The following is a 57,067-nucleotide window of genomic DNA, read 5'->3' on the forward strand; positions in this document are numbered from 1 at the left end:
TTCGAACCCCCGAACCCGAAGGAGCGGATTTACAGTCCGCCGCGTTTAGCCTCTTCGCTATCTCTCCAATGTTTAACGAGAACTATTATATCATGAAATTTTCAATAAAACAAGTATTATTTTGTTAAATTATAGTTTTCAATCAAAATTTCCACAGCTTTTTCAAGTTTTTTATAAAAACTATCGACATTTCCATTCTTTATGATGGCAAATTGGCTATCTAATTCGGCAATTTCACCAATAACCTTTTTCCCAATCGTCAAAACGTAACCTTCATAACTGTCTTTTCCAACAGTCACTTTTGCATCTGTTAATTGAATTTCAATTTTCTTATCTTTTTTACTCATACTTTACCTCTTTTCACTTTTTCTATTGTACAAGAAAATACGCAAACTAGCAAGAAAAAACTCCATTTCAGCCCTTACAACTGTATGGAGTTTCTCTTTACTTTGTGTCATTTAGTCCACTTTGACAATCCATCCCTCTGGTGCTTCAACATCACCGAATTGGATACCAGTCAATTCATCATAGAGTTTACGTGTAACAGGACCTACTTCTGTTTCACTATAGAAAACATGGAAATCGTCACCGTGTTGGATTCCCCCAATTGGAGAGATAACTGCTGCTGTTCCACAAGCACCTGCCTCTACAAAACGATCCAAATTGTCAATCGGAACATCACCTTCGATCGGTGTCAAGCCCAAGCGGTGTTCAGCCAAGTAAAGCAATGAGTACTTGGTAATAGATGGTAAGATAGATGGACTTAATGGCGTAACAAATTCGTTGTTCGCTGTAATTCCAAAGAAGTTGGCTGATCCGACTTCCTCTATCTTGGTGTGGGTAGCTGGATCTAGGTAGATAACATCTGAAAAATTACGTGATTTTGCCATTTTACCTGGGAGAAGACTAGCGGCATAGTTCCCACCTACCTTGGCAGCTCCTGTACCATGTGGGGCTGCTCGGTCAAATTCATCTTGAATCAAGAAATTAGTTGGAACTAAGCCACCTTTGAAGTAGTTTCCAACTGGCATGGCAAAGATAGTGAAAATATACTCCTCTGCAGGTTTTACCCCGATGATGTCTCCAACACCAATCAAAAGCGGACGAAGATAGAGGGTTCCACCTGTTCCGTATGGTGGTACGTATTCTTCATTTGCACGCACAACCGCTTTACAGGCTTCCACAAACATTTCTGTTGGTACTTGAGGCATCAAGAGACGGTCGCAGGTGCGTTGCAAACGCTTAGCATTTTCATCAGGACGGAACAGTTGAACACCGCCATCCTTGGTACGATAGGCTTTCAAGCCCTCGAATGCTTGCTGACCATAGTGGAGACTTGGAGAAGACTCTGAAATATGCAAAGTTGCATCTTCTGTCAACTCTCCTTTATCCCATTGTCCATTTTTGTAATGAGCGATATAACGGTAAGGTAATTTCATATAAGCAAAGCCAAGGTTTTCCCAATCAATTGCAACTGTCATGTATTTCTCCTTTATACTATTCAAGCTATGTGTTCTATTCTACACTTTTCTAGTAAAATTTCAAGTAGTATTTGTAATTTTCTGAAAATTTTCTCGACAAAAAGAAATCAGTCACATGGACCGATTCTTTTTTACGAATTTATTTTGTCCTCTTTCAAGACTTCTTTGAGGTAAGCATCGAAAACTTCTTCATCTGAAATGGTGTCTGAAATAAAGCTTCCATTGCTAGTACGTTCTGACAAGTTGAGATCTTGCAATCGACTCTCATAGATTGTTCCCTTGTTAGATTGGACAAGTAACGTTTGGTCGTTTTCTTCCATTTCTGTACTAAAAAGATCACCAACGAATCCTTGCTCTGAAACTGCTCCAGCCAAGAAGACACGGTGCGGTTTGTTTTTCAACTCACGCAAGATTTGTATGCCTCGTTTGGCACGGCTGGTTGCTGGAATTTCGTCAATAGAAACACGTTTCAAGCTACCACGTTGGGTCAAGAGGTAGAAGGATGAAGTGTTACAGATAAAGGCCGCCTGAAGCGTATCATCTGCTTTCAGGTTCATGGCCTTGACACCCGCAGCCTTGGCACCGACAACTGGAACCTCTTCGATATTGAAACGAAGGGCATAACCGTTTTGGCTAATCAAGAGAAGATCATCTAGTTTAATCGGAGCTACTGCTACAATCTGGTCTGTCTCGTCTTTGAGCTTAGCATACTTGACAGACTTAGACTTGTAGGTTCGCCATGGGGTGAATTCTTTACGTTCTACGCGTTTGATTTGACCAAGACGAGTTGCAGCAAAGTAGGTTGTCGCATCATCAAACTGGTCCACTACTTCTACGTAAAGTACTTCTTCATTGGTTTCAAAGTTGGTAATGGTTTGGCTCAGATGCTCTCCAATATCCTTCCAACGAATATCTGCCAATTCATGGATTGGTCGATAGATGACATTCCCAAGAGTCGTGAACATCAAGAGGTGCTGGGTTGTCTTGGCAGATTGAACAAAGATCAAACGATCATCATCACGCTTGCCAATTTCTTCCAGCGTAGAAGCTGCAAAGGAACGTGGGCTGGTACGCTTGATATAGCCAGCCTTGGTCACACTAACGTAGGTATCTTCCTCGGCAATCAAACTAGCTGTATCAATCTCGATTACTTTCGCAGTATCTTCTAAAGTACTCAAACGTGGTGTCGCAAATTTCTTCTTAACCTCACGAAGTTCTTTCTTCATGAGATTGTACATAGTTCGTTCGTCACCGATAATCGCCGCCAACATAGCAATCTTCTCACGAAGCTCTGCTTCTTCTTCCTGCAAGACAACGACGTCGGTATTGGTCAAACGGTAAAGTTGCAAGGTAACGATAGCCTCTGCCTGCTCCTCTGTAAAATCATAGCTTACCTTGAGGTTTTCCTTAGCGTCAGCCTTATTCTCAGAAGCACGGATAAGGGCGATGACTTCGTCCAAAATCGAAATCACGCGAATCAAACCTTCGACGATGTGGAGACGTTTCTCAGCCTTTTCCTTGTCAAAGCGGGAACGCGCCAAAATCACTTCACGACGGTGGGCGATATAGCTAGACAAGATTGGCACAATCCCGACCTGACGAGGTGTGAAATTGTCAATCGCCACCATGTTAAAATTGTAATTGATTTGCAGGTCAGTATATTTGAAGAGATAGTTAAGAACCAGCTCCGTATTGGCATCTTTCTTAAGTTCAATAGCGATACGAAGACCGTCACGGTCAGACTCATCACGAACCTCAGCGATCCCTGCCACCTTGTTATTGACACGAACATCATCGATTTTCTTGACCAGATTGGCCTTATTGATTTCATAAGGAATCTCAGTGATAACGATTTGTTCCTTACCACCTTTTAGCTTTTCAATCTCTGTTTTAGAACGAACGACCACGCGCCCTTTTCCAGTTTCATAAGCCTTCTTGATTTCATCACGGCCTTGGATGATAGCTCCTGTAGGAAAATCTGGTCCAGGCAAGAATTCCATGAGCTTTTCCACCTTGGCAGTAGGATGGTCAATCATGTAGACTGTCGCATCGATAACCTCAGACAAATTATGGGGAGGAATGTCTGTGGCGTAACCAGCCGAAATCCCAGTTGATCCATTGACCAAGAGGTTTGGAAATGCTGCTGGCAAAACCGTCGGTTCTTTCTCGGTATCGTCAAAGTTCCAAGCAAAAGGAACTGTCTTTTTCTCGATATCTTGAAGAAGATAACCAGCAATCTCAGACAAACGAGCCTCGGTATAACGCATCGCCGCAGGCGGATCTCCGTCCATAGAACCGTTATTACCGTGCATTTCAACTAGAATCTCACGATTTTTCCAGTCCTGAGACATACGGACCATGGCATCATAGATAGAAGAATCCCCGTGTGGGTGGAAATTCCCCATGATGTTCCCGACAGACTTGGCCGACTTACGGTAGCTCTTGTCAAAAGTATTGCCATCCTTATTCATAGAATAAAGAATACGACGCTGAACCGGCTTGAGCCCATCACGAATATCTGGCAAAGCCCGGTCTTGAATGATGTACTTGGAGTAGCGACCAAAGCGCTCTCCCATGATGTCCTCCAGGGACATGTTTTGAATGTTACTCATATAGGATACAAAGCCCGTAAAATGCAAAGTGAAAATAAGAAATTCTTAAAGCGAGCAATGCTCGCAAGAGAATTTATCTTTTTCACACAGCATTTAGGACGTGTTCAACTCCTTTCAAAGAATCTAGAGTAGGTTTTGTGTAGAAGAAGGACATTTTACAGGAAATTAGTCCCGTGTACAGTTACGATAAGTAACCAAACTATCCTTTCTGCAGTTTAAAGTTTTAAATTATATAATTTATTTAGTTAGTGATTTGAAAGTCTTTCCTCAGCATACTCAATCATCTTCTCAGCCACTTCCTTATCATAGTCAAATCCCATCTTGTTAGCCAGGAATTGAGCTTCTTGGTGGAAAAGTTGCATCGTAGCAAACAAAGACTGAGTGATTTTATCTATACTTGAAAAATCAAGCACAACAGAGAATTCTTTCTCTTTCTCAGCAGGTAGATAGTTAAAGAGATATTTATAGTTCTTGCCGATATCAACAGTTCCTCTATCACTTGCTACCTGCCAAGCCAAGACCTTCAAGAGTTCTTGTTGGCAAATACCGTAAAGATGGTCTGTTGCATAGACGAGATGACAGCGACGAATACCCTTAACCACATAGGCGGAAACCCACCAAAATTCATTGCAGGCTTTTTCAAAATCTGTCTGACTAGCAGGACTTGTCCAGTAACGCTGAGGATTTGGAGAATAAGGCGCAAAGAAGCCCTTAGGGTCCTCTAGCACCGTGAAATCCGCTTCGCTTTCTACCCACTCCTTGATATGCACTTTAGGACATAGAGTCAAATCAATCCGATTGCCATCTTCAAAGAGCATGAGATAAAGTCGACGGTTGCCTAGGATATTATGCTGCTCAATGATACGTGTGCCAAAGAGATCCAACCAAGCAAGGTCACTCGTCAGATTATCTAAGTCGTCCACGACATAGACCACATCATAGTCTTGAAACTCATCTTTTGGAGCTTTTGGATTTGTCCGTGAACCAGACATGGCGACAGCCTCGACTTGTAAAGTTTGGGCAGTCTGTAAAATCACATCGAGCATTTCTGTTTCTGTTCTCATGGTCAGTCCCCATTCATTATAGACTTCTCAAAACACCATTTCCCCACTCTCTTCCAATGTAAACTTGACATTATCTTCAATCCACTTACGGCGTGGTTCGACCTTGTCTCCCATGAGGACGTTTACGCGGCGTTCAGCGCGTGCTAGATCTTCAATTGTAACACGTATAAGAGTGCGGGTTTCTGGGTTCATGGTTGTTTCCCAGAGTTGGTCCGCATTCATCTCACCAAGACCTTTGTAGCGTTGAAGGGTAGCGCCTTTACCGAACTGCTTACGAAGTTCTTCTAACTCTCCGTCTGTCCAAGCATAGGCCACTTCTTCTTTCTTGCCTTTCCCTTTGGACATCTTGTAAAGAGGTGGAAGGGCGATATAGACATGGCCTGCCTCAACTAGCGGACGCATGTAGCGGTAGAAAAATGTCAAGAGCAAGGTCTGGATATGGGCACCATCTGTATCGGCATCGGTCATGATGATGATTTTGTCATAATTGGCATCTTCAATAGAGAAGTCTGCTCCCACACCTGCACCGATGGTATAAATCATAGTGTTGATTTCTTCATTTTTAAGAATATCCGCCATCTTAGCTTTAGCTGTATTGATAACCTTACCACGAAGAGGCAAGATAGCCTGGAACTTGCGGTCACGACCTTGTTTAGCCGAACCACCGGCAGAGTCTCCCTCGACCAGGTAGAGTTCATTCTTGGCAGGGTTTTTAGACTGAGCTGGGGTTAATTTCCCAGAAAGCAAGCCCTTATCTTTTTTGTTTTTCTTGCCATTCCGGCTCTCATCACGTGCCTTACGGGCTGCCTCACGGGCGTCCCGCGCCTTGATAGCCTTGCGGATAAGATTGGATGCAAGCTCCCCATTTTCCATGAGGAAGAAAGTTAATTTTTCTGCGACAATGCTATCCACAACCGGACGAGCCAGTGGACTGCCTAGTTTGTCCTTGGTCTGTCCCTCAAATTGGAGGTGTTCTTCCGGAACCAGAATAGAAAGAACGGCAGCTAGTCCCTCACGGTAGTCTGAACCTTCAAGGTTTTTATCTTTTTCCTTGAGGAGCCCCGTCTTACGCGCGTAGTCATTCATGACCTTGGTAATGGCAGACTTAAGTCCTGTCTCATGCGTTCCACCATCTTTAGTACGTACGTTATTGACAAAGGATAGAATGTTATCTGAAAATCCATCATTGTACTGGAGGGCAACTTCCACTTGGAAACTATTATCTTCCCCTTCAAAGTATAGGACTGGCGTCAAGGTTTCCTTGTCTTCATTGAGGTAAGAAACAAAGTCCTGTACCCCGTTCTCATAATGGAATTCGATTGCTTCATCTGTTCGCTTATCTGCCAAAGACAAGGTAACATTTTTTAAGAGAAAGGCTGACTCATTGAGTCGTTCTGAAATGGTATTGTACTTGAAGTCAGTCGTAGAAAAAATCGTCGCGTCAGGCATGAAGGTAACCTTGGTACCTGTCTTAGATTTGGGTGCTGTACCAATTTTCTTCAAGGTTGTGACGGGTTTCCCGCCATTTTCAAAACGTTGCTTGTAGACTGTACCGTCACGAGTAATTTCAACTTCTAACCAGCTTGATAGGGCATTAACGACTGAGGACCCCACCCCGTGTAGACCACCAGATGTCTTATAACCCCCTTGACCGAATTTTCCTCCAGCGTGGAGAATGGTAAAGATAACTTCAACAGTTGGAATTCCCATGGCGTGCATCCCAGTCGGCATCCCTCGACCATGGTCTTGAACGGTTAGACTGCCGTCTTTATTGATGGTCACATCAATGCGATCACCAAATCCAGACAAGGCTTCATCGACTGCATTGTCCACTATTTCCCAGACCAAATGATGGAGACCTGCTCCGTCGGTCGATCCAATGTACATCCCTGGACGTTTACGAACCGCATCCAACCCTTCTAGCACCTGAATGGCGTCATCATTGTAGTTATTAATATTGATTTCCTTTTTTGACACAAGGAACCTCCTATTTGTTCATCTTTTCTATTTTACAGGTTTTCTAGCGATTTTGCAAAGCTTTTCCCTTTCAGCTGTCACAATTTCACAGGATATTCTCTGACTTTCTATACCATTTCATGGTATAATAGGTCTATGATGACATTTGTATTATTAATTTTAGCTTATCTGCTAGGTTCGATTCCATCTGGTCTTTGGATTGGACAAATCTTCTTTCAAACAAATCTGCGTGAACATGGTTCTGGAAACACCGGAACAACCAATACTTTCCGAATTTTGGGTAAAAAAGCGGGTATGGCAACCTTTGTGATTGACTTCTTTAAAGGAACCTTGGCCACCCTCCTACCTATTCTTTTCCACCAACAAGGTGTATCACCTCTTGTCTTTGGACTTTTGGCTGTGATTGGACATACCTTTCCTATCTTTGCAGGGTTTAAAGGTGGCAAGGCTGTCGCAACCAGCGCTGGGGTTATTTTCGGATTTGCCCCTGTTTTCTGTCTCTATCTAGCAGTCGTATTCTTTGGAAGCCTCTATCTAGGTAGTATGATTTCACTGTCTAGCGTTACTGCTTCTATCGCAGCCGTTATCGGAGTTCTCCTATTTCCACTATTTGGATTTATCCTGAGCAGCTATGACCCTCTCTTCATTCTGATTATCCTGGCACTTGCTAGCTTGATTATCATTCGTCACAAGGATAATATCACACGTATCAAAAATAAAACTGAAAATCTTGTTCCTTGGGGATTGAACCTAACCCATCAAAATCCTAAAAAATAAAACGCCAGTTTAAACTGGCGTTTTTTGTATGCTTATTTAGATTTGATGTAGTTGATACCATCTGCCTTAGGAGCAACTGCTTTTCCGAAGAAGGCAGCCAAGACAAGAATTGTCAAAACATAAGGCGCGATTTGAAGGTATACCGTAGGAACTCCTTGCAAGAAAGGAAGTTGAGATCCGATAACGGCCAAACTTTGAGAGAGTCCAAAGAAGAGACTTGAAAGCATAGCACCGATTGGATTCCATTTACCAAAGATCATCGCAGCAAGAGCGATAAATCCAGGACCGACAATAGTTGTCACTGAGAAGTTGACAGAAATTGATTGAGCATAAATCGCTCCGCCAATCCCTCCAAGGAATCCTGAAATGATAACTCCAAGATATCGCATCTTATAGACGTTGATTCCCAAGGTATCCGCTGCTTGAGGGTGTTCACCAACAGAGCGAAGGCGAAGACCAAAGCGGGTTTTGAAGAGGATAAACCAAGCAAGGAACGAGAAGGCAATCGCAAGGTAACCAAGTAGACTCGTTGACTTGAAGAAGATATCACCGATTACTGGGATATTTGCCAAGACTGGAAAATCAAAACGTCCAAAAGTCTGGGTTAGATTATCCGTTTGTCCTTTGTTATAAAGAACTTTAACCAAAAAGACTGCTAAAGCAGGCGCCATCAAGTTCAATACCGTACCGCTGACAACATGGTCCGCACGGAAGTGAACGGTAGCTGCTGCGTGAATGATGGAGAAGATTGCTCCCACAAGTCCCCCAACTAATAAGGAGATCCATGGAGTTACTGCTCCAAGTTGTTCTGCAAATTCAAGGTTAAAGACTACTCCAGAAAAAGCACCCATAACCATAATTCCTTCAAGACCGACATTGACAACACCAGCACGTTCAGAGAAAACGCCTCCGATACTTGTAAATACAAGTGGTGCTGAATAAATCAACATGGATGATACCAAGAGGGTTAGCATTGTTGTAATAGACATACTTACTTACCTCCTTTTACTTGTTTTTTAGGTTTGACAAAGCGCTCGATTAGGTAGTGAACGCTGACAAAGAAGATAATTGATGCCGTTACGATACTAACAAGCTCTGATGGTACTTGCGCCGCATTCATACCAGGTGCTCCAACTTGGAGAACACCAAATAGAAAGGCTGCAAATAGAATTCCAATTGGTGAATTTGAAGCTAGTAGACTAACTGCCATACCATTAAATCCGATAGCCAATGAAGATCCTTGTACATATACGTTTTGGAAAGTTCCTAGACCTTCGACTGCTCCACCTAAACCTGCCAAAGCTCCTGAGATAATCATCGAAAGAATGATTGTACGTTTTGCAGAGATACCTGCGTATTCAGAAGCATTTGGGTTAAGACCAACTGCACGAATTTCAAAACCGAGAGTTGTTTTCTTGAGCAAGAACCAGATGACTCCCACAGCAATGATTGCAAAGAAAATCCCGATATTCATACGTGAATTTCCAGTCAACTCAGACAACCATTGCGTCTGGTAGGTTGCATTTGCACTGACACGAATCGTTGAGTCTGTACTTTGCATGATATCTTTAGGGAAGGCATGAATAAAGGCATTTCCCACATACAGTACAATGTAGTTCATCATGATGGTCACGATAACTTCTGACGTACCCAGATAGGCTCTGAGGATACCTGGAATCGCACCAACAATTCCACCTGCAATCAAAGCGATAATTACTGTTAATGGAATCAAGATGAGACGTGGCATATCAGGATTTGACAAGGCAAACCAACCACTGAGGATCCAACCCGCAAGAGCTTGACCTGGCAAACCGACGTTAAAGAAACCTGCACGACTGGCAACAGCAAAACCAAGTCCAATCAAGACTAGAGGCCCCATGGCACGGAAAATTTCACCAACTCCACGAAGACTACCAAAGGCTGTGTAGAATAATTCCTCATAACCCCAAATAGCATCGTAGCCGAAAATCCACATGACAATAGCTCCAAGCAGGATTCCTAAGAATACAGAAATCAAGGGAACCGAAATTTGTTGTAACTTTTTAGACATCACTCTTCTCCTTTCCCAAGCTTCCGCCAGCCATCAAGACACCAAGTTCTTGTTTATTGGTTGTTTCTGGTGTCACAACACCTTGAATCTTCCCATCGTGGATAACAGCGATGCGGTCAGAGACATTCAAAATCTCATCCAATTCAAAGCTGACAACAAGGACAGCCTTGCCATTATCACGGGCTTCAATCAAGCGTTTGTGAATGTACTCAATGGCACCAACGTCCAAACCACGTGTTGGTTGGCTAACAATGAGGAGATCTGGGTCACGGGTAATCTCACGGGCGATAATCGCCTTTTGTTGATTTCCCCCTGAAAGAGCTGCTGCTGGTACAAACTCACTAGCAGCACGAACGTCAAATTCTTCCATCAATTTCTTAGCATGCGAAGTAATATTGGCATAGTTCAAGATACCATTTTTACTGAGCGGTTCTTTGTAATAGGTTTGAAGAGCAATGTTTTCCGCAATCATCATATCCAAAATCAAACCATCACGATGGCGGTCTTCTGGAACGTGGCCGACACTCATCTCAGTAATTTGTCTAGGATGCATACCGACAACTGACTTTCCTTTCAAATCAATGCTACCAGACTCTACTTTACGAAGACCTGTGATAGCTTGAATCAGTTCTGACTGGCCATTTCCGTCAATACCTGCAATACCAACAATTTCACCAGCACGAACGTCCAAAGAAAGGTTCTTCACAGCTGGTACGCCACGGTTTTCATTGACAACTAGGTCTTTGATAGACAAGACCACATCTTTCGGCTGGGCTTCTTGTTTGGCTGTCTTAAAGGATACGGAACGTCCAACCATCATTTCAGCCAAATCTGCATTGGTTGCTCCTGCAATCTCAACAGTCTCAATAGATTTTCCTCGACGGATAACCGTAACACGATCAGAGACTGCACGGATTTCATCCAACTTGTGGGTAATCAAGATGATGGATTTACCTTCTTTAACAAGGTTTTTCATTATGGCCATCAACTCATCAATCTCCGAAGGAGTTAATACCGCTGTTGGCTCGTCAAAGATAAGGATATCAGCACCACGATAGAGTGTTTTCAAGATTTCTACACGTTGTTGGGCACCAACGGAAATATCCGCCACCTTAGCAGCAGGATCCACTGCCAAACCATAACGTTCAGAAAGAGCCTTGATTTCTTTAGTAGCACCAGCTATATCTAGAACACCATTTTTAGTGATTTCACTCCCTAAAATGATATTTTCAGCTACTGTAAAAGCTTCAACCAACATAAAGTGTTGGTGAACCATTCCGATTCCCAAACTAGCAGCTTTAGATGGTGAGTCTAGTTTTACAACCTGACCATTCACCACAATTTCACCGCTCGTTGGTTCAAGAAGTCCCGCTAGCATGTTCATCAGAGTGGATTTCCCAGCTCCGTTTTCTCCTAAAAGTGCATGGATTTCACCTTTTCGCAGTTGCAAGTTGATTTTGTCGTTTGCTACAAATTCACCAAACACCTTGGTAATATCCCGCATCTCAATGACATTTTCGTGTGCCATATGCTCTTCCTTTCAGAGGTTTATTTTATTTCAATAAAACCTGCTAATCACATTAACAAGCTCTATTGAGACAAAAATTGCCTAAATTCTTAAAGAAGCGACCGACGGCCGCTTCCTAAGAAATGACTTTTATCCATTATTTTTCAGGAACTTTGATGCTACCATCAAGAATTTTAGCTTTTGCATCTTCAACAGCTTTTTTACCTTCTTCAGAAAGGTTTGTTACTGCCAAGTCAACCCCTTTATCTTTCAATGAGTAGACAATAACTTGTCCACCAGGGAATTCACCTTTTTCTGCTTTGTTAGCAAGGTCTTTTACAGCTGTTCCAACTTGTTTTAATGTAGAAGCAAGAACAAAGTTTGATTCCTTACCATCTTTAGAAGTGTATTTACCTTCTTCTGCTTGGTCACGGTCTACACCGATAACCCAAACTTTTTCATTTTCTGGACGGCTTTCGTTAAGTGATTTCGCTTCAGAGAAGACACCAGCTCCTGTACCACCTGCTACTTGGTAAACGACGTCAGCACCAGCAGCGTATTGAGCAGCAGCGATTGTTTTACCTTTAGCTGCATCACCAAATGAACCAGCGTAGTCTACTTGTACTTTGATTGATGAGTCTACTGAAGCAACACCTGCTTTGAAACCAGCTTCAAAACGTGAGATAACTTCAGATTCCATACCACCTACAAAACCAATTTGTTTTGTTTTAGTAGTTTTAGCTGCAGCCACACCTGCAAGGTATGCTGCTTCGTTATCAGCAAAAGTAGCACTTACAACATTTTTTTGGTCTTTAATCACATCGTCAATCAGAACATAGTTTAAATCTGTATGTTCTTTGGCAGCATCAGCAACTGCATTTTTAAGTGCAAAACCAATTCCATAGATCAAGTTGTAGTTTCCAGCTGCTTGTTGCAAGTTGTTTGCATAGTCAGCTTCACTTGTTGATTGGAAGTAAGTGTAACCATTGTCTTTTGAAAGGTTGTGTTCTTTACCCCAAGCTTGAAGACCTTCCCAAGCTGATTGGTTGAATGATTTATCATCAACACCACCAGTATCTGTAACGATAGTTGCTTTAGTCTTCACATCAGAAGAAGATGAAGCTGCGTTACGAGAAGAGCGGTTACCACATGCAGCAAGTCCAATTGCTGCTACTGCAACTAGACCAAGGCCTAGCCATTGTTTCTTGTTCATTACTGAACCTCCTAAATAAGATACGCAACGATGTTGCAAGTATGGATTGTTTGGTCACAAGGACCGCATCACTCAGAGAGTGACTCAGACTAGTTTAAGTCTGTAAATGAGTATGGAAGTAACTCCCCGACCGTCATCTCGACCGTCGTTTTATCTTTGGCGACAAGCGTCACCTTTAGATCTTGTTCAAAAAACTCAACCATGACTTGGCGACAAGCTCCACATGGTGAGATGGGTTTTTCAGTCTGACCGTAGACAATCAATTCTGAAAACTCCCGTTGCCCCTCAGAGACTGCTTTAAAGATAGCTGTACGCTCCCCACAGTTAGTCAAGGGGTAACTAGCATTCTCGATATTGACACCCGTATAAATGCTACCGTCCTTGGCAACTAAGACAGCTCCGATAGGAAAGTGAGAATAGGGAACGTAGGCATTCTTGCTGGTTTCAATTGCTAGTTCAATTAACTCAGTAGTCGCCATCAGCCAATTCTCCTTTTAAGATTGCTACACCAGCGGATGTTCCAATACGAGTAGCACCTGCCTCCACAAAGGCAAGAGCGTCAGCGTAAGAACGCGCTCCACCAGCAGCTTTAACACCCATATCAGGTCCCACTGTTTGACGCATTAATTTGACATCTGGCAGAGTTGCTCCACCAGTTGAGAAGCCAGTAGATGTTTTAACAAAGTCAGCGCCTGCTTTCTGGGATAATTGGCAGGCCACAACCTTTTCTTCGTCAGTCAATAAGCAAGCTTCAATAATAACCTTCACTAGCTTATCGCCACTTGCTTCTACGACAGCGCGGATGTCCGATTCAACTAAATCCAGATTGCCTGATTTGAGGGCACCGACATTGATAACCATATCAATCTCATCTGCACCGTTTTGGACAGCTTCTTTTGTTTCAAAAGCTTTCACAGCAGAAGTTGTTGCTCCCAAAGGAAAACCAACTACTGAACAAACCTTTACATCTGAGCCTTCAAGTCCCGCCTTTGAATAAGCAACCCAAGTCGGGTTAACACAGACACTGGCGAAATCATACTCACGCGCTTCAGATAGCAAACGATTAATTTGTTCTTGACTTGCATCTTGCTTTAAAAGCGTATGATCGATATACTTATTTAACTTCATATTCGGATTCTCCCTGATTTTATGAGATAATTTCTATAATTTCTCGTAAACTTTGCACTCCATCATTTATTTTAACATATTTTTGAAATTCTGTAACTAGTTCAGAAGAAATTTTTCCATTTGTATATACTTTTGCGACAATTTCACCCTTCTGAACAGGATCTCCAACTTTCTTTTCAAAAACAATCCCTGTTTCATAGTCCAAGTCATCAGACTTGACTGCACGGCCAGCTCCTAATCTCATGGCATATAGGCCAAAATCCATAGCTGGAAGGGCTGAAATGACACCTGTCTCTTGAGCCGGGATATCCACTACATGTGTAACATTTACTGGTCGGTAGAGATCTTCTAGATCACCGCCTTGAGCCGCCACCATTTCTTCAAATTTGGCAAGGGCTTGCCCATTTTCAAGGTGTTGACGTACTTCTTCTACCGTCTTCTCAACATCTGCTAAACTAAGCATAATCTGAGCTAGTTCACAGATAAAGTGACTGATATCTTCTCGACCTTTTCCTTGAAGAATTTCGATTGCTTCTAGAATTTCGAGACGATTGCCAATAGCTCTACCCAAGGGTTGACTCATATCGGTAATAACTGCTACTGTCTTTCTTCCAACAGCCTTTCCAAGATCAACCATGGTTTGAGCCAATTCGCGCGCCTCCTCAACAGTCTTCATAAAGGCACCCTCACCGACAGTCACATCTAGCAAAATGGCATCTGCCCCAGCAGCTATTTTCTTACTCATGACAGAACTAGCAATCAAAGGAATCGTATCGACAGTTGCTGTCACATCACGAAGAGCATAGAGAAGTTTGTCTGCTTTAACCAGCTGGTCAGACTGACCAATGACAGATACACCAATATCTTGAACCTGTTTGATGAAATCCTCTTGACTACGTTCCACTTGGTAGCCCTTGATTGCTTCTAACTTATCTAAGGTTCCACCAGTGTGTCCTAGTCCACGACCACTCATCTTGGCTACTGGAACACCAAAACTGGCTACTAAAGGAGCTAAAATCAAGGTCACCTTATCACCAACACCACCTGTTGAGTGCTTATCTACTTTGATGCCCTCTATGGCTGACAAATCAAACTCTTGCCCCGTCTTAACCATGTTCATCGTCAGGTCAGAAATCTCACGTGTGGTCATCCCTTTGAAATAAACCGCCATAGCAAAGGCAGACATTTGATAGTCTGGGACTGTTCCAGCCACATAGCCCTCTACCAACCACTTGATTTCACTTGAAGACAATTCTTGACCATCTCGTTTCTTTTGGATTAAATCAACTGCTCTCATGATTTCACACTCTTAAGGATATAATAACCCTTGTCCTTCTTTATGATTTCACAATTTCCAAAAACGTCTTCCATCTTGCTTTTGGCACTAGGGGCACCCTGTTTTTTCTGAATGACGATTGTTAAGTCGCCATTGTCTTCCAAAAAATCCTTACTCTTTTCGATAATCTCATGAACAACTTGCTTGCCCGCACGAATCGGAGGATTGGAGATGACATGGTCAAATTTCCCTTCAACTTGCTCATAGATGTTGGATTGGAAAATAGTTGCTGAAACTTGATTTCTCTCAGCATTTTGTCGCGCCAAGTCCAAAGCACGATTATTGATATCGACCATGGTTGCTTGGACTCCGTAAGCCTTGACCAAAGTAATACCAAGGGGACCGTACCCACAGCCGACATCTAGCACTCGCTCGCCTTTTTCAACCTCTAGACTCTTTAGTAAAAGCTGACTACCAAAGTCAATCATCTTTTTACTAAAGACACCTGCGTCCGTTAAAAAGGTCAATTTATGTCCCAGCAACTCTACTCTCAAGTCATGAATATCGTGAGCTGCATCAGGATTTTCTGCATAATACATTTTACTCATAAAACTATTTTACCATAATTTGACTTAAATTGTACATCGTTTACAAATTGATAATAAAACGAAAAAGACTGAAGAAAGCTAGTAAGTACAACCGTTTCTTCAATCTCTTTCAATTATTAGGAAATGAATGACAAGTCATTGGGAGCTATAAGGTATCATAGTCAGGAAAAACAGATCATCTGTAATCAGGCGCATTTTTATTACCATTTTTTAACCTTAAAATACTTTATTATCAACAGGATTCCCAACAAAATGTTTAGATAAAAGCCCAACTGATATGTTTGAGTCAGGATTTCCAAACTTGTCCAAAGTCGTATCAAATCTTCTAGCGACATACGGAAGAAATAACCCTCTGTAGCAATCCACAAAATCAAAAATAGATAACTACCAGCAGCAAGCCATTTCGTCCACCGTTTTTTTAGGAAGAAAGCAATCAAGAGCGAACTGATAAAGACAACTGTTACAATAGCATGTTCCATCAAAAAAGTAAAACCATAATAGGTTTCCACAAAACGTCTACCATTGTCAGCATTCGCTCCTTTTATAAAAGGTAGTGCAAAACTTAAAATAAAACAGAGTTCCAATATGTAACGTTTCAAGATTTTCATAGTACACCTCCTATAAGTTGTGAACTAAAAATTCTCCTTTATTAGCTTATAAATCAGCAGAAAAAATCTCCTACTTCATCATTAAATTGTTCGGACTCTATCTACCTATATTATACGATATTAGCTTACTATCATCAAGAAACCGCTTTATTTTTTTAGCTTTTTATGGTATGATAGACAAAATATCTAGGGGAAAAAATATGACCAACGAATTTTTACATTTTGAAAAAATCAGCCGTGAAACCTGGCAGTCCTTGCACCGCAAGTCAACTCCTCCCTTGACGGAAGAAGAACTAGACTCAATCAAGAGTTTTAACGACCAAATTAGCCTACAAGATGTGACAGATATTTATTTACCATTGGCTCATCTCATCCAAATTTACAAACGCACCAAAGAGGATTTAGCCTTCTCTAAGGGAATTTTTCTCCAAAGAGAGAGTAAATCTCAGCCCTTCATCATCGGAGTTTCGGGAAGTGTTGCCGTTGGCAAATCAACAACTAGCCGACTTCTGCAAATCCTTCTGTCTCGTACAGTTACTGACGCCACTGTGGAGTTAGTGACAACTGATGGTTTTCTCTATCCCAATCAAACGTTAATTGACCAAGGTATCTTAAACCGCAAAGGTTTTCCAGAGAGTTATGACATGGAGGCCTTACTGAATTTCCTTGACCGCCTAAAAAATGGCCAAGACGTTGATATTCCTGTCTATTCTCATGAGGTTTATGATATTGTTCCTGGTGAGAAACAATGTGTTAAGGCTGCAGATTTTGTAATTGTTGAAGGAATCAATGTCTTTCAGAATCCTCAAAATGAGCGTCTTTACATCACCGACTTCTTTGATTTTTCCATCTACGTAGACGCCGCTGTCGAAGACATTGAAAGCTGGTATTTAGACCGCTTTTTGAAACTTCTCAGCTTTGCCCAAAACGATCCAGACAGCTACTACCACCACTTTACGCAAATGCCAATAGGGGAAGTAGAGTCTTTTGCCCACCAAGTATGGAGTGATATCAACCTTACAAATCTACAAAACTATATTGAACCAACAAGGAATCGGGCCGAGGTTATTCTCCACAAGGCTAAAAACCATGAAATCGATGAAATTTACCTAAAAAAATAATTTCCCCTTGTCAAAACATAAGTTTTCAGATATAATAGTATAGTTAGTAAATATGGAGGTAAGAACATTGGCAAACATTAAATCAGCTATCAAACGCGCTGAATTGAACGTTAAACAAAACGAAAAAAACTCAGCTCAAAAATCAGCTATGCGTACTGCTATCAAAGCTTTCGAAGCAAACCCTTCTGAAGAACTTTTCCGTGCTGCTAGCTCAGCTATCGACAAAGCAGAAACTAAAGGTTTGATTCATAAAAACAAAGCAAGCCGCGATAAAGCTCGTCTTTCAGCTAAACTTGCTAAATAAGAAACAGTCCACAGAGGCTGTTTTTTTGTCCTCCATTACAAAAAGGTAGAAAATGAAAATCGCAATTATCGGCTATTCTGGTGCTGGTAAGTCAACTCTAGCAGAAAAGTTGTCAAACTACTACTCTATCCCAAAACTGCATATGGACACCCTCCAATTTCAACCAGGTTGGCAAGATAGTGACCGTGATTGGATGAAAGCCGAGATGAAAAACTTCCTCACCAATCACTCAGACTGGGTCATCGATGGCAATTATTCTTGGTGCTATTACGAGGAAAGAATGCAGGAAGCCGATCAAATTATCTTCCTTAATTTTTCACCTTGGACTTGCTTACTGAGGGCCTTTAAGCGTTATCTCAAATACAGAGGTCAAGTTCGAGAAAGCATGGCGGCTGGCTGTCCTGAACGCTTTGACTGGGAGTTTATCAGATGGATTCTCTGGGATGGGCGGAAAAAGAATGCTAAAGAACGCTACAAGGGGATTCAAGAAACCTATCCAGAGAAAGGAATTGTCCTCCGGTCACAAAAGGTGATAGACCACTTCTTAGAAAATAACCCACATAACAGGAAAAACCAACGTACCTAACGTTGGTTTTTTACTTTTAGCCAATTACACTTCCATTTGGTACAGCTGGATCCACTGTGAGAAGGATTAATTTGCCTTCATGTTCAGCTGAGAGGATCATTCCTTGGCTGACATATTTTTTCATCATCTTACGCGGTTTGAGGTTGGCAACGATTTGGACTTTCTTGCCGACCAATTCTTGTTCGTTTGGATAGTATTTTGCAATTCCTGAGAGGATTTGACGGTCTTCACCATCACCAGCATCTAGGCGGAATTGAAGCAACTTTTCAGAACCTTCCACTTTAGAAACTTCTTTGACCTCTGCGACACGAATTTCAACCTTATCGAAGTCTTCAAACTTGATTTCTTCCTTGTTTAGTTTGAGTTCGACTTCGTCTGGATTCCATTCTTTTTCAACGGCTGGTTTGTTGCATTCCATTTGTTCTTTGATATAGGCAATCTCTTCTTCCATGTCCAGACGTGGGAAGATTGGTGTTCCTTTGGTAACTACAGTGACACCTGCAGGCAAGTCAGCCAAATTCAAGTTTTCAAGGCTAGAAACTTCTGCTAGACCAAGTTGAGTCAAGACCGCAAAACTGGTTTCCATCATAAAGGGCTCAATCAAGTGTGCTACGACACGAAGGCTGGCTGCCAAGTGGCTCATCACACTTGCCAATTGGTCACGAAGAGCTTCATCCTTGGCCAAGACCCATGGAGCAGTCTCATCAATGTATTTGTTGGTACGAGAGATAAGGGTCCAGACAGCTTCAAGAGCACGTGGGTAGTCAACTGCTTCCATGTGTGTATGGTAGTCTGCGATTGATTGTTTTGCAACGTCAGCAAGAGCATTATCAAACTCTGTTACACCCTCTACATAGGCAGGGATTTGACCATCAAAGTACTTGTTGATCATGGAAACCGTACGGTTAAGGAGGTTTCCTAGGTCATTTGCCAATTCATAGTTGATACGGCCGACGTAGTCCTCAGGAGTGAAGGTGCCGTCTGAACCAACTGGAAGACTACGCATGAGGTAGTATCGAAGTGGATCCAGTCCATAACGCTCTACCAACATTTCAGGGTAAACGACATTCCCTTTTGACTTAGACATCTTACCGTCTTTCATGACAAACCAACCGTGGGCAATCAAGCGGTCAGGCAATTTGATATCCAACATCATCAGAAGGATTGGCCAATAGATAGAATGGAAACGAAGAATATCTTTTCCAACCATGTGGAATACTGTTCCATTCCAGAACTTGTCAAAGTTGCCATGCTCATCTTGACCATAACCAAGAGCAGTCGCATAGTTAAGAAGGGCATCAATCCAAACATAGACCACGTGTTTTGGATTGGATGGGACTGGAACTCCCCAGGTAAAGGTTGTACGAGAAACCGCTAAGTCTTCCAAACCTGGCTCAATGAAGTTACGCAACATTTCATTAAGTCGACCATCTGGAGTGATGAAATCAGGGTGCGATTTGAAAAATTCAACCAAACGGTCTTGGTATTTGCTGAGGCGAAGGAAATAAGACTCTTCTGAAACCCACTCCACTTCGTGACCTGATGGAGCGATACCGCCAGTTACATTTCCAGCTTCATCACGGAAAACTTCTGCAAGCTGGCTCTCTGTAAAGAATTCCTCATCTGAGACTGAGTACCAACCAGAATACTCACCTAGGTAGATGTCATCTTGAGCAAGCAAGCGTTCAAAAACTTGCGCCACTACTTTTTCATGGTAGTCATCCGTCGTACGGATGAATTTATCATAAGAAATATCTAGTAATTGCCAGAGTTCTTTGACGCCAACTGCCATCCCATCAACATAAGCTTGAGGTGTAATCCCAGCTTCTTCTGCTTTTTGTTGAATCTTTTGGCCATGCTCATCTAAACCTGTTAGATAAAAAACATCGTAGCCCATAAGGCGTTTGTAACGTGCTAAAACATCACAAGCAATGGTTGTGTAGGCAGAACCGATATGAAGTTTACCAGATGGATAGTAAATCGGTGTTGTAATATAAAAATTCTTTTCAGACATAATTCTTCCTTTCCAGGCAAATGAAACCTGATTTTCTAACACTTCATTATATCATATTTTTAGTGATTTTCGATAGGAAAATCCATACAAAAACAAGACAGACAAATGTCCATCTTGTTTTTTCTGTTCTATATCTTATTCATAACGAAGAGCTTCGATTGGATCGAGCTTAGACGCTTTATTAGCTGGCAAGACTCCGAAAATCATCCCAACGCTTGCTGACACAGCCAAGCTAAAGAGAGCGATTGGGAGGGAAACCCCAACTTCGATACCTGCAATCATGTTTTGAAGCAGTACTCCGGCTAACATGGTCATTCCAGCAGCAATTCCAAGACCGATGACACCACCCAACAAGGTCAAGATCATGGATTCAATCAAAAACTGTACCAAGATATTAGCCCGTGTAGCACCGAGAGCTTTCCGCAGACCAATCTCACGCGTGCGTTCTGTCACCGAAACCAGCATGATATTCATAACACCAGTTCCCCCAACAAAGAGAGAGATTCCTGCGATGGCACTGATAATGGTTGTCATAAAACCAAATAGTTGTTGTACCTCTTGGAAAGCGGCAGTTGCATCCGCAACTTGGTACTCCCCTTGCTGAATACCAGCAATCTCGGTCAGTTTTCGAGCCAACTCTGGACCCAATGTCTGCGTTAGACTAGTATCATTGACACGAAAGACGATGTTCGAGATTTCATCAGTATTAAAATTGGCTGCGAGAGAGATATTGGTCGTAATTGGAAGACCACCGATCCCAAAGGCTTTAGCAGTTTTAGCTTCATTGCTAGTATAAACGCCAATCACACGGTAACTAAATTCATTGACAGAGATGATTTGATTAACCGCGGCTTCTGGACTATCAAACAAACTTTTGGATAGTTCTTCATCCAACAAAATCACACTGGCAAATTCCTTGTAGTCTTGCGGTCTTAGACTTCTACCCGCAACGATTTCATTTTCAACTGCGTTCATGTAGGTGCTATTTCCGCCTGTCAGAGTCGCTCGTTCAACCTTCTTATCCTTATAAGATAGGGTAACGTTGGTCGAGTTGGTGACATAGTAACTGTCTACTCCCTTAAGTTTAGCAGCCTCCTTGACCCAGGATTCTAGTGGTTTTGGTGGTTCAACATGAACATCCTTTTCTTTCCCACTGACTGTCAAAGCGGATTGTTTCTGCGTAAAGGAGCCGTCCTTGCTTTTGATAGGAGAGAAAAAGACATGGATATCCTTTTGTGATTTGGTCATGTTTTTATTGACCTGACGAGACATGGAGTCTCCCAGAGCCATGATGACAACGACAGACGAAACTCCGATGATAATCCCAATCATGGTGAGGAAGGAACGCATCTTGTGGGCCATGATGGATGAAAAGGCAAATTTCAGATTCTGCATCTAGTTTTCCTCCTTTTCTACCAGAGCACTGTCTGATGAGATGACCCCATCACGAATGACAATTTGGCGTTTGGCATAGGCAGCAATCTCGGGCTCGTGCGTGACCATGATAATGGTTTTCCCTTCCTTGTTTAACTCCACCAACAGTTGCATGATTTGATTTCCTGTCTTGGTATCCAAGGCTCCTGTGGGTTCGTCAGCTAGGATGATAGAGGGATTATTTACCAAGGCACGCGCAATCGCTACACGTTGCTTTTGTCCACCTGATAACTCTGAAGGCAAATGATGACTGCGCTCCGTTAACTCAACCTTTTCCAGAAATTCCTCAGCCAATTTTCGACGTTTTGAAGCTGAAACTCCAGCGTAAATCAAGGGCAATTCAACGTTTTGAAGCGCATTGAGCTTGGACAAGAGAAAGAACTGCTGAAAGACAAAGCCGATTTGTTGGTTGCGAACCTTGGCAAGCTGTTTCTCTCCAAGGCCTGCAACTTCTTGTCCTTCAAGGTAGTACTCCCCACTAGTTGGTGTGTCCAACATTCCGATGGTATTCATCAACGTAGACTTACCAGAACCGGACGGTCCCATAATGGCGACAAACTCACCTTCTTGAACTTCGAAGTTAATATTTTTTAGAACCTGCAGTTCTTGGTCACCATTTCGATAACTCCTGCAGATATTTTTGAGACTAATTAGTTTCTTCATCAGCCTTCACCTCTTTTCCTTCTTCCAAGGAAGATGTTGGATTACTGATGACCTTGGCACCGTCTGTCAAACCTGAAGTAATTTCTTGGTTGTCTGCGTCCGCATTCCCCAAAGTAACTTCTACCTTCTTCGCTTTTTTCTGGTCGTCAACGAGCCAGACATAGTTTTTGCCATTTTCGGTAACAACACTTGTCAAAGGAACAAGGATGGCTTTACTTTTGTTTTTGACTTCAACACTGACTGAGAAGCCTTGTTTCAACTCACCGATATCGCTAGTCACATCAACAGTATAAGGGTACTTAGATCCAGTATTCCCTCCAAGGGCTGCATTTGCTGCTTCTCCGTTGTTTTTAGGATAATCAGAAATATAGCTGATTTTACCTGTCCAGCTCTTATCTTGGTAAACCTTCGAAGTAAAGGTAACTTCTTGCCCAACAGAAAGATTAGCAAGGTTGTATTCAGACAATTCCCCTTTGACCTGCAAGTTTTCATTACTTACGACATGAACCATCACTTGACTGCTACCAGTTGGTGATTTGGAAACATTACGATTGACTTCCACAACGGTTCCCTCTAGTGTACTGAGAACAGTTGCTGCATCCAGTTGAGCTTGGGCCTTGTTGAGTTGGGCCACAGCATCTTCACGGTTATCTTTGGCATCACTGATTTGAGAATCAATAGAGGATACGGAAGAAGTCGCTGCTTGCGCTTGTTCTGGGAGTCCAGCTTCTGTTGGAACCTGTGGAGAAGCTGGTGCAGCTGATGCATTTTCACGAGCTTTGTTTAACTCCTCGATATGACGGTCTGCCTTTGCAACTGCTCGACTGGCTGCATCGTAGGCTACTTGAGCGTCAGCACTGCTGTATTTGACCAAAGCTTGCCCTTCTTCGACTTTGTCGCCAACTGAAACGAGGATTTCATCCAAATCTCCCTTGCTAGCATCAAAATAAACGTATTGTTCATTTTTTGCTGTGACGGTACCTGACAAGAGAACTGATGAGGCGACGGAACCTTCCTTGGCAACAACAATATGAGAGGTCTCATCCTGAACAGCTGACTGGGATGGTTGTCTAAAAATCATAATCCCCGCAGCACTGATAACAATAGCACTTGCAACACCAATAGCGGTAAATAATTGCCATTTTTTGACCTTTTTAGTTCTTTTCATAGTTAAGCTCCTTTTTCACTTTAAGTTTACAAAAACCATTATATCAGAAATACTAGACCCATACAATGATCGTTCAGAGAGAAACAATGACAGTTCAGGAAAAATATTTCGTTCGGTATTTGTTTTTGGATTATTGTACTAGATATATAATACACTATCTTTGAAAAAATGGCAAGTGTTTTTCTAATTTTTTTAAACGTAGCAGATTTTTGCATTCAAATAGTAAAAACGATAGAATATGACTATCAAAGCTATAAGGAGTTTTCTATGAGAGAATATGATATCATCGCCATCGGTGGAGGGAGTGGCGGCATCGCCACTATGAACCGAGCTGGTGAACACGGCGCCAAAGCAGCTGTTATCGAAGAGAAAAAATTAGGTGGAACTTGTGTCAACGTTGGCTGTGTTCCTAAGAAAATCATGTGGTATGGAGCCCAAATCGCTGAAAGCTTCCACCACTACGGTCCTGACTATGGGTTTACGAGTTCAAATGTTCAATTTGATTTCGCAAAACTTCGTCAAAACCGTGAAGCCTACATCGATCGCGCTCGCTCATCTTATGATGGAAGTTTCAAACGCAACGGAGTTGATTTGATTGAGGGGCGTGCTCATTTTGTTGATTCTCACACTGTCAGTGTTAATGGTGAATTGATTCGTGCCAAACATATCGTGATTGCGACTGGTGCTCGCCCAAGCATCCCAACTATCCCTGGAGCTGAACTCGGTGGTAGCTCAGACGATGTCTTTGCTTGGGAGCAACTTCCTGAATCCGTTGCTATACTAGGCGCAGGCTATATCGCTGTTGAGCTAGCTGGTGTTCTCCATGCACTCGGTGTAACAACTGATTTGTTCGTCCGCCGAGATCGTCCTTTACGTGGTTTTGACAGCTACATCGTTGAAGGTCTTGTCAATGAAATGGAAAAAACAGGCCTTCCTTTGCACACCCATAAGGTACCAGTCAAACTAGAAGAATCAGAGCAAGGCATTACGATTCATTTTGAAGATGGTTCTAATCACACTGCGAGCCAAGTTATCTGGGCTACCGGCCGCCGTCCAAATGTAGACGGATTGGAGTTAGAAAAGGCTGGAGTCACACTCAACCAACGTGGATTTATCCAAGTGGATGAGTATCAAAATACAGTTGTAGATGGCATCTATGCCCTCGGAGACGTCACTGGTGAGAAGGAACTAACTCCAGTAGCCATCAAGGCTGGACGTACCCTATCTGAACGTCTCTTTAATGGGCAAACAAGTGCTAAGATGGACTACACGACTATCCCTACTGTTGTCTTCTCCCACCCAGCAATCGGAACAGTCGGTTTAACTGAAGATCAAGCTATCAAAGAATACGGCCAAGATAACATCAAAGTCTACAAGTCAAGCTTTGCATCTATGTACTCTGCCGTTACAAACCATCGTCAAGAATCACGCTTCAAACTCATCACAGCTGGTGATGATGAAAAAGTTGTTGGCCTTCACGGACTAGGATACGGAGTGGATGAGATGATTCAAGGATTTGCAGTCGCTATCAAGATGGGAGCAACCAAGGCAGACTTTGACGCCACAGTAGCTATCCACCCAACTGCTTCTGAAGAATTTGTGACCATGCGCTAGTTATCGCAAGAGACCTGAAGAGGTCTCTTTTTACATATAAAATCGGCTGTTACAAAATTGTTACCTCGTTATAAAAAATAGGTTGACTTTTTCTTCTGAATTAGTATAATAGTTACTATAATTTTGAAAAGAGGTTAACAGTTTTGAAAAAAGCTCATATCTACGCTATCCCTGCTATCGGTGCGGCTCTCATCGCCGTTTTGGCACAAATCAGTCTCCCTATCGGTCCTGTCCCATTCACTCTACAAAACTTTGCGATCGGTCTGATTGCTACTGTTTTTAGACCCAGAGAAGCTGTTCTATCTGTAGCTCTCTATCTCCTGCTGGGTGCCATTGGTTTACCTGTTTTTGCAGGGGGAGGAGCTGGATTTCACGTTTTAGTCGGCCCAAGCGCAGGCTATCTTTGGTTCGATCTTGTCTATGCTGGACTTACATCTTATCTCATCCATCAAAATAGTGGCTACATTCGCATTTTCCTAGCCAACCTCTTGGGTGACTCCCTCGTCTTTGTCGGAGGTATTCTCAGCCTCCACTTCCTTGCTGGGATGCCATTCGATAAGGCGCTTGCAGTTGGTGTCCTTCCCTTTATCCTCCCTGACCTTGGTAAGATCATTGCCATTAGTTTCATTGGTCGTCCCCTACTAGAACGATTGAAAAGCCTTACTTATTTTTCAAGATAAAAAATAGTCCAGAACAAATGTTCTGGACTATTTCCTTTCTAAGAATCAACTGTACACTATTTAGCTACTTGACTATTCTTATACTGTCATGAATATTAATCGTTTTATCCTTCAAATTACAGCTTTTCACGATATGCAAAGTAGAAAAGTATTCTAATTGATTCAAACCAAATAAGCTTCCATTGTTTTTGAAAGGTTTATAATTGTATACTTTTCAGAAAACGCATTTTCACTGATAGAGCTATATTTTATAAATTAATTGTGATACAATAGAGCTACCTAAAAGATTCAGAAAATTTTATGTTCATTGATAATTTATATTAACTTGAACTTTTTGATTTTTCTTCATTCAAAAATAACTGTAAATAATTATAAGTAGAAAGGTGATCCTATGCCAAAGAATACTCGTGAGCTAATCATTAGAGCTCTCATCACACTAGCTAAGAAGAATCCTCAACGTAGTTCCTTTACAATAACTGAAATTGCTGCTGAAGCTGGTATCTCACGACAAGCGATTTATCAAAAGCATTTTAACAACTTTGAAGATATCGTTGCCTACATTCATAAGGAAACTGACCAACAGATCTTCAATATTTTTGACCAATACCTTCCTGATCGAGATGGCGATCCCATCACCTTCTTAGCGGACTATATTCTTCCACTCATTTATGAAAAACGTGAAGTTATCAGTACTCTTTATAATTCCCAAGCTGACCCTTGTTGGAGAGAATTTTTGCGTGATACATACTCTAAATGGGTTCTGAAAAACGTTCATTACAGTAAAAAATTTGGTTTTAGTGACCAAGACATCGCCCACATTATCACAACCATGGCAATTTCATTCATCGAGGTCTGGATTCGCAAAGAAAATCCAATACCGCCTAAGGAATTCAGGGATACTTTCATCCAGCTAGCTAAGACTTCTCTATGTAATTATATCGTGTCATAAAAAAGGATCTTGAGATTAACTCAAGATCTTTTATTGCCCCCTTTTAAAGGCATCAACCATTACCTGAAATTCTTCATTGGAAAGCGTGATTCCTTTGCCCATTTTGGTATGGTCAGGGCTCCAAGTTCGAATATCAAACTTTGCTGGTGCACCATTAAAGCTAACTCGATTTAGTTCTTTTGTCCAGCCTTTTTCATTTTCGGACAAGGTCAGTAAGTGTTCTTCGATTTCAAATGTAAATTCTGCCATTTTTAACTCCTTTATGTGATATGCTTTCACTAGTCTATTCGTAAAAACCTTGTGGATTTTAGGAAATTTTTATATAATATGGATAGATAAGAAGGGAGGATCTTATGAGACAAACATTTAAACTTGTACTAAACAAACTACAGAGTTTTCTCAATGGAAATGACGAACCTCATCAAACCGAAGACAACTCCCTAACAGCTACAATCGAGCAGGCTATCCAGAAAAAATCTGCTGTTCATATCATACTAGCTGATACAAGTTTTACGGGTGATATTGTCAAATATGATGTCAGTCGTCAGCAGATTATTGTCAAAAATTTCACTAGAAATGTGACACGTATCATTCGGATTGGTGACATCAAGAGAATCCGTTTTGTCCCTTCTACGGTAGAAAAAGCACAGAAAAGTCTATTTAAGAAAGAGTGAGATGTTCATTGCATCCCACTCTTTTTCTTAACGAATTTGTTCAAAATGAAGGTGAACTGCGATATGATCACCATACCCACTTCTCTCCAAATCACGTTGCAAGCGATAAGAGATATAGTGCTCTGCAATGGTGATATAACCTGCTCCCAGCAAACGATTTTCAACCATTGATTGGATCATACTGATGGTCGCACGTTCTACTTTTGCTTCTTCCAAGTCCAAGACTACTTTTTTAGTAACTTGAGCTAGGTTTTGACGTAGATCATCTGTCAAAACATAAACTGTCTGAGCTGCCTTTAGGACAGCTTGGTAAATTTTATCTGGATCAAAGTCGGCAACTTCTCCGTTACGTTTGATTACTTGCATAAGGTTCTCCTTTATTCTTTGTTTTCTTTGATTTCAGCCAGCATCTTTTCTTCTTCTGCTGTAAATTGGTAATTTTTTAATAAGTCAGGTCTGCGCTCGTAGGTTTTCTTTAGACTCTCATACAGTCGCCACTGGCGAATTTTTTCATGGTGCCCACTCATAAGCACATTTGGCACCACCATGCCTCGATAGTCATAAGGGCGTGTGTATTGGGGGTATTCGAGAAGTCCTGAAGAAAAACTATCATCTTGGTGACTAGACTCCTTGCCAATCACTTCTGGGATCAAGCGAACTGTAGCATCAATCATGGTCATGGCTGCCAACTCACCACCAGTCAGGACATAATCTCCTAGAGAAATTTCATCGGTTACTAAGGTCTTGATGCGCTCGTCATACCCTTCGTAGTGACCGCAGATAAAGATAAGCTCCTCTTCCTGGGCCAAATCTTCAGCGTAAGCCTGATTGAACTGTTTCCCAGCAGGATCAAGAAGTATGACACGGGGATTTTTCTTTTCAATAGCATCAAAAGCATCGAAAATGGGTTGAGCTCGGAGCAACATCCCCTGACCGCCTCCGTAGGGCTCGTCGTCAACATGACGGGCCTTTTCAGCGTATTCTCTGAAATTATGATACTGGATATCTAAGAGCCCTTTTTCTCGAGCCTTTCCAACGATCGAGTGCTCTAGCGGAGAAAACATCTCCGGAAAGAGGGTTAAAATATCAATCTTCATCATCTAACCCTTCTAAGATGTCCACATCAACCCGTTTGTTTGGAATATCAACATTGAGAACTACTGGCGGAATGTAAGGTAAAAGCAAATCTCGCTTACCTTTTCGCTTTACCACCCAGACATCATTGGCTCCTGGTTGCAGAATTTCCTTGATGGTTCCAACCAAGTTATCTCCCTCGTAAACATCCAAACCAATAATCTCGTGATAGTAGAATTCACCATCATCTAAATCATTCAAATCTTCCTCAGCGACCTTGAGACTATAACCCTTGTACTTTTCAATCGCATTGATATGATACATGTCTTTGAATTTGATAATGTCAAAATTCTTATGCTTACGGTGGCTAGCGATGGTCACTGTTTGAACAAACTGGTCTTTTTCATCAAATAAAGCCAGCTCTGCCCCTTTTTTAAACCGTTCCTCAGCAAAATCCGTCACAGACAAGACTCGCATCTCACCCTGCAGACCCTGCGTATTGACGATTTTCCCAACATTAAAGTAGTTCATCTTGTCTCCTGTATCTATTTCTATCCTTTATTTTATCATGTTACAGGGATTTTCACAAGTTGAATAGGTCCTATCTTACAAGGCTACTACTTCTTCAAAAAAATCACCAACTATCTGATTAAACTCTTCAGGATGGTCATTCATAGGTTGGTGTTTGCTATCTGAAATCGTTACTTGACGCGCATTGGGATTTAGAGCAATGATACCATCATAGATTTTTTTTAGGTGTTTAGGAAAATCGTTTTCGCCTCTTACTAATAGCATGGGAGGATTTTCTTCATATCCTTCTATCTCATGGACTGCCAAGAACCCTGTGATCCCAAGGTTCAAGAAAACATCTCGCCCAGTTTCTATAATGGCCGTCTTGACCAATTCTCTTGTGATAGGGTTATCAGTACACATTTTTGAGTTCTTATCAGCAATCACCTTCCAAGGAATCGTTTTGTACATAAGAGAACTATATTTGATTCGACCTCTTTCTTTATCTGATAGGTAACGATGCTGTCCCCAACTATCTACCATGACCAAGGCTAGGACTCTTTCTGGATGGCGATAGGTATACTCTTGAAGTGGATTTCCTCCCCAAGAATGACCAACCAATATCACCTTATCCAGCTTAAAATAGGACAAAATGGCATCTACATCTTGAATAGCGCCTTCCAAGTCGGGTAGCCCAACTTTCATAGGTGATTCACCCTGCCCTCTAACATTTACAAAGTAAAGGTCAAATCCATCAAAAGCATCATACTGGTGGGCCCACATCTGACTGCGTCCACAAGCTCCATGATAGAAAATAATGTGGCCTTTATTTGCATTCCCAGGACGATGATAAACAACCAAATCACAATCTACGACTGCTATAAGGTGACGTTTCAACATCTCGTGTTCTCTGTTATAAAAAGCAATAGCTTCAGCAATATCATTTGGCTTCATTACTACATTCGCTCCTCTTTATCCTGATATCATTCTTTGTATCTATTTTATCATGCTATATTAAAATCATGGTTTTCTAAACTTGATTTTATTAAAAATTTTGAATTTTCTGCATCATTTAGATAAAGAAAAAGACTGCTAAGCAATCTTTACTTTTTTCTCATCAGATTCATGCCTAAAATTCCAGCAATAATCAAAGTTGCTCCGATGACATGGTAGCTATAAATCGGTTCGTGGAGGATAAGCGCCCCAGCTAGAATGGTCAAAACTGTTCCAAGATTACCAAAGACACTGACGGTTGATGCCCCGAGGCGAACGATAGCATAGATAGAGAGACTACCAGTCACGATAGAAGCTAGAATTCCCAAATAGAGGATGGAAAGCAGATAGGGCATCTGTCCAAGCGGCTCTACGTAGGCTAGTATGTTGCCATCTAGATAGTGCGAGGTTAGGCTTAGCATATTAAAGGTGATGAAACCAACAAATATCACAACAGATGTCATATCCATAGCCCGATAGCGACCTCCTTTGGACTTGCTGAGGATATTGTTTATTGCATTGGCGAGAACAGATCCCAACATCAAGAGAAAGCCCAAGCTAGCAGTCTCTGTACCAAAGTTCGCTCCTTTGCTAAGGAAGATGAAAACTACTCCTGCTACGGATAAAATTAAAAAGAACTTTTGTAGCAAGCTTGTCTTTTCCTTGAGAAAGACTGATGCTAAAAGGAGAGTAAAAATCGGGACAAGCGCTTGTAAAATTCCTGCTTCAGAAGACGTTATATACTGTAAAGCAAAGGATTGGAAAATAAAAAAGAAGAGTGGATAGAAAAAACTCATAGGAAAAATAGAAAGAATATCTTTTCTACTTAAACTCACTTTGATAAGTTTGATTTGATGAAGGACGACCAATACCAAAGCAGCGATTGTATAGCGATGTGCTAAGTTTGTGAGAGGACTGGCATAGCCTAAAGCAATTTTAGTAAATAAAAAAGAAAAACCAATGATTGCTGAAAAGGATAAGGCTGCTAGGTAAGCTTTTGTTTTCTCGTTCATAGAATGTTACTCCCTTTAAAAATAGCTATTCTCAAGATTGATTGACTAGAATTCTTTGAGACTGTCTATCCATTTTAGCATAGTAAAATCCTAGATGCTATTTCTAGGATTGGTATTTTATTCCTTCTTTCACCGTTTATCTATTACATTAGCTAAAAAGGATTCAGCCAGTCTGATCTGCTTTTCTCGTTCTTGTCTCACAAGTTCTAACTTGTCTGCTTCTTGGAGATTCCTTACTTTGATAGCATAATCCGCGGAAACGATGGCATGTCCTCGCATATGGGCTGTTGAAATAGCTTGTACAAAGACTCTGGCAGCGTACTTAGCGATTCGGTTTTGGGCATTTTTAGAGAGGAGATTTGCTGCGAAACCTGCTTTTCTCAACTCATGAGGTGTGAACTCATTTCTCAATCGTGCATCAAAAGCCTCATAAGCTTGCCGAATTATTTTATTTTTCTCACCTTCATCACCAATATCAATTAAAGATAAGAAATCTCGCGAGTTCTCTAATGCCCATCGAGCTAGTTCTTTCTGAGGAAGTCTATCCAGTATTTGTTCTAGTTCCAATCTTTTCTCAGAGTCGTCCCAAATGGCAACTTTGTAAGGACTAGGTAGGTGATTCATTTTAGTCTTATAGGCAGTTCGTTCAAACTCATTCCATGCATAATCCTCTGGTCTCATTGATTTCTCATTCTTTCTTACTAGCTAGCGTAAGCTAGGAGACACCTTTCATATTAGTGAAAAGAGATTACTCCTAGTTTTCTTGGAGGTTTTCCAAAAATCCTTCCAAATCTCGTTCATGTTGGTACTTAATGGCACCCTTCTTATCTTTGTCAAAGATGCTTTTGGTTAGGTCAATGTCGTTAATAGCTGCAATTGCGACAGTGTAGTGAATAATATCAGCCAGTTCTTTGGCTAGTTCCTCATTTGAGTCCTGGACACCCTCTTTTCGACCAGAGCGCCCATTCAAGACCTCTGCTACCTCTCCGACTTCCTCCACTAGCTTGATAAAGAGGCCTTCCTCAGTTCGAGATTGCTGGTAATGATCTAGTAAGTAAGCTTGTAATTGTCTAAGCGTTAAATCCTTCATCTTCTCCTCCTCACAAAAAAAACGAGACATCTGTCCCGCTTTTTTATTTTTCATCGATAACGATTCTTACTTTCTTGTCTTCAGTTGGGACAGAGTAGACAATCGTTCTTATCGCAGAAATAGTGCGACCCTTACGACCGATAACACGACCGACATCGCTTTGGTCAAGATCCAAGTGATACTCCAAAAACTCTGGTGTGTCTTCGATCTTGATAGTTAAGGCATCAGGTTGTGAAATCAAAGGTTTCACAATCGCAATAATGAGATTTTCAATCGTATCCATCTGTCAACCTACTTTAAACTTATTTTGAGAATTTAGAATCGTGGAATTTTTTCAATACGCCTTCTTTTGAAAGGATGTTGCGAACTGTATCTGAAGGTTGAGCTCCATCAGCCAACCATGCAAGAACGCGGTCTTCTTTCAAAGTTACTTGATTTTCAGCAACAAGTGGGTTGTAAGTTCCAACTGTTTCGATGAAACGTCCGTCACGTGGTGAACGTGAGTCTGCTACGTTGATACGGTAGAAAGGTTTTTTCTTAGAACCCATACGAGTCAAACGGATTTTAACTGCCATTTTTTAATGTCTCTTTTCTTATTTTTTATTTCGGTGAAATAGCTGAGCTATTTAGCACATGTTCTATTATAGCAGATTTTCGACAGGTGTCAAGAAAAAAACTTGACAAACTTTTAATTTTTTAACTACTCGGAATTTTTAGTAAAATCATTAACATTTGAAATCACCTTACTTTTAAGGTACAATGGTAGAAATGAATTTTTGAGAGGAAAATAATGAAAAAACTAGCAACCCTTCTTTTACTATCAACTGTTGCCCTTGCTGGGTGCACTAGTATCCAACGTGGTCTCCGTGGTGATGACTATGTCGACTCTAGTCTTGCAGCAGAAGAAAGCTCAAAAGCAGCTGCTCAGGCTGCCAAAGATTTGAATGACGCTTTGACCAATGAAAATGCCAACTTCCCTCAACTTTCTAAGGAAGTTGCTGAAGATGAAGCCGAAGTGGTTCTCCACACAAGTCAGGGTGATATTCGTATTAAACTCTTCCCTAAACTCGCTCCTCTAGCCGTTGAAAACTTCCTTACTCACGCCAAAGAAGGCTACTATAACGGCATCACCTTCCACCGTGTCATCGATGGCTTTATGGTCCAAACTGGAGATCCTAAGGGAGATGGTACAGGGGGCCAATCTATCTGGCATGATAAGGATAAAACGAAGGACAAAGGAACTGGTTTCAAAAATGAAATCTCTCCTTACCTATACAATATCCGAGGAGCCCTTGCTATGGCTAACACTGGTCAACCAAACACCAACGGTAGCCAGTTCTTCATCAACCAAAACTCAACAGATATTTCAGCTAAACTCCCTACAAGCAAGTATCCAAAGAAAATCATCGAAGCCTATAAAGAAGGTGGAAATCCGAGTCTAGACGGCAAACACCCTGTCTTTGGTCAAGTCATCGATGGCATGGACGTTGTTGACAAGATTGCCAAAGCTGAAAAAGATGAGAAAGACAAACCGACTTCTGCTATCACCATTGATAGTATCGAAGTAGTCAAGGACTACGACTTCAGCAAAAAATAAGCCATCAGCAGATAAGGAGACGATGATATGATTCTATTTTGGGGTTCTAAAGGATATCAGAAAGATTTGGGACATACGCAAACTGCGATCGAATGTGGTCACTGTAACAATGTTGACACTTGGGAGATTGTAGAAACTGGACGCAAATTTACCCTCTACTGGATTCCACTTTTTCCTTACGGTAAAACTTACTTCGTTTCTTGTCCGATTTGCCACTATGGTAAAGAAATTGAGAAAGCTGAAGTTGAAAGCTTCTTAAATTACTAGTCAAAAAGGCCAAGTCTAAATGACTTGGCTTTTTTACTGCTTTTAAGTTAGCTTGTTAAAGTCCCAGATTTGGTCCATCCAGCCTTCATAAAAGTCTGGTTCGTGACAAACCATAAGAATGCTTCCTTTGTATTCTTTAAGCGCCCGTTTGAGTTCATCCTTGGCATCTACATCCAAGTGGTTGGTCGGCTCGTCCAGCACTAAAACATTGTTTTCACGATTCATCAAGAGACAGAAACGCACCTTGGCTTGTTCCCCACCTGATAAGACCTGAATCTGACTTTCGATATGCTTAGTTGTCAAACCACAACGAGCAAGGGCTGCACGAACTTCTGCCTGATTGAGTGCTGGAAAGGCGTTCCAGACCGTTTCTAGAGGAGTCTGGCGATTGCCACCTTCTACTTCTTGCTCAAAATAACCAAGTTCTAGGTAATCACCGCGTTCAACTTCCCCAGCAATGGGAGGAATAATTCCCAAGAGAGACTTCAAGAGAGTTGTTTTCCCGATACCATTTGCCCCAATAATGGCAACCTTTTGATTGCGTTCAAAGGTGAGGTTTAAAGGCTTGGTAAGGGGACGGTCATAACCAATCTGCAAGTCCTTGGCTTGGAAGATAAAGCGCCCAGGTGTACGAGCCGGTTTGAAATCAAAGGATGGTTTTGGCTTCTCACTTTGAAGTTCGATGATGTCCATCTTGTCCAGTTTCTTTTGACGGGACATGGCCATATTACGCGTTGCAACACGGGCTTTGTTTCGAGCCACGAAATCCTTGAGGTCTGCAATCTCTTTCTGTTGACGTTCATAGGCCGCTTCCAACTGAGATTTCTTCATAGCATAGACTTCTTGGAACTGGTAATAGTCTCCAGAATAGCGAGTCAATTGTTGATTTTCCACATGGTAGACGATATTAATCACGTCGTTGAGGAATGGAATATCGTGCGAAATAAGGACAAAGGCATTCTCATAGTTTTGGAGATAGCGTTTGAGCCAGTCAATGTGTTCGGCATCCAAGTAGTTGGTTGGCTCGTCCAGTAACAAGATATCTGGCTTTTCAAGGAGGAGTTTAGCTAAGAGCACCTTGGTTCTTTGTCCACCTGACAAGGCTGTTACGTCTGTATCCATACCATAGTCCATGACACCAAGGGCACGCGCTACTTCATCAATCTTGGCATCTAAAGTATAAAAATCACGACTCTCCAAACGATCTTGGAGTTCGCCAACTTCTTCCATCAGCGCATCGATATCTGCTCCCTCTTCTGCCATTTCCATGTAGAGGTCATTGATACGAGCTTCTGCTTTAAAAAGCTCATCAAAGGCTGTACGCAAAACATCACGCACGGTTTGTCCTTCTTTTAGCACAGCGTGCTGGTCCAGATAGCCAGCGGTCACATACTTAGACCACTCAACCTTCCCTTCATCTGGTAGCAGTTTACCAGTCACGATGCTCATAAAGGTTGATTTTCCTTCACCATTGGCACCGACTAAACCGATATGCTCTCCCTTGAGGAGACGGAAAGAAACGTCTTCAAAAATCGCACGGTCACCAAAACCGTGACTCAAATTTTTAACTTCTAAGATACTCATTCTAATTCCTTATCTTGTTTTTATGCAATCCTTTATAGAGGAGCCAAGCCAGATAGCCTCCCAAGGTGTTGGTCCACAAATCATCAATCTCAAAGACGCGATTAAAATCAAAGAAAAAGTCTAAAACCAGTTGCGTACACTCAATTCCTAGACTCAGTAAAAAACTGAGAAGGATGATTTTTTTAGTTTGCCGCAAGTTTGGACAGAGATAGATCAGTTGAAAGACTAGTGGGAAAAGCAAGAAAACATTTAAAATGTTCTGCAAAAAGATCCAAAGGACTTGTCCCAAACTGGTCACTTCACCCAGATTCCACAGGGAGTTTAAGGGAGTTAAAAGAAAAACCAGGCGTTCAAAAGTTTGAATACCTGGAGTTTCCACTCCTGTAGGAAGTTGAGGCTGGGGAGTAAAACAAAAACAGACAATGCATAGACTGTAAATAGCCACTCCCAATCTCAAGATTAATTCTCTTTTTCTAGTCATTTTATGGATTTACCGCTGCGACTGCCTTCTGGCGGTCACGTTTCATTGTATTAGAACGCAATTGTCCACAAGCTGCATCAATATCTGTACCATGCTCTTGACGGACAACACAGTTGACCCCTTTTTTCTTGAGGGTATCGTAGAAGGCCATCACGCGCTCTTTAGGACTACGGCTATATTGGTCATGCTCACTAACAGGGTTATAAGGAATCAAGTTTACATAAGACAATTTCTTGATGTTCTTGAGCAACTCCGCCAACTCCAAGGCTTGTTCTACACCATCGTTGACTTCATTGAGCATGATGTATTCAAAGGTCACACGGCGATTGGTTGTTTCGATATAGTACTCAATAGCAGCAAAGAGTTTTTCAATCGGAAAGGCACGGTTAATCTTCATGATGCTTGAACGCAATTCATTATTGGGTGCGTGAAGGGAAACAGCCAGATTAACCTGTACACCTTCATTAGCAAAGTCACGAATTTTATGGGCCAAACCGGAAGTTGAAACTGTGATGTGACGAGCACCGATTGCCATCCCCTTGTCATCATTGATGGTACGGACAAAATTCAAAACATTGTTGTAGTTATCAAATGGTTCACCAATTCCCATGACAACGATATGACTGACACGCTCGTCCTGACCACGTTCGTCAAAGTATTTCTGAACTAGCATGATCTGTGCTACGATTTCCCCGTTATTGAGGTCACGTTGCTTCTTGATCAAGCCTGATGCACAGAAGGTACAACCAATATTACAGCCAACCTGAGTGGTCACACAGACTGACAAACCGTAGTGTTGACGCATGAGTACTGTCTCAATCAACATGCCATCTGGCAACTCGAAAAGATACTTAACAGTACCATCAGCAGACTCTTGTACAATCCGCTGTTTCAATGGATTGACCACAAACTGGTCATTAAGCTTGGCAATCAAATCCTTGGAAAGGTTGGTCATTTCTTCAAACGACTGGACACGTTTACGGTAGAGCCATTCCCAGATTTGATCTGCTCGGAATTTCTTTTCTCCTTGTTCTAAAACCCATTCTTGCATGGTTTGACGTGTTAAACTATAAATAGACGGTTTCATCTCTTCTCCTTATTCTCTATCTATTTCTGACGAATGACAAAATGGCGCTGTCCCTTGTCCTCTTTCTGAGACTTTTGGTCCTTAAGACGACGTCTATTTCGCTTATCCGTATTTGATTTTCTCTTGTTTTGCGAAGGTTTCTTGCCTCTTCTAGGAAGGTTTTCCTCTTCCTTTTTACGCATTTTCTTGTCAAATGAAGCCCGTTTCGGTGCTTGATTTTCTAGAACAAAATAAGCACAACCATAACTACAATACTCTAAAAGATAATCCTGTAAGCGACTGATTTTTTCAATTTTTTCCTCTGTTCGATCGTCTTTGTAAAAGCCACGTAGGCGGAGCTGTTCATTACTCCAGTCCCCCACGACATAATCAAATTTGGTCAACACTTCTGAGAAGCGTTGATTAAAGACTGTCACATCGAAAGCATCCTTGATATTTTCAACCAAGGTAAAAGCAATCCCTTCAGTCTCAACCTTATCCCCATTCACATGAAATTCTGGGCCAGGAAACTTGTTATAGTTGTATAATTCAGGTGCAATTTCTTTACGCATAGTCTTCCTTTTCCACGATTACTTAACACTCTATTTTACCATAATTTCTAGCAGTTAGCACGTTTCTCATAAAAATGAAAAAAGTCTGACGATTTTGTCAGACTTCTGCTTTATAACTTTAAAAAGAGAAGAACAATTCTTCCCTCCATATTTTATTATTTAGCTGCTGCGTAAAGCTCGTCTACCTTGTTCCAGTTAATGACTGAGAAGAAAGCTTTGATGTAGTCAGGACGCACGTTGCGGTATTTCACGTAGTAAGCATGTTCCCAAACGTCCAAGCCCAAGATTGGTTTTTTACCTTCTGAGATTGGTGTGTCTTGGTTTGCTGTTGAAGTCACTTCAAGCTTCCCTTCTTTGTTAACAACCAACCATGCCCATCCAGAACCGAAGCGAGTTGTAGCTGCTGCTGTAAAGGCTGCTTGGAACTCTTCAAATGAGCCAAATGTTGCGTCGATTGCTGCTGCAAGTTCTGCTGATGGAGCTGTTTTCTCAGGAGTCATCAATTCCCAGAAAAGAGCGTGGTTCAAGTGTCCACCACCATTGTTGATAAGTGCTTGACGGATATCAGCTGGGATAGAATCTACATCAGCAAGCAAAGCTTCAAGGTCTTCACCAATTTCAGGGTGTTTTTCAAGAGCTGCATTTGCATTGTTGACATAAGTTTGGTGGTGTTTGTCATGGTGCAAGTGCATTGTTTCTGCATCGATGTATGGTTCCAAAGCGTCATATGCGTATGGAAGGTCTGGTAAGATAATAGCCATCTGTAATACCTCTTTTTCTTTCTATATGAAAATGATAACGCAATCATCCTCTTTTTTCAAGTTTTTTGCTCAATTTGCCTCTGCCGCGATCTGCAAAAGTGCCTTTTCAAACAGGTACCCCTTTTCATAGACACCTGTCTTAATCTGGTAGTCTGTTTCAATCAAATAAGAAATCGCTCGCTTGAGAAAGGAAATGGAAATCCCTCTCGAATCTCTCAATGCAAACTTGATTTGATAAGGATTAGGATTGCGCCCCAAATAAGTTCCCAGACTGCTTGCAATCTGCGATTCCGTCTGACCAGTCTCTGATAAAATCTTCACTTGGGTAAAGGTTCGAAACTGTCCTAACATGACAGCTATGAGCTTGATTTCGTCTTCCCCTTGCAAGGTCAAGTCTCTAACCAAGTCGCGCGCCTGGTCGATCTTTTTGCCCAAGATAAGCTGAGTCAAATCAAAAATATTGTCCTGCAGGGTCTTTGGAATAGCCTCGACAATATCCTTCTCCTCTATCATGCCATCTGACTTATAAGACTGTAAAAAGAGGAGATTTTTCTGGATTTCGCTAAACTGAAAACCAGACTTGATGAGTAGATTTTCAAAAGATTTTTCCGCAAACTGCAGACCTTGTGTCTGACTCCATTTTTGGAAAAACTGGCGGAGTTCTTGTTCCTTGGGTTCAATAGCATCAAAGACAGTCGCATCTCGTTTGAGCAATTTGACCAGCCGTCTTTTACTATCTAACTTTCCTTCTGCAAAAATCAATAACTTAGTTGTTGGTGAAGGGTTATCAAGGTATTCTTCAAACGACTTGAGCTCATCATCTGCTAAAAAGCGTTTCTTGGCTGTTGTGATATCGACAAAATGGTCTAATATCACGATTTTCTCATCCGCAAAGAAAGGGAGACTGACCAACTCCAACTCTAAGTCTTTATAAGCTACTTCTTTCATATCAAAGTAAGCAAAATTGAGATCAGCTGGATCATAACCAATCTGCCTCAACACCTGACTCTTCATAACTTCAAACTGGCCCTGATCTGTTCCTGTAAATAGATTCAAGCTAGATAGATTTGATAAAGTCAACTTCTGACTGTCTTCAATGGCTAGCATCATCTCTCCTTTCTTCTGATTTTTTATTAAACTTAATCAATATAGCGCAATTTCCCACGGAAATCTTCTAGGTTCTCGTACCCTTTTTCCGCCATAATAGCTTTCAGTTCATTGGTAATGCGTTCAAAAGCACTGATACCTTCTTTGTGAAGAGTGGTCCCTACTTGCACCATACTCGCACCGCAGAGGATATGTTCAAAGGCATCACGACCCGTAAGAACGCCACCCGTTCCGATGATTTGGATTTGGGGATTTAAACGTTGGTAAAAGGCGTGCACATTCGCTAGAGCAGTCGGTTTGATATACTCTCCACCAATGCCTCCAAAACCGTTTTTAGGGCGAATAACGACAGACTCATCTTCGATATAGAGACCATTCCCGATAGAGTTAACACAGTTAACAAATTTGAGTGGATACTTGTTAAAAATAGCTGCCGCTTGGTCAAAGTGGACAATATCAAAATATGGTGGGAGCTTAATTCCAAGAGGTTTGGTAAAGTAGGCAAAAACTTCTGCCAAGATACGGTCTGTTGTCTCAAAATCATAAGCAATCTGAGGTTTTCCTGGAACATTTGGACAAGATAGATTAAGCTCTGTCAGTCCTTTGAATTCACTCTCTTGAACTTTTTTCAAGATGGTATGTGTTTCTTCTGGAGACATGCCGACTAGAGATAAGAAGAAAGTTCGGTTTGGCTCTTTTTCCTGCAAATCCAAAAGATAGTCCAGATAATAGTCTAAACCATTGTTTGGCAAGCCCATGGAGTTGATAGAACCAAGCGGAACATCTTGGTAACGCGGTTCAGGATTTCCCTGACGAAAGTCCAAGGTCGCTGTCTTTGTGACAAAAGTACCCGCTGCTGAGTTTTTGACCCCTTCAAGCTCTTCTATCGTCATACAAGCAACACCCGCTGCATTCATCAAGCAATTGTCAAACTCAAAGCCAGCTATTTGTGTTTTCGTTGATACCATGATTCTGATCCTCCAGATTCCTTTTATTTCTAATATTATACCATACTTTAAGATTTTCTCTTTGAGAAACTAATTTCTATATAAAACGTTCGGTTTTGTAAATTGAAAGAATTTTTAGAAAATTTCTGTTTTTTTCTTTACACTCAAAAAAAATTCTGCTATAATGGCTCATGTAATAAAATATAACAACAAAAGGAGAACGATATGACATCTGCTAAAGACTATATCCAAAGCGTGTTTGCAACTGTGAAAGCTCGTAACGGGCATGAGGCTGAATTTCTCCAGGCGGTTGAAGAATTCTTCAGCACTTTGGAACCTGTATTTGAAAAACATCCCGAGTATATCGAAGAAAACATCTTGGCACGTATCACTGAGCCTGAGCGCGTGATTTCTTTCCGTGTTCCTTGGGTGGACCGTGATGGAAAAGTCCAAGTCAACCGTGGTTACCGTGTTCAATTCAACTCAGCTGTTGGACCATATAAAGGCGGACTTCGTTTCCACCCAACTGTAAACCAAGGGATCTTGAAATTCCTCGGCTTCGAACAAATCTTTAAAAACGTCTTGACTGGACTTCCAATCGGTGGAGGTAAAGGGGGATCAGACTTCGATCCTAAAGGAAAGACTGACGCTGAAGTGATGCGCTTCTGCCAAAGCTTCATGACTGAATTGCAAAAATACATCGGACCATCACTTGACGTCCCAGCCGGCGATATCGGAGTTGGTGGACGTGAAATTGGTTACCTTTACGGACAATACAAACGCCTTAATCAATTTGATGCGGGTGTCTTGACTGGTAAACCTCTTGGATTCGGTGGTAGCTTGATTCGTCCAGAAGCCACTGGTTACGGTTTGGTTTACTATACTGAAGAAATGCTCAAAGCAAATGGTAACAGTTTTGCAGGTAAGAAAGTGGTCATTTCAGGTTCTGGTAACGTAGCTCAATACGCTCTTCAAAAAGCGACTGAACTCGGTGCGACTGTTATCTCTGTATCTGACTCAAACGGTTATGTCATCGATGAAAACGGTATCGACTTTGATCTTCTAGCAGATGTGAAAAATAACCGTCGTGCCCGTTTGACAGAGTACGCTGCTGAAAAAGCCACTGCTACTTACCATGAAGGTTCTGTCTGGACTTACGCTGGGAACTACGACATCGCTCTTCCATGTGCGACTCAAAACGAAATCAATGGTGAAGCGGCTAAACGCTTAGTTGCTCAAGGCGTTATCTGTGTATCTGAAGGTGCCAACATGCCTAGTGACCTTGATGCGATTAAAGTCTACAAAGAAAACGGAATCCTTTACGGACCTGCCAAAGCTGCCAACGCTGGTGGTGTAGCCGTTTCAGCCCTTGAAATGAGCCAAAACAGCCTTCGCCTTTCATGGACACGTGAAGAAGTTGATGGACGCCTCAAAGATATCATGACAAACATCTTCAACACTGCTAAAACAACTGCTGAAACATATGGTCTTGGTACTGACTACCTTGCAGGAGCCAATATCGCTGCCTTTGAAAATGTAGCCAATGCTATGATTGCACAAGGTATTGTTTAATTAGTCGATACATCCTATCGGAGGGAAAATGATGAACTTACGGCCAATGGAAGTGAGAGACAATCTAGCTGTAGCGCAGCTCATTCGAGCCAGCCTAGAAGAATTCGGGCTTGACAAACCAGGAACTGTCTACTTTGATTCTCATCTAGATCATTTGGCCGACTACTATCAACAGCAGGAGAGAGCAGCTTACTTTGTCCTGGAAGATGAAGGGCAACTGATTGGCTGTGGTGGCTTTGCACCTGTGTCCGATAAGATTGCTGAATTACAAAAACTGTATGTCACTAAAAATAGCCGTGGCAAAGGTTATTCCAGCAGGTTGATAAAGCGGATATTCCATGAAGCCCGCCTAGCAGGTTATGAACAACTTTATCTAGAAACCTCTACTGAACTGGCTACGGCCGTGGCCATCTATCAACACTATGGTTTCACATCACTGCAAGAACCACTTTTTAACGCCGCCGGCCACTCAGCTATGAATATCTGGATGATAAAATCCCTCTCATCAGACGAATAGATGTCAATATACTCTGACCGTCTAAAAGGCATCATGACCAACACCCTTAACACAGCTAAAGCAACTTTTAAAAATGTAGCCAATACTATGATTGTCAAGGTATTGTTTAAGAGTTAAAAAAGTTATCAAAAGCAACAGCTGCTTAGCTGTTGCTTTTCGTATTTTAAAATTTAATTGTAGCAAATAAACTTACTATGTTTCTACAATCAATCTTAATTTATTGTTAAAGAAATTGATAAGATTATTTCATTACGAATGTCCTTAAATCAAGAAACTATAAAAGTTTTACCACAATTTCCACAAGTTAATTTAGTTCCGATCACTCCATCTGTTGGTTTATGACAAGTAGGACAATAAACACGTTTTGCTGATAGTCTATAAGATAACTCGTCTCGCAATTCTTTTCCTTTAATTTCAATAACATCCTCACCTTGTTCTTCAAACTTAAGAACTGTTATCAAAGCTTTGTCATATTGTTTCATACGTGGCTGTTTTAAAAATAAAAAAGAGGATAGAATCAAAAATAGGAAAAATAAAACAAACAAAATTGTAACTATTAAAAGCCACATAAAGTAGAAATCGTGAAGTAATCCTTCTTTTTTTCCTAAAATCCATCTTATGTAGTTATCAATGTACTGATAAAATTTCAATCCTGAGACAATACATATGAAAGATACTACAGGATAAACAACCTTGGAAATGATTAAACGATAGCGTCTCATTTATATTTCCTTTCTAGATAACCATGCACCGCAATAATCACATGATTTACCTTGCCCTAGGTCAAGCAGATTCTCACCACTACATGATTGACAAATAACAGGATAGGTATTTTTGTTAATCTGGTGCTTTTCAAATAAGGTGAATAAAGCTTGTATTTGATTTCGCTTCTTGACTTCTTCTTGTCTCTTAGACTCACAATAAGTCATTACCAATATAGAGAATAGACTAAATAAATACCACGGAGCTAAAAGAAATAGAAATAGAAATCGAATAGACCATTCCCTAGATTTTTCAATTTCAAAAAGTGATGACAAAATGATTAAAACAAGCATTTGAAGTAAATTCTTCTGTTTTAATTTCTTCAAGGAAAAGGAATCTTTAATTTTATCTCGAAATAAATATAAAATAATTAAAGCAATCGGTAGAAAGATAACATTTTGAAATGATAAAAATAAAAAACTGATCACAATGGGAATTCCAATAGATTTTGCCAAAATTATAAAAGCAAGATTTTTCAATATAAAGATAGTTGGTCCATCATCTATAGAAAAGATAGCAAGTGATAAAACTACAAAACAGAGTATTACTATATTTGAAATTAACCAATGAAAGCCTTTTTTCCAATTATTCTTAATATACTGCTTCACCTATCTTCTCCTCTAGTTGCTATATATTCTCTATAAAGGGCTTTCCCATTATATATCTCATCCAAAGCTTTGACTTTAATTTTTATATTTTCTAAAACACCAAAGCTATAAAATGCAAAGGAAGACAAAAAGAAACCTGATAAAGAAAAAATAATAGGAATCACTATTGAGAAAATTGGCTCACCATGTTCTAGAAATAGGGTTACTGTCCATAGTGAAATAAAAAATGTTGCACTTGTTAATCCCATAAAAAGTATACTTAATAAACGAAATACTTGGTACATCCAAAATATCCTCCTGTCATAGAACTTGTCTAAGTAAATCCCTTACTTTCTTAAAAACTTTCCAAGTACTTTTCATAGTTCTTTGTATTTATTCATACATTTTCATACTTGGAATTACATAATTTGAATGATCTAAAGATACAAACAAAGAAACCTTAGTTTTCAGATTTCTAAGAAAAAGGGAAATTCTGGCAATCCCAGACTTCCCAAATAAAATCAAAAATAAATGTGACAATACAAAAAAACAAAAGTTAAAGATAGTATCCAACCTAGATTGGTATAAAAATTATTTTCTCCTAAGGTTCGAACTATCTTCCATTACCACAATTAGAACAGAAATTTGCACCTTCCAAAAAAGCAGTTCCACATTGGCTACAAAAATTAGCTAAGCCTGTTTCGCCTTTGAGGTCAGTTTGATGCTGATTAACATCTTTGTCAAATGAATTCCTATCTTCAATCTGATCCACCAAATTGCCAAATTTAGCTCCTAAACCAAGTCCCATAGCGATTTTCATGCCTGCTCCCATTAGGTTTCCTGTAGAATCATTATTTTTAGCAGCCTCTTCTAAAATATCAAATTGTCTCTCTTCTTGATAAGTATACTCTTCAATATCTCGACTAGCCTGCTTGCTTTTGGCTTCTAAAATTTGCTTGTGGAATTTAAAGATTTCTCTATATCCATTGCTATTCTGATTTACCTTTAAAGCCTCAATGTTAAATTCTTCAATACTCATTCCATACTTAGCAAAATGGCTAGATAAAATTTCCGACAAACCAACAGCTATATCAAAACTGTGCATCTCAATATCAATAATTGGAATCTTATAGTTATATATTACTTGTGAAATAGCCGAACTAATCAGTCCACTGGCAGTTTGTCTAAATCGGTTTTGTAAAATAGCAGCTGTTATAAGATCAGGGTGACTTGGCATAAATTCTAGTATAAAAGCTTCCAACTTTACAATTCGAGGAATGAAATTCCCATGTATTTTCAATTCAACAGGAATATCACTTTCTGGATCTCGAACCATTATAGGAGAAGAAGTTCCCCACCCAATCGGTTGTAAATCATACATGTTTACAAACCACAAAAATGATGAGTCAGATGAAGTAGCTCCACTTAGAAAGTTTTTTATTCCTGAAGCTGTCTGAATATCATTTCCTTCAATCTTATGTTTACCAGCATCATAAATAGCTACTGCTCTTCCATTTGAAAAAAACACAGCACGCTGACCAGGATTTACAATTACAGTTGCCCCCATCTTAATATTCGTTTTAGGATGTCTCCAAGCAAGTATATTCCTTGTTTCCTCACCTTCATAACGAATAACATCAAACAAATTTAATGCCATCTTTTCTCCTTTTCTTTATAAAAATGTTCAGACCAATCTTCTCTAACTATAGTTCTATTATATAATCCATTTATTGAAAAGGCAACCCATACATATAAATCATCATTTCTGGACAATACTTTATAAAAATATAAAAAACCGCTACTCCTAAGAATAGCGGTTTATTCATGTTTTTAAGCTACTAATGTAGTTGCTCTATTATTTAAGAGTAACAATTTGCTAATCTTATTTTCTCCCAGTATTAGTGGGTTAATTCCTCCATTTTCAACTTTGGCAGGAACTTGGTAGGTAAATTGATAATCCAAGATTATCTAAACTGTTTGTAATCTCTTCTGAAATTGTTGAATCACCTGAATAATACCAGTGACTATATGTATTCAACGTGGTTGACTTATCAGCATGTCCTAATCGATATGAAACATATAAGGTATCCTTATGTAATACATTTATAAGGTAGGAGGCATGACTATGTCTTAAACCTTTCCCCGTAATTTCTGGTACACCAGTAATCTTAGCATGCCTTTTTATTATCCTAGAAATTGTAGACTTACACAAGGGGGCACCAAAACGTGATATTACATAATCTTTATCATCATTCTTGATTTGAACTTCTCGCCATTTTTTAAGTATTGTAATCGTAAAATCATCTAAATCAATTTTACGATTCCCTGCTACTGTCTTTGTTTGTTGTTTAGCATACCATACACCGTTTTTATCTTTCTCAATTGTCGAATGAACATGAATCCATTTACGTTCAAAATCAATATCTTCCCATTTAAGAGCAATACCCTCACTAACTCTTAAACCAGTCATAAAATATAACCAGATCGTCATGTAATTATGGAGTCCCTCATACTCACTAATATCAAAAGAGTTTATTACCTTCTTAAATTCATCAAATGTCCAAAATTTTGTATCAGGGTGCTTTCCTCTAGGATTATCTAATCCTTTAAAAGGAACTCTATCAATATAACCCAATCTTTCTGCATATCCCAGACATGCTTTAAATCTAGACCACATATTTTTAGCATAATTACTAGAATACTTGTCTATAATAGCTAAGCGAAATCTTTCACAGTCAATAGTACTAATATCTGATAATTTTTTACTACCAAATTGCTTAATAAATAACTGATGATGTGGTAAAGCGGTCTGATAAGTTACAAATTGAACTTTTTGTTGATAATATTTTAAATAAATCTCTTCCATAAACTCTCTAAAAGTTAGAAAACTATTATTAATAGTAGAGTTCACAAATTCATGTTTTAAACGAAGTATCTCTTCATATGCTTCCTTAAAAGAATTAAACGGTAGTCCCTGTTGATTTTTCCTTCCTTTCTTTTGAATTCTTTTCCCAGTTATTGAATCAACTCCTAATTCAATTTGAAAATAAATTTTTCCTTTTGAATCTTTGTATACACCTTTATATTTCTTTGTCTTTGATATAACCATTTTTCTCACCTTCTATATCTGAAAAAGAAATACCAATTAAATTTTCTACAATATTTTTAGGAGCAATGCCTAACCTTTTATTATCGAAAGGTGAACATCCTAATTGTACCGCATTCTTATCATTTTTTCTAGCTTCTTCAAACTTTTTTACAGCAATTTTTTTTGCTTGTCTAATAATATTTCTCGATGTGTGCTCTGGAAAACCAATCGCAACTAAATCTTTATAGTTTACTGTTTCCATGATTTTACTACTTCCTTTCTTAGATTTTTTCACCTCCATGGCATGACTGATGAAGTCATCATAAGAATTTCACTTGCTGCTCTTTTACGGTGGCAGCCTGAACGGTCAGAAGTATCATTGTATATCATTTGTATCATGGCATATAAAGTATCGCTCTATTTTATTGATGGTTTTAAAATCGCTCTTGTCATGGCGAGCCATTCAAATCTGCTCCACAAATGAGGAAAGTACCATTTTGGACTATTCAATTGTCAAAGAACAAATAAAAAATCTCCTCATTTTCACACTCTATGAAATTGAGGAGATTATTTTCTAAAGCGAATTTTATCAGGAAAATCTGTCAATCCCAATAGATAGTCTGTACTGACATCGTAAAAGTTTGAGAGAGTTACCAATACATCTGCCGTCAAGGCATGCTCACCCCGTTCAATTTTAGCATAAGCTGAGTTTGTAAACGAAAGTATTTTAGCTATTTGTTTTTGGGTCAAATCGTGATCTTCCCTCAAATCTCTCAAACGTCTGTACATCTAGCTTTCTCCTGAGAAAAGTATAATATATAAAACTAAGAAATCTTTCAAAGTGTCCAAACTGGACATTTTGAACTAAAATTAATTTATTAAACACTTCTCATAAGCATATCTATTAACCGTCTGAGAGCAAAGATTTTATCAACTATTTAAAATTACTGACTTTCAAAAATTAGTCTTATTGTAAAATAAAGTGAAACACAAAAGACATGTTTGTCTAATATATTATAGTCTCAAAAATATTACAAAATTATAGGAAAATGTTCACAAATCAATCATACAAGCACTTCTCTGAAGCTGAACAATACTAAATTTTAGTTTTATTTAAACAAAGGAAAAAACTGCTTATACTGCTCGTCGTTAGGATAGAAAACGTTCTATTTTTACTTGTAAAACTAATCTAGATTCTGTAACACCGGTGAAACAAATCAATGATAGAAGATCTACTGATAACAGTATTATGCAAATCCAATCTAGAATTTTCATTATCATTCTATAGAAGCTAGCTATTACTTGTAACTAAATAAGATTTAGCCTGACTTTCTGACAGAGTTCACATAAGTGAAGAAAAAAACCAAGGGGATATAGTATGAAAACTTTTATTCACACTTATAAATTCCAACATTTTGATTCAGTTGTTTCTTAAATCAAGATGATTTATGACTATATGCATCAAGAAAAGTTTATTAAATTACCTAGTGTTGTACAACTTTTTAATAAATCTACCAAGACTATATCTCCTAAAAACAACTAGGTGATACAAATTTATGATGGAGTAGAATAAATTAATAATTGGATACGTTTCTGATATTGTGAACTAGAATCTGTTATTGCTTAAAATATGGTCAGTAAACCTTCTATTCTGATCTCAGTAGAGTGACAAACTTGCTATGCTATCTCAAGGAAACTCTTAGATAAGAAGGTAGAATATGTCAATCAAGATGTATCATAACGCAAGATCAGAAACAGGGATCTTTATGTTATTAACATGTATAAAATAAACCATACTTTTCCTCCTTCTTATTCTTGATTGAAGTATTAGAGGAGAATCGGAGGTGCACGCTTTTTCATAAAAACTCTCAATTTTTTGTCTTCATTATTAAGAGTGAAAAATCAGGTTATTTTACCGCCGGTTTTTAGAAAAGATGGTCTTAATATCACGTTAACTAAGGAACTCTATGACTAGACTAAAATATTATAATCTAACAGTACAATCGAGTAATGACTTGGACAATAGCTTGTTGTATCATTCTATCCATAACCGTTGGGATACCTAGCTGACGAACTCCGCCGTTAGCTTTGGGAATTTCAACTCGTAAAACTGGCTGAGGCTTGTACTTCCTCTGCTTTATGAGTTCTTTAGTTGAACGCCAGTGTTTGCGGAGATAGTCATCTATTTCGTCAATGGTTACGCCGTCAATTCCTGCTGAACCTTTGTTAGCTCTAACTTGATTGTAAGCATCCAACATATTTGAACGAGATAGGATATTATCTAGTAACTGTGACATGTGTGTATTCCTTTCTTGTTTAGGTGTCTGTAGGATATCTTATATTGGCGAACTTTCTTCTAGTCAATACGTGACCGCCTCCAGTTCTATCAGACCGTTCTTTTACAGACACAAGTGAAGTAGGTATACTTCGGTTCGACAGCCTGTATTTCCAGTGTCAAACTTTCAACAGTCACTCCCCTGACTGTTGAAATATTCAGTCCTTCGCTCCATTTCCATTACAGAAATTTCATCACTACTATGGCTTCGGCTGAGAGCCTGCCCCAGCCATTGTTGTTCAACGAAGAATAAGTTGATAACGACAATAGGCGAGGGTACTTCTTATGATTAGTTGTTACTACGTCTTATTTACTCCCATGAGACCTCACGGGATAAGTCGTACAAAGAAAAAAAGCAACGATTTTACGCTGCTTTTTACATCATGGATATTGATTAGCTATCAAAAAATAAAATGGTTCACCTATTTAGCTTACTCAATCAATCTTCAAAGTAATCCTCTAGAAGCAAGTTGTTATTTAGAATGCATAACTTTTTAAAATGTAATCTTTCTTGAAAATATGTGTCATGACAAACCAAAAGTATCGAACCTGGATAACTTAATAAGAATTTTTCTAGTGCATTAAGTGAGGTAATATCAAGAAAGTTTGTTGGTTCATCTAAAATAAGAAAATTTGAATCGCTCAGAAGGACTGATGCAAGTTGGCCTTTAACTTGCTCACCCCCAGAGAGCTTGCCAAACGGAACAAATATTTTATCAAATTTTAAATCTAGCATTGCAAGAAAGTTTATAATTAATTGTTTATTATGACTACTTGTTTCATATATATTATCAAAGAGTGTTTTATCTTGGTCTAGTGTATTTAATTCTTGACTAAAATACCCAATTTTTAAACCTTTTGAAAAATATCCATCTATTTCTTGATTTACTATACTTTTTAATAATGTAGTCTTTCCAGATTTATTTCTTCCAGTTAACAACCATTTTTCTCCAAACCTCATTTTTATTTGAGGTATATAAAGATCTATAAAATTTGTACTTAGCTTGCTTTCTTTTAATTCGATCATTGTATTAGAAGAATACTCTAATGTGGAGCTTATTGTTTTAAACTTAATTTGTGTTTTAGGTGAAGGTCGGGAAGGTGCAGTCAATCTACTTAATCTTTTTTCAATAGCTTTGGCTGATTTGGCCATGGCTTTTTCTTGACTATCGTAGCTCCCCATTTTTGAACGCGCTTTCCAGTCTGAGTTGCTGATTCTATTAGAACTTTTCTTACTAATTTTTTTTGATCTTATCTTTTTATTTTCTAATTCTTTAGTTAACCTAGCCACCTCATTGTTATATTGAGCAATATTTTTCCAACATTGCTCTTCTATTTGATTTCTTTCATTTTCAAATTCCGTAAAATTTCCTTTGAAAACTCCTATTTGACTCCTTTCAATGAAAACAATTTTTTCTATAATATTGTCTAGTAAAAAACGATCGTGACTAACCAAAATTATTGTACCATCAAATTTCGATATTCTATGAATTAACCATTGAACATTATGCTGATCCAAATGAGATGTCGGCTCATCTAAAATTAGTATAGAGGATCTTGAAGAAAAGGCCTCCTTTAATAACTTTAAAGAAATCTCTCCTCCTGATCCATCTCTAATCTCCTTAACTTGAGGAACATAAGCAATATCTCCATTCACTGTTATCATACCTTTGTAATCAATATCTTCCTGGATAATCATTCTTAGCAAAGTTGTTTTTCCTACACCATTACTCCCCACAATGCCTATCCGTTCACCATGATGAAGAATTAACTCAGGTATTTGAAGGATATGTCGTGAATTAATTTGTTTTTCGATATTTTTCATGCGGAGAACTTCCATATCAGCTCCTATATTTCAAACTATTCTTCAGCGTACATTGACGATTGCATTTTATACAATTTTCTATAATACTCATCCTTATTCATTAACTCATTATGAGTTCCGAATGAATGAATTACACCGGATTTTAACACCAAAATTTTATCAGCAAATTTTACACTCGCAAGTCTGTGAGTAATATAGAAAACAGTTTTTCCTTGTGTCAATTGCAGAAAATCTTGAAATAATTCATATTCTGCTTTGGCATCAATTGATGCCGTCGGCTCATCTAATATTAAGATTGGTGCATTTGAAAAAAACGCTCTGGACAGTGCAACTTTCTGCCACTCCCCGCCAGATAATTCTTTCCCACCATCAAATTTTCTTCCCAAAACTTGGTCTAATGACATATCTTTCATATTAAACCGACCTTTATCAAGCGCTTTAGTTATATCTTCATTTTTAAATATCCTAGATAAATCGGACAGTGCAACATTCTCTCTTAATGAAATATCAAATTTAGAAAAATCTTGGAAAATTGAAGTAATCTGCTTTCTATAATCTGTCAATTCATATTCTCTAAGTGACTTATTGTTTACTATTATATCACCCGAATAGTTAGGATAGAAAGCACATAGCAATTTGACTAGAGTCGTTTTTCCAGCTCCATTTTCCCCAACTATTGCAATTTTCTCTCCCTCAGCTATTTTAAAGCTAACGTTACTTAATACCAAATCAGAATTGTTTGAATAAGAAAAGTTAACATTTCTAAATTCTATGATATCATCACCAAAATTATTTTCAGTTTTAGTAATTGGTACTTCTGTACTTAGCTCATCTTCAATTTCAATAAACTTAAAAAAGTTTTCCATGTAGAGGAGAGTGTCATAGAGGAGTGAACTATCTTCTACAAGTCTAGCCATACTATTTATTGAGTAGATAATACTAGTAGAAAACACAAAAATAACACCTAAATCTAAAACACCTTTTTTGATTTGAATAATAACATATCCAAACATTAAAATTATGACGATACTATTAAGAGTTATAAATAAAGCTGAATTGGTAAATTTTTTTCTCCGATCAACTTGGAGCTTGTCAGTTATTGATGTAAATACATCTGTATATTTTGTAATAAAAAAGAAATATAAATTATAAAGCCGAATATCTTTAATGTGATTGTTACTCAAAAGAACCTGACTATAATAATCTAACTTACGAGATTCTTCACTATTAGACACAAGTGTTTCAAATGCCTGTTGCTGGATTCTATAAGCTATGATACCTTGTGGAATCAATACAACAAACAGTAGTAAACTTACTAGTATATTCACAGAGCTAACCATTAACAGCATAGAAGCAAATACAATTGCATTGGAGATAAGGCTAGTTCCAAATACTAATAAATTTACTGGACGCCAACTTGCTTCTGAACTAAGCAACTGTATATCGTTATAGAATTCGCTATCTTCAAAATAACTAATATTCTGTAATCTCTCTGATTTACGCATCAACTCCGTATTTAATTGATACGTCAATAAATCAGTCATGCGACCTTGTATCATCACGAGCAGTGGGGATATTAGATTGTTAAGAAAGAAAGATCCCCCCCAAACCGCAATAAGCATAGTAAGATTTATGGAATTCAAAGAGGATATTTTATTGACAACTATGTTAGTAATAAAAATACTGATAGAAGGAAGAATAGATTGTATAGGAACCATTAAAATCATCCACAACATTATAGACTTTGATGTTTTCCACACAAAATTCAAACTTTTTAGATATAAATTTAAATAGTTAAATATTTTTTCCATGTTCAAACTACCTTTTAATAAAATTTTAGGCTAGAATAAACTCTAGCCCAAATTATATAAGTGCATACTTTAATTTCTAAGCGTTTAGCCAGAATACAACAACACAATACTAATTAGCTTGTGCACTTAGTTGCACCTCTTCAGCTTGTAATCTCCAATTAAATGGCATACAATAAGTTTCATACAATCTTATGACTTCACTATTTTCCAAGTTAGATTGTTCTAAAACATGGTATCTATCTCGCATACTACCACCTTGGTCTTGAAGAATACATTTCTGATACGGTGCCAAAGTAAACAAAGTAAATTTATTTCCTAACTCATCAAACTCAAATACTTCAACGGGTTTATCATATGAATAATATACATCTATATTATTCGCAACCATTTCAATAGTAACTTGATTATGACCTGTATAACAACTTGTTCTATATTTAGCTCCTGCTTCAATTGTCTGATAAGAAGGAATAACATGAACATGTCCAAAATGAACTGGAATTACTCCCTTAACTGTCATTTCTAAACAGAATTGACTTTCAGGTGCAAGTCTATAAATATTTTCATATGAGTCAGTAATCTCAACAAATGAATTATTTGTATCAACTAGGGCATCCGCACCAAGAATCATCCCTGCTTCAAGCGAATAAACCTCATCTTGATATCTCACAGTTGCATCACTGCCTGAGACATACCTTACAATACAAGGATTGTTTCCTTTTTGGAAATCACCAATTTTTGTGTAGTGACGCTCATGATTTCCGATATCATCAATAGTAGTATATAAACCAACAATATTATTCATTATAATCCCTCCTAATATGTAAAAATGTATGCACTCCTATCCCAAATAATTAATCAGCCTTCCCAACATCAAGACCATTGGACTTCTTTTGTGATTGCACTCGAATCTCCAATTGTTTATTCTTCTGAATAAACTGTTGGTAAGGAATTGTATTACTAAACATAAAAACACCTAGTAATGCAAATGTAACTAATTTTTTAATTCCACGTTTTTTTCTCATGCAATGAAACCCCTTTCTGTTTCCTTGTTTTTATTCTAACACATATATATTATTTAGTCAATCATTTTTATTACATTTTGAACTTTTTTTTTTTTTTATTACCATAAAGAATTATTCATTCCTTTGACTTGCTATTTTGAACTAAAAATTTTATAATGAAATTAAGCAAATAGGAAGGTTTATTATCTTTAATGAATACACTCGCAGAGAAATTCAGATTGAAAAGAAAAGAGTTGAGACTCTCCCAACAAACTCTTGCAGAAGGAATTTGTGAACAAAGCCAGATTAGTAAAATTGAGAGAGGGCATTTCATTCCCTCCGCAGACCTTTTGTTCAAACTCTCACAACGACTTGAAGTACCATTAGATTATTTTTTTAATGAACAAATTGAAATTAAATCTAACCTCTCTAATTTCAAGCAGTTATCTGCTCGACTATTAGATGACAGAAATTATGACGATTTGGAATATATTTATCGAATAGAGATTGAACGAAGTACTTTTCTAACACTAGAAGACCGAACTTACCTTGAATGGATTAAAGCTATTATTGACTTCTATCAATATGACAGTAAGTGTGAGGCTATTTCTTCATTGGAAAATTTATTATTAAAAGTCTCCTCAAATACTCTGATTTATTTAAAGGCATTGAATACTCTATCTAATTTCTATTCCTTAGTGGGTCGTGAACAAGAATATGAGGCAAACTACTCTCATTTAATGGAGTTATATCAGACAAAAAATTTTGAGCATCAAGAGTTTTTATTTGGCTACATCAGAGTTCGTTACAACTACGCGCACTACCTAGTGTCAAAGGAAAAATATAACGAAGCCATCCAAGAAGCTCTTGAGACTATTGAACTCTGTAAACAAAGACAGACAAGCTACCAACTAGCTCCCCTACTTATTCTTGTAGGAAATGCTGGAGCCAAATTTCTAGACAAAGAACAAGTCAAAAATTATTATATAGAAGCAAGAGAGCTATGCAAGATTTATAACAATCCTTTAATGCTGATGAAGATAGAAAATTATTTGAAGGAACTAGATGCTGTTTAGTTTATCTTGATATTGGAGTGCTACTTAAACATTAAATAACCTGTAAGGCTGATAGTGATATTAATACTATCAGCCTTATAATTTTTCCATGGTATCTCAAATAACTATACTGATTTTGTTTCCCGTTCTAATTTGGTAACATTTTGATTTCTTGTATTATCAAGTATATTGATAAAATTCTCTAATCTCCTAACCTTATATTCGTAATCATCTATCCATTTAGTCATAAATTTTTGATTTTCTTCGATTTCTTTCTCCACCTGCTCCAGTTTGATAGCTGAAGTCAGGTTCATCTTGGCATAGTCATATTTTGCCAGTCTTCTATTTTCTAGGTCTAAGTTGTTAAGATTGATTAAGACCTCTGCTACCTTGTTTAGATGAGCAACCTTATCCTGCAAATCTGTAATGATCAAATCCAGCTGGGCGATTTCCTTGATTAACTCATCTTTGATTTCCTGGTAAGACTGATTGTTAAGGTCTAATTCGATAAGAAGATTCACCTCTGCGATTTTCTCTTTGAGGTTGGCAATGGTTGGCCGCCTACGTTTAGGGATATGCGTGCTGTCGTGAGTAAGTTGACGGATTAGTTCACGCCCTCTCATGTAACGATTGAGGTCTGAACTTTCTTTGTTAAAGATGAAAAACTGGGCGGTCTCTCGTATAAAGACATGGTATGACTTGTCTTGTTCGTTCTCATGAATATCCAAGTTTCGGTTTGGGATAAAGACCAAGCCGTCTTTTTTGACACCGTAATTCATCTTGATGAAAAGACCTTCCTTGACCACCTTATCAATCTGATACTCTGCTAGGACAACTTCAAACTCCTGAATCTGGTCATGTTTCTCTTTGAACTCCTTGTAGGCTGTTAGGAGTTCCTCACTTGAGAGTTTATCCTTGTCCTGATCTTCTTGATAAGTCTTCAAATCATAGACAAAGTTAGTCAAGTCAGACTCTGTTATGCTTTCTCTTTGGTCAAAATAATCCTCAAAAAACTGGACATCGTACAAATTTTTCGTACTGACCTTTTTATTCTCTATAGAAATGGTTCGACTGTTCTCAGTCAAGGTAAAGGTCACATGCTTTTTCTTCAGGGAGATTGTCAGGTTTAACTGCTCTGCCATTTCCAAAAGATGAGAGAGGTCACGGGCTCTAGGCAAAAGAAAATCCAATCGCTGCTCAATGGCTCGTGTCGCAAACTGCTCTCGGAAATAGTCCTCGGTGTAGGGCTGTCTCTTATCCAGCTGCTTACCGCGAATGACCTGTTTCATCTCTCGGTCAGTCATGAGGAATCTGGCGTGCTTGTGGGAAAAATCCATCTCCACGTTTAGAGCAGGAGCCTTGGCCAAAAAGTCCTCAAAGTTTTTGCTGTGTTTCATGAGAAAATAAAGCCGTTGCTTGAGTTCAAACTTATGATTGGTCTTGCGGTAAGCCTCAAACTTCTCGTGCGAATAACGGTTAGGCTGGATAATCGTTGCTCCTGCTTCCTTGGCCAAGCGGTCAGAAATCATGCGAAGGTTTCTCTCTTGAGCGTAATCCCATTTGAGCTTCCTGTCAGAATTGAGGTCAACAGAGTTTATCAGGATATGATTATGCACATGGTTTCTATCTGTGTGTGTTGTCACGATAAAACGAAAGTTTCCACCTGTCAGTTCCTTGATGGTCTCGTAGCCAATGCGGTTGATTTCCTCTGGTGTCAGCTTATCATCAGGCGAGAAAGACTGGATCAAGTGATGGGCATGGATTTTAGTTTGTTTGACCTGTTGGCGGTCGTTTCTGGAATCGTAGAGCCTGTCATTGTTAGTTAAGTTGGCCTCATACATATCCACCATCTCCTCATAACTAGGAAAAACCAAATAGTTCCTCATGCCAAAATCAGAAACCAACTTCAACTGCTCCGTCTTTTCAGGATTGAGAATATACTTG

The 57,067-nt window shown here is 39.4% G+C and carries 60 protein-coding genes and 1 pseudogene (1 of these 61 cut by a window edge); 13 read left to right on the top strand and 48 right to left on the bottom strand.

Translation table 11 applies throughout. From position 1 onward, the window contains the following. Positions 1-116: 116 nt before the first annotated feature. The 5 genes from ADI74_RS00535 to parE all read right to left on the bottom strand — a co-directional run bounded on the left by ADI74_RS00535 (position 117) and on the right by parE (position 7,134). Positions 117-347: a DUF2969 domain-containing protein gene (locus ADI74_RS00535; RefSeq protein WP_000037107.1), complete on the bottom strand. Its 231-nt coding sequence runs from the start codon at positions 345-347 to the stop codon at positions 117-119. Between the two features lie 111 nt (positions 348-458). Next, positions 459-1,496 (bottom strand): branched-chain amino acid aminotransferase, encoded by a 1,038-nt coding sequence (locus tag ADI74_RS00540; RefSeq protein WP_342585616.1) that lies wholly within the window; start codon positions 1,494-1,496, stop codon positions 459-461. 116 nt (positions 1,497-1,612) lie between these two features. Next, positions 1,613-4,093, bottom strand: coding sequence for a DNA topoisomerase IV subunit A (parC, locus tag ADI74_RS00545; RefSeq protein ID WP_080980319.1), 2,481 nt, complete (start codon positions 4,091-4,093; stop codon positions 1,613-1,615). A 245-nt stretch (positions 4,094-4,338) separates the two neighbouring features. Beyond that, complete coding sequence (locus ADI74_RS00550) at positions 4,339-5,157, bottom strand: aminoglycoside 6-adenylyltransferase (protein ID WP_049536345.1); 819 nt, start codon at positions 5,155-5,157, stop codon at positions 4,339-4,341. A 27-nt stretch (positions 5,158-5,184) separates the two neighbouring features. After that, entirely contained in the window at positions 5,185-7,134 is a 1,950-nt protein-coding gene (parE, locus tag ADI74_RS00555; protein ID WP_049536347.1) for a DNA topoisomerase IV subunit B, read from the bottom strand. A 135-nt stretch (positions 7,135-7,269) separates the two neighbouring features. On the opposite strand from parE, the gene plsY reads away from it, so the two are divergent. Beyond that, a complete protein-coding gene (gene plsY / locus ADI74_RS00560; protein ID WP_049536348.1) occupies positions 7,270-7,911 on the top strand; it encodes a glycerol-3-phosphate 1-O-acyltransferase PlsY in 642 nt (213 codons plus the stop codon). 32 nt (positions 7,912-7,943) lie between these two features. On the opposite strand, the gene ADI74_RS00565 is transcribed toward plsY, so the two are convergent. The 9 genes from ADI74_RS00565 to ADI74_RS00605 all read right to left on the bottom strand — a co-directional run bounded on the left by ADI74_RS00565 (position 7,944) and on the right by ADI74_RS00605 (position 16,301). Beyond that, the gene (locus ADI74_RS00565) at positions 7,944-8,900 is read right to left on the bottom strand and encodes an ABC transporter permease (protein ID WP_000029141.1); all 957 of its coding nucleotides are present in this window, start codon (positions 8,898-8,900) and stop codon (positions 7,944-7,946) included. 2 nt (positions 8,901-8,902) lie between these two features. After that, positions 8,903-9,961 carry an ABC transporter permease gene (locus ADI74_RS00570; RefSeq protein WP_049536349.1) on the bottom strand — a complete coding sequence of 353 codons (1,059 nt, stop codon included), beginning with the start codon at positions 9,959-9,961 and terminating at the stop codon, positions 8,903-8,905. Next, positions 9,954-11,489 carry an ABC transporter ATP-binding protein gene (locus ADI74_RS00575; RefSeq protein WP_049536350.1) on the bottom strand — a complete coding sequence of 512 codons (1,536 nt, stop codon included), beginning with the start codon at positions 11,487-11,489 and terminating at the stop codon, positions 9,954-9,956. Before ADI74_RS00575 ends, ADI74_RS00570 begins: the two co-directional genes overlap by 8 nt. Positions 11,490-11,625: 136 nt before the next feature. After that, positions 11,626-12,681, bottom strand: coding sequence for a BMP family lipoprotein (locus ADI74_RS00580; protein WP_049536352.1), 1,056 nt, complete (start codon positions 12,679-12,681; stop codon positions 11,626-11,628). Between the two features lie 89 nt (positions 12,682-12,770). After that, entirely contained in the window at positions 12,771-13,160 is a 390-nt protein-coding gene (locus tag ADI74_RS00585; RefSeq protein WP_000246106.1) for a cytidine deaminase, read from the bottom strand. After that, positions 13,147-13,809: a deoxyribose-phosphate aldolase gene (gene deoC, locus ADI74_RS00590; RefSeq protein WP_049536354.1), complete on the bottom strand. Its 663-nt coding sequence runs from the start codon at positions 13,807-13,809 to the stop codon at positions 13,147-13,149. The genes ADI74_RS00585 and deoC overlap by 14 nt, the downstream gene beginning before the upstream one ends. A gap of 19 nt (positions 13,810-13,828) precedes the next feature. Beyond that, complete coding sequence (locus ADI74_RS00595; protein WP_049536355.1) at positions 13,829-15,106, bottom strand: pyrimidine-nucleoside phosphorylase; 1,278 nt, start codon at positions 15,104-15,106, stop codon at positions 13,829-13,831. Further along, entirely contained in the window at positions 15,103-15,693 is a 591-nt protein-coding gene (locus ADI74_RS00600) for a methyltransferase (protein WP_080980320.1), read from the bottom strand. The genes ADI74_RS00595 and ADI74_RS00600 overlap by 4 nt, the downstream gene beginning before the upstream one ends. 200 nt (positions 15,694-15,893) lie before the next feature. Further along, on the bottom strand, positions 15,894-16,301 hold the full coding sequence (locus ADI74_RS00605) for a hypothetical protein (protein WP_049536358.1): 408 nt from the start codon (positions 16,299-16,301) through the stop codon (positions 15,894-15,896). Positions 16,302-16,501: 200 nt separating this feature from the next. Here ADI74_RS00605 and coaA point away from each other — a divergent pair, with 200 nt between their 5' ends. From coaA to ADI74_RS00620, 3 genes are all read left to right on the top strand, one after another. After that, entirely contained in the window at positions 16,502-17,422 is a 921-nt protein-coding gene (gene coaA / locus ADI74_RS00610) for a type I pantothenate kinase (RefSeq protein WP_049536361.1), read from the top strand. 67 nt (positions 17,423-17,489) lie between these two features. Then, positions 17,490-17,726: a 30S ribosomal protein S20 gene (gene rpsT / locus ADI74_RS00615; protein WP_001274000.1), complete on the top strand. Its 237-nt coding sequence runs from the start codon at positions 17,490-17,492 to the stop codon at positions 17,724-17,726. 52 nt (positions 17,727-17,778) lie between these two features. Continuing rightward, entirely contained in the window at positions 17,779-18,312 is a 534-nt protein-coding gene (locus ADI74_RS00620; RefSeq protein ID WP_049536363.1) for a DNA topology modulation protein, read from the top strand. 16 nt (positions 18,313-18,328) lie between these two features. Here the strand turns inward: ADI74_RS00620 and metG are convergent, their stop codons facing one another. The 4 genes from metG to ADI74_RS00640 form a co-directional block, all read right to left on the bottom strand. Continuing rightward, a complete protein-coding gene (gene metG / locus ADI74_RS00625; RefSeq protein ID WP_049536365.1) occupies positions 18,329-20,326 on the bottom strand; it encodes a methionine--tRNA ligase in 1,998 nt (665 codons plus the stop codon). A 135-nt stretch (positions 20,327-20,461) separates the two neighbouring features. Then, positions 20,462-21,721, bottom strand: a complete 1,260-nt coding sequence (locus ADI74_RS00630; protein WP_049536367.1) for an ABC transporter permease — start codon at positions 21,719-21,721, stop codon at positions 20,462-20,464. After that, on the bottom strand, positions 21,722-22,423 hold the full coding sequence (locus ADI74_RS00635) for an ABC transporter ATP-binding protein (RefSeq protein WP_049536369.1): 702 nt from the start codon (positions 22,421-22,423) through the stop codon (positions 21,722-21,724). Then, entirely contained in the window at positions 22,407-23,591 is a 1,185-nt protein-coding gene (locus ADI74_RS00640; RefSeq protein WP_049536371.1) for an efflux RND transporter periplasmic adaptor subunit, read from the bottom strand. The genes ADI74_RS00635 and ADI74_RS00640 overlap by 17 nt, the downstream gene beginning before the upstream one ends. A gap of 267 nt (positions 23,592-23,858) precedes the next feature. Between ADI74_RS00640 and gor the strand changes: the two genes are divergently transcribed. The 3 genes from gor to ADI74_RS00655 all read left to right on the top strand — a co-directional run bounded on the left by gor (position 23,859) and on the right by ADI74_RS00655 (position 26,834). Further along, a complete protein-coding gene (gor, locus tag ADI74_RS00645; protein ID WP_049536374.1) occupies positions 23,859-25,205 on the top strand; it encodes a glutathione-disulfide reductase in 1,347 nt (448 codons plus the stop codon). 143 nt (positions 25,206-25,348) lie between these two features. Then, entirely contained in the window at positions 25,349-25,885 is a 537-nt protein-coding gene (locus ADI74_RS00650; protein WP_049536376.1) for a biotin transporter BioY, read from the top strand. A 391-nt stretch (positions 25,886-26,276) separates the two neighbouring features. Further along, positions 26,277-26,834 (top strand): TetR/AcrR family transcriptional regulator, encoded by a 558-nt coding sequence (locus tag ADI74_RS00655; RefSeq protein ID WP_049536378.1) that lies wholly within the window; start codon positions 26,277-26,279, stop codon positions 26,832-26,834. Between the two features lie 30 nt (positions 26,835-26,864). Here ADI74_RS00655 and ADI74_RS00660 read toward each other — a convergent pair whose 3' ends face one another. Then, positions 26,865-27,083 carry a YdbC family protein gene (locus ADI74_RS00660; RefSeq protein ID WP_049536379.1) on the bottom strand — a complete coding sequence of 73 codons (219 nt, stop codon included), beginning with the start codon at positions 27,081-27,083 and terminating at the stop codon, positions 26,865-26,867. 104 nt (positions 27,084-27,187) lie between these two features. On the opposite strand from ADI74_RS00660, the gene ADI74_RS00665 reads away from it, so the two are divergent. Continuing rightward, positions 27,188-27,508, top strand: a complete 321-nt coding sequence (locus ADI74_RS00665; RefSeq protein WP_049536380.1) for a hypothetical protein — start codon at positions 27,188-27,190, stop codon at positions 27,506-27,508. A 27-nt stretch (positions 27,509-27,535) separates the two neighbouring features. Here ADI74_RS00665 and ADI74_RS00670 read toward each other — a convergent pair whose 3' ends face one another. From ADI74_RS00670 to rpsP, 9 genes are all read right to left on the bottom strand, one after another. Continuing rightward, a complete protein-coding gene (locus ADI74_RS00670; RefSeq protein WP_001196053.1) occupies positions 27,536-27,874 on the bottom strand; it encodes an ATP cone domain-containing protein in 339 nt (112 codons plus the stop codon). Between the two features lie 11 nt (positions 27,875-27,885). Next, complete coding sequence (trmD, locus tag ADI74_RS00675; protein ID WP_049536382.1) at positions 27,886-28,605, bottom strand: tRNA (guanosine(37)-N1)-methyltransferase TrmD; 720 nt, start codon at positions 28,603-28,605, stop codon at positions 27,886-27,888. Beyond that, the gene (rimM, locus tag ADI74_RS00680) at positions 28,595-29,113 is read right to left on the bottom strand and encodes a ribosome maturation factor RimM (protein WP_042902149.1); all 519 of its coding nucleotides are present in this window, start codon (positions 29,111-29,113) and stop codon (positions 28,595-28,597) included. The genes trmD and rimM overlap by 11 nt, the downstream gene beginning before the upstream one ends. Positions 29,114-29,188: 75 nt before the next feature. Beyond that, positions 29,189-30,046, bottom strand: a complete 858-nt coding sequence (locus ADI74_RS00685) for an alpha/beta fold hydrolase (protein ID WP_049536384.1) — start codon at positions 30,044-30,046, stop codon at positions 29,189-29,191. Positions 30,047-30,195: 149 nt separating this feature from the next. Further along, complete coding sequence (locus ADI74_RS00690) at positions 30,196-31,098, bottom strand: DMT family transporter (protein WP_049536385.1); 903 nt, start codon at positions 31,096-31,098, stop codon at positions 30,196-30,198. A gap of 129 nt (positions 31,099-31,227) precedes the next feature. After that, on the bottom strand, positions 31,228-31,779 hold the full coding sequence (locus tag ADI74_RS00695; RefSeq protein ID WP_049536386.1) for a putative immunity protein: 552 nt from the start codon (positions 31,777-31,779) through the stop codon (positions 31,228-31,230). Between the two features lie 73 nt (positions 31,780-31,852). Continuing rightward, positions 31,853-32,188, bottom strand: a complete 336-nt coding sequence (locus ADI74_RS00700; protein ID WP_080980324.1) for a MazG nucleotide pyrophosphohydrolase domain-containing protein — start codon at positions 32,186-32,188, stop codon at positions 31,853-31,855. A gap of 43 nt (positions 32,189-32,231) precedes the next feature. Beyond that, complete coding sequence (gene kphA / locus ADI74_RS00705; protein WP_000379617.1) at positions 32,232-32,471, bottom strand: RNA-binding protein KphA; 240 nt, start codon at positions 32,469-32,471, stop codon at positions 32,232-32,234. A gap of 19 nt (positions 32,472-32,490) precedes the next feature. Next, a complete protein-coding gene (gene rpsP, locus ADI74_RS00710) occupies positions 32,491-32,763 on the bottom strand; it encodes a 30S ribosomal protein S16 (RefSeq protein WP_000268760.1) in 273 nt (90 codons plus the stop codon). Positions 32,764-32,978: 215 nt separating this feature from the next. Here rpsP and ADI74_RS00715 point away from each other — a divergent pair, with 215 nt between their 5' ends. Both ADI74_RS00715 and ADI74_RS00720 read left to right on the top strand, forming a co-directional pair. Beyond that, positions 32,979-33,785, top strand: a complete 807-nt coding sequence (locus ADI74_RS00715; protein ID WP_049536388.1) for a peptidylprolyl isomerase — start codon at positions 32,979-32,981, stop codon at positions 33,783-33,785. Positions 33,786-33,812: 27 nt separating this feature from the next. Then, positions 33,813-34,052 carry a zinc-ribbon domain-containing protein gene (locus ADI74_RS00720; RefSeq protein ID WP_080980321.1) on the top strand — a complete coding sequence of 80 codons (240 nt, stop codon included), beginning with the start codon at positions 33,813-33,815 and terminating at the stop codon, positions 34,050-34,052. 42 nt (positions 34,053-34,094) lie between these two features. Here the strand turns inward: ADI74_RS00720 and ADI74_RS00725 are convergent, their stop codons facing one another. From ADI74_RS00725 to ADI74_RS00755, 7 genes are all read right to left on the bottom strand, one after another. Beyond that, the gene (locus tag ADI74_RS00725) at positions 34,095-35,636 is read right to left on the bottom strand and encodes an ABC-F family ATP-binding cassette domain-containing protein (protein ID WP_049536389.1); all 1,542 of its coding nucleotides are present in this window, start codon (positions 35,634-35,636) and stop codon (positions 34,095-34,097) included. A 1-nt stretch (position 35,637) separates the two neighbouring features. Next, complete coding sequence (locus ADI74_RS00730) at positions 35,638-36,117, bottom strand: VanZ family protein (RefSeq protein WP_049536391.1); 480 nt, start codon at positions 36,115-36,117, stop codon at positions 35,638-35,640. Position 36,118: 1 nt separating this feature from the next. Then, complete coding sequence (gene rlmN, locus ADI74_RS00735; RefSeq protein ID WP_000804762.1) at positions 36,119-37,204, bottom strand: 23S rRNA (adenine(2503)-C(2))-methyltransferase RlmN; 1,086 nt, start codon at positions 37,202-37,204, stop codon at positions 36,119-36,121. 20 nt (positions 37,205-37,224) lie between these two features. Continuing rightward, positions 37,225-37,755: a YutD family protein gene (locus tag ADI74_RS00740; protein ID WP_049536393.1), complete on the bottom strand. Its 531-nt coding sequence runs from the start codon at positions 37,753-37,755 to the stop codon at positions 37,225-37,227. Between the two features lie 155 nt (positions 37,756-37,910). Next, positions 37,911-38,516, bottom strand: coding sequence for a superoxide dismutase SodA (gene sodA, locus ADI74_RS00745; protein ID WP_000974728.1), 606 nt, complete (start codon positions 38,514-38,516; stop codon positions 37,911-37,913). A 69-nt stretch (positions 38,517-38,585) separates the two neighbouring features. Continuing rightward, positions 38,586-39,623, bottom strand: a complete 1,038-nt coding sequence (gene holA, locus ADI74_RS00750; protein ID WP_000879624.1) for a DNA polymerase III subunit delta — start codon at positions 39,621-39,623, stop codon at positions 38,586-38,588. Between the two features lie 32 nt (positions 39,624-39,655). After that, on the bottom strand, positions 39,656-40,591 hold the full coding sequence (locus ADI74_RS00755) for a dihydroorotate oxidase (protein WP_049536395.1): 936 nt from the start codon (positions 40,589-40,591) through the stop codon (positions 39,656-39,658). 204 nt (positions 40,592-40,795) lie between these two features. Here ADI74_RS00755 and gdhA point away from each other — a divergent pair, with 204 nt between their 5' ends. Beyond that, on the top strand, positions 40,796-42,142 hold the full coding sequence (gene gdhA / locus ADI74_RS00760) for an NADP-specific glutamate dehydrogenase (protein WP_049536397.1): 1,347 nt from the start codon (positions 40,796-40,798) through the stop codon (positions 42,140-42,142). Positions 42,143-42,173: 31 nt separating this feature from the next. Further along, positions 42,174-42,659, top strand: coding sequence for a GNAT family N-acetyltransferase (locus tag ADI74_RS00765; RefSeq protein ID WP_049536431.1), 486 nt, complete (start codon positions 42,174-42,176; stop codon positions 42,657-42,659). Between the two features lie 266 nt (positions 42,660-42,925). Here ADI74_RS00765 and ADI74_RS00770 read toward each other — a convergent pair whose 3' ends face one another. The 12 genes and pseudogenes from ADI74_RS00770 to ADI74_RS11380 form a co-directional block, all read right to left on the bottom strand. Next, positions 42,926-43,381, bottom strand: coding sequence for a hypothetical protein (locus ADI74_RS00770; RefSeq protein ID WP_049536399.1), 456 nt, complete (start codon positions 43,379-43,381; stop codon positions 42,926-42,928). Continuing rightward, positions 43,382-44,029: a hypothetical protein gene (locus tag ADI74_RS00775; RefSeq protein WP_049536401.1), complete on the bottom strand. Its 648-nt coding sequence runs from the start codon at positions 44,027-44,029 to the stop codon at positions 43,382-43,384. After that, complete coding sequence (locus ADI74_RS00780; protein WP_049536404.1) at positions 44,026-44,313, bottom strand: hypothetical protein; 288 nt, start codon at positions 44,311-44,313, stop codon at positions 44,026-44,028. Before ADI74_RS00780 ends, ADI74_RS00775 begins: the two co-directional genes overlap by 4 nt. Positions 44,314-44,621: 308 nt before the next feature. Further along, positions 44,622-45,665, bottom strand: coding sequence for an SPFH domain-containing protein (locus ADI74_RS00785; protein WP_049536406.1), 1,044 nt, complete (start codon positions 45,663-45,665; stop codon positions 44,622-44,624). A gap of 264 nt (positions 45,666-45,929) precedes the next feature. Further along, a complete protein-coding gene (locus tag ADI74_RS00790) occupies positions 45,930-47,117 on the bottom strand; it encodes a tyrosine-type recombinase/integrase (protein WP_049536409.1) in 1,188 nt (395 codons plus the stop codon). Next, positions 47,089-47,358, bottom strand: a complete 270-nt coding sequence (locus ADI74_RS00795) for a DUF3173 family protein (RefSeq protein WP_000450956.1) — start codon at positions 47,356-47,358, stop codon at positions 47,089-47,091. The genes ADI74_RS00790 and ADI74_RS00795 overlap by 29 nt, the downstream gene beginning before the upstream one ends. A 305-nt stretch (positions 47,359-47,663) precedes the next feature. Then, entirely contained in the window at positions 47,664-47,885 is a 222-nt protein-coding gene (locus tag ADI74_RS00800; RefSeq protein WP_000286248.1) for a helix-turn-helix domain-containing protein, read from the bottom strand. 1,217 nt (positions 47,886-49,102) lie between these two features. After that, positions 49,103-49,393, bottom strand: a pseudogene (locus tag ADI74_RS00805) (group II intron reverse transcriptase/maturase); the annotation flags it as partial. Between the two features lie 477 nt (positions 49,394-49,870). After that, on the bottom strand, positions 49,871-51,256 hold the full coding sequence (locus ADI74_RS10650) for an ATP-binding cassette domain-containing protein (protein ID WP_160312965.1): 1,386 nt from the start codon (positions 51,254-51,256) through the stop codon (positions 49,871-49,873). Between the two features lie 35 nt (positions 51,257-51,291). Next, positions 51,292-53,067 carry an ABC transporter ATP-binding protein gene (locus tag ADI74_RS00815; protein WP_049536413.1) on the bottom strand — a complete coding sequence of 592 codons (1,776 nt, stop codon included), beginning with the start codon at positions 53,065-53,067 and terminating at the stop codon, positions 51,292-51,294. 109 nt (positions 53,068-53,176) lie between these two features. Beyond that, positions 53,177-53,869, bottom strand: a complete 693-nt coding sequence (locus ADI74_RS00820) for a hypothetical protein (protein ID WP_049536414.1) — start codon at positions 53,867-53,869, stop codon at positions 53,177-53,179. Between the two features lie 49 nt (positions 53,870-53,918). Next, the gene (locus ADI74_RS11380) at positions 53,919-54,089 is read right to left on the bottom strand and encodes a PhrA family quorum-sensing system peptide (RefSeq protein WP_001227862.1); all 171 of its coding nucleotides are present in this window, start codon (positions 54,087-54,089) and stop codon (positions 53,919-53,921) included. Between the two features lie 191 nt (positions 54,090-54,280). Between ADI74_RS11380 and ADI74_RS00830 the strand changes: the two genes are divergently transcribed. Beyond that, positions 54,281-55,144 (top strand): helix-turn-helix domain-containing protein, encoded by an 864-nt coding sequence (locus ADI74_RS00830; RefSeq protein ID WP_049536417.1) that lies wholly within the window; start codon positions 54,281-54,283, stop codon positions 55,142-55,144. Positions 55,145-55,248: 104 nt separating this feature from the next. Here ADI74_RS00830 and ADI74_RS00835 read toward each other — a convergent pair whose 3' ends face one another. After that, on the bottom strand, positions 55,249-57,067 hold the 3' portion of the coding sequence (locus tag ADI74_RS00835) for an SAG1250 family conjugative relaxase (RefSeq protein ID WP_049536419.1). The gene runs 56 nt beyond the window's last position; only the last 1,819 of its 1,875 coding nucleotides appear in the window; its start codon lies beyond the right edge, outside the window; its stop codon occupies positions 55,249-55,251.

The sequence above is a fragment of the Streptococcus pseudopneumoniae genome (assembly GCF_001074565.1).
Taxonomy (GTDB): Bacteria; Bacillota; Bacilli; order Lactobacillales; family Streptococcaceae; genus Streptococcus; species Streptococcus pseudopneumoniae_J.

What these genes read in the sequence shown, in the direction of transcription:
- ADI74_RS00535 (WP_000037107.1), bottom strand. Translation starts at nt 347, where the DNA reads ATGAGTAAAAAAGATAAGAAAATTGAAATTCAATTAACAGATGCAAAA.
- parC (WP_080980319.1), bottom strand. Translation starts at nt 4,093, where the DNA reads ATGAGTAACATTCAAAACATGTCCCTGGAGGACATCATGGGAGAGCGC.
- ADI74_RS00550 (WP_049536345.1), bottom strand. Translation starts at nt 5,157, where the DNA reads ATGAGAACAGAAACAGAAATGCTCGATGTGATTTTACAGACTGCCCAA.
- plsY (WP_049536348.1), top strand. Translation starts at nt 7,270, where the DNA reads ATGATGACATTTGTATTATTAATTTTAGCTTATCTGCTAGGTTCGATT.
- ADI74_RS00565 (WP_000029141.1), bottom strand. Translation starts at nt 8,900, where the DNA reads ATGTCTATTACAACAATGCTAACCCTCTTGGTATCATCCATGTTGATT.
- ADI74_RS00570 (WP_049536349.1), bottom strand. Translation starts at nt 9,961, where the DNA reads ATGTCTAAAAAGTTACAACAAATTTCGGTTCCCTTGATTTCTGTATTC.
- ADI74_RS00575 (WP_049536350.1), bottom strand. Translation starts at nt 11,489, where the DNA reads ATGGCACACGAAAATGTCATTGAGATGCGGGATATTACCAAGGTGTTT.
- ADI74_RS00580 (WP_049536352.1), bottom strand. Translation starts at nt 12,681, where the DNA reads ATGAACAAGAAACAATGGCTAGGCCTTGGTCTAGTTGCAGTAGCAGCA.
- ADI74_RS00585 (WP_000246106.1), bottom strand. Translation starts at nt 13,160, where the DNA reads ATGGCGACTACTGAGTTAATTGAACTAGCAATTGAAACCAGCAAGAAT.
- deoC (WP_049536354.1), bottom strand. Translation starts at nt 13,809, where the DNA reads ATGAAGTTAAATAAGTATATCGATCATACGCTTTTAAAGCAAGATGCA.
- ADI74_RS00595 (WP_049536355.1), bottom strand. Translation starts at nt 15,106, where the DNA reads ATGAGAGCAGTTGATTTAATCCAAAAGAAACGAGATGGTCAAGAATTG.
- ADI74_RS00600 (WP_080980320.1), bottom strand. Translation starts at nt 15,693, where the DNA reads ATGAGTAAAATGTATTATGCAGAAAATCCTGATGCAGCTCACGATATT.
- ADI74_RS00605 (WP_049536358.1), bottom strand. Translation starts at nt 16,301, where the DNA reads ATGAAAATCTTGAAACGTTACATATTGGAACTCTGTTTTATTTTAAGT.
- coaA (WP_049536361.1), top strand. Translation starts at nt 16,502, where the DNA reads ATGACCAACGAATTTTTACATTTTGAAAAAATCAGCCGTGAAACCTGG.
- ADI74_RS00620 (WP_049536363.1), top strand. Translation starts at nt 17,779, where the DNA reads ATGAAAATCGCAATTATCGGCTATTCTGGTGCTGGTAAGTCAACTCTA.
- metG (WP_049536365.1), bottom strand. Translation starts at nt 20,326, where the DNA reads ATGTCTGAAAAGAATTTTTATATTACAACACCGATTTACTATCCATCT.
- ADI74_RS00630 (WP_049536367.1), bottom strand. Translation starts at nt 21,721, where the DNA reads ATGCAGAATCTGAAATTTGCCTTTTCATCCATCATGGCCCACAAGATG.
- ADI74_RS00635 (WP_049536369.1), bottom strand. Translation starts at nt 22,423, where the DNA reads ATGAAGAAACTAATTAGTCTCAAAAATATCTGCAGGAGTTATCGAAAT.
- ADI74_RS00640 (WP_049536371.1), bottom strand. Translation starts at nt 23,591, where the DNA reads ATGAAAAGAACTAAAAAGGTCAAAAAATGGCAATTATTTACCGCTATT.
- gor (WP_049536374.1), top strand. Translation starts at nt 23,859, where the DNA reads ATGAGAGAATATGATATCATCGCCATCGGTGGAGGGAGTGGCGGCATC.
- ADI74_RS00655 (WP_049536378.1), top strand. Translation starts at nt 26,277, where the DNA reads ATGCCAAAGAATACTCGTGAGCTAATCATTAGAGCTCTCATCACACTA.
- ADI74_RS00660 (WP_049536379.1), bottom strand. Translation starts at nt 27,083, where the DNA reads ATGGCAGAATTTACATTTGAAATCGAAGAACACTTACTGACCTTGTCC.
- ADI74_RS00665 (WP_049536380.1), top strand. Translation starts at nt 27,188, where the DNA reads ATGAGACAAACATTTAAACTTGTACTAAACAAACTACAGAGTTTTCTC.
- ADI74_RS00670 (WP_001196053.1), bottom strand. Translation starts at nt 27,874, where the DNA reads ATGCAAGTAATCAAACGTAACGGAGAAGTTGCCGACTTTGATCCAGAT.
- trmD (WP_049536382.1), bottom strand. Translation starts at nt 28,605, where the DNA reads ATGAAGATTGATATTTTAACCCTCTTTCCGGAGATGTTTTCTCCGCTA.
- rimM (WP_042902149.1), bottom strand. Translation starts at nt 29,113, where the DNA reads ATGAACTACTTTAATGTTGGGAAAATCGTCAATACGCAGGGTCTGCAG.
- ADI74_RS00685 (WP_049536384.1), bottom strand. Translation starts at nt 30,046, where the DNA reads ATGAAGCCAAATGATATTGCTGAAGCTATTGCTTTTTATAACAGAGAA.
- ADI74_RS00690 (WP_049536385.1), bottom strand. Translation starts at nt 31,098, where the DNA reads ATGAACGAGAAAACAAAAGCTTACCTAGCAGCCTTATCCTTTTCAGCA.
- ADI74_RS00695 (WP_049536386.1), bottom strand. Translation starts at nt 31,779, where the DNA reads ATGAGACCAGAGGATTATGCATGGAATGAGTTTGAACGAACTGCCTAT.
- ADI74_RS00700 (WP_080980324.1), bottom strand. Translation starts at nt 32,188, where the DNA reads ATGAAGGATTTAACGCTTAGACAATTACAAGCTTACTTACTAGATCAT.
- kphA (WP_000379617.1), bottom strand. Translation starts at nt 32,471, where the DNA reads ATGGATACGATTGAAAATCTCATTATTGCGATTGTGAAACCTTTGATT.
- rpsP (WP_000268760.1), bottom strand. Translation starts at nt 32,763, where the DNA reads ATGGCAGTTAAAATCCGTTTGACTCGTATGGGTTCTAAGAAAAAACCT.
- ADI74_RS00715 (WP_049536388.1), top strand. Translation starts at nt 32,979, where the DNA reads ATGAAAAAACTAGCAACCCTTCTTTTACTATCAACTGTTGCCCTTGCT.
- ADI74_RS00720 (WP_080980321.1), top strand. Translation starts at nt 33,813, where the DNA reads ATGATTCTATTTTGGGGTTCTAAAGGATATCAGAAAGATTTGGGACAT.
- ADI74_RS00725 (WP_049536389.1), bottom strand. Translation starts at nt 35,636, where the DNA reads ATGAGTATCTTAGAAGTTAAAAATTTGAGTCACGGTTTTGGTGACCGT.
- ADI74_RS00730 (WP_049536391.1), bottom strand. Translation starts at nt 36,117, where the DNA reads ATGACTAGAAAAAGAGAATTAATCTTGAGATTGGGAGTGGCTATTTAC.
- rlmN (WP_000804762.1), bottom strand. Translation starts at nt 37,204, where the DNA reads ATGAAACCGTCTATTTATAGTTTAACACGTCAAACCATGCAAGAATGG.
- ADI74_RS00740 (WP_049536393.1), bottom strand. Translation starts at nt 37,755, where the DNA reads ATGCGTAAAGAAATTGCACCTGAATTATACAACTATAACAAGTTTCCT.
- sodA (WP_000974728.1), bottom strand. Translation starts at nt 38,516, where the DNA reads ATGGCTATTATCTTACCAGACCTTCCATACGCATATGACGCTTTGGAA.
- holA (WP_000879624.1), bottom strand. Translation starts at nt 39,623, where the DNA reads ATGCTAGCCATTGAAGACAGTCAGAAGTTGACTTTATCAAATCTATCT.
- ADI74_RS00755 (WP_049536395.1), bottom strand. Translation starts at nt 40,591, where the DNA reads ATGGTATCAACGAAAACACAAATAGCTGGCTTTGAGTTTGACAATTGC.
- gdhA (WP_049536397.1), top strand. Translation starts at nt 40,796, where the DNA reads ATGACATCTGCTAAAGACTATATCCAAAGCGTGTTTGCAACTGTGAAA.
- ADI74_RS00765 (WP_049536431.1), top strand. Translation starts at nt 42,174, where the DNA reads ATGAACTTACGGCCAATGGAAGTGAGAGACAATCTAGCTGTAGCGCAG.
- ADI74_RS00770 (WP_049536399.1), bottom strand. Translation starts at nt 43,381, where the DNA reads ATGAGACGCTATCGTTTAATCATTTCCAAGGTTGTTTATCCTGTAGTA.
- ADI74_RS00780 (WP_049536404.1), bottom strand. Translation starts at nt 44,313, where the DNA reads ATGTACCAAGTATTTCGTTTATTAAGTATACTTTTTATGGGATTAACA.
- ADI74_RS00785 (WP_049536406.1), bottom strand. Translation starts at nt 45,665, where the DNA reads ATGGCATTAAATTTGTTTGATGTTATTCGTTATGAAGGTGAGGAAACA.
- ADI74_RS00790 (WP_049536409.1), bottom strand. Translation starts at nt 47,117, where the DNA reads ATGGTTATATCAAAGACAAAGAAATATAAAGGTGTATACAAAGATTCA.
- ADI74_RS00795 (WP_000450956.1), bottom strand. Translation starts at nt 47,358, where the DNA reads ATGGAAACAGTAAACTATAAAGATTTAGTTGCGATTGGTTTTCCAGAG.
- ADI74_RS00800 (WP_000286248.1), bottom strand. Translation starts at nt 47,885, where the DNA reads ATGTACAGACGTTTGAGAGATTTGAGGGAAGATCACGATTTGACCCAA.
- ADI74_RS10650 (WP_160312965.1), bottom strand. Translation starts at nt 51,256, where the DNA reads ATGAAAAATATCGAAAAACAAATTAATTCACGACATATCCTTCAAATA.
- ADI74_RS00815 (WP_049536413.1), bottom strand. Translation starts at nt 53,067, where the DNA reads ATGGAAAAAATATTTAACTATTTAAATTTATATCTAAAAAGTTTGAAT.
- ADI74_RS00820 (WP_049536414.1), bottom strand. Translation starts at nt 53,869, where the DNA reads ATGAATAATATTGTTGGTTTATATACTACTATTGATGATATCGGAAAT.
- ADI74_RS11380 (WP_001227862.1), bottom strand. Translation starts at nt 54,089, where the DNA reads ATGAGAAAAAAACGTGGAATTAAAAAATTAGTTACATTTGCATTACTA.
- ADI74_RS00830 (WP_049536417.1), top strand. Translation starts at nt 54,281, where the DNA reads ATGAATACACTCGCAGAGAAATTCAGATTGAAAAGAAAAGAGTTGAGA.